Source organism: Rhizobium sp. BK456, assembly GCF_014194045.1.
Lineage (GTDB): Bacteria > Pseudomonadota > Alphaproteobacteria > Rhizobiales > Rhizobiaceae > Rhizobium > Rhizobium redzepovicii.
Genome location: NZ_JACIAO010000004.1, coordinates 115,344 through 172,053 on the forward strand (window position 1 = coordinate 115,344; position 56,710 = coordinate 172,053).

Annotated in this window: 53 protein-coding genes and 2 pseudogenes (2 of these 55 only partly in view); 36 read left to right on the forward strand and 19 right to left on the reverse strand. The window is 61.5% G+C overall.

The features are described 5' to 3' along the window. The 4 genes and pseudogenes from FHX03_RS13365 to FHX03_RS13380 form a co-directional block, all read left to right on the forward strand. A protein-coding gene (locus FHX03_RS13365) for an ABC transporter permease (RefSeq protein WP_183854041.1) crosses the window boundary here: on the forward strand, positions 1–394 show its 3' portion. It extends 521 nt beyond the left edge of the window; 394 of the gene's 915 nt are visible here — the last part of the coding sequence; its start codon lies beyond the left edge, outside the window; it ends in the stop codon at positions 392–394. Between the two features lie 3 nt (positions 395–397). Then, entirely contained in the window at positions 398–1,339 is a 942-nt protein-coding gene (locus FHX03_RS13370; protein ID WP_179867149.1) for an ABC transporter permease, read from the forward strand. After that, positions 1,332–2,966 (forward strand): annotated as a pseudogene (locus FHX03_RS13375) (ABC transporter ATP-binding protein). The gene FHX03_RS13370 and the pseudogene FHX03_RS13375 overlap by 8 nt, the downstream one beginning before the upstream one ends. Continuing rightward, positions 2,963–3,910, forward strand: coding sequence for a 2-hydroxyacid dehydrogenase (locus FHX03_RS13380; RefSeq protein WP_183854043.1), 948 nt, complete (start codon positions 2,963–2,965; stop codon positions 3,908–3,910). The pseudogene FHX03_RS13375 and the gene FHX03_RS13380 overlap by 4 nt, the downstream one beginning before the upstream one ends. 27 nt (positions 3,911–3,937) lie before the next feature. Here the strand turns inward: FHX03_RS13380 and FHX03_RS13385 are convergent, their stop codons facing one another. Then, the gene (locus FHX03_RS13385; RefSeq protein WP_183854045.1) at positions 3,938–4,657 is read right to left on the reverse strand and encodes a GntR family transcriptional regulator; all 720 of its coding nucleotides are present in this window, start codon (positions 4,655–4,657) and stop codon (positions 3,938–3,940) included. 142 nt (positions 4,658–4,799) lie between these two features. Here FHX03_RS13385 and araD point away from each other — a divergent pair, with 142 nt between their 5' ends. The 11 genes from araD to FHX03_RS13440 all read left to right on the forward strand — a co-directional run bounded on the left by araD (position 4,800) and on the right by FHX03_RS13440 (position 15,206). After that, entirely contained in the window at positions 4,800–6,536 is a 1,737-nt protein-coding gene (araD, locus tag FHX03_RS13390) for an L-arabinonate dehydratase (RefSeq protein WP_183854047.1), read from the forward strand. Between the two features lie 9 nt (positions 6,537–6,545). Then, positions 6,546–7,736 (forward strand): L-talarate/galactarate dehydratase, encoded by a 1,191-nt coding sequence (locus tag FHX03_RS13395; protein WP_183854049.1) that lies wholly within the window; start codon positions 6,546–6,548, stop codon positions 7,734–7,736. Positions 7,737–7,758: 22 nt separating this feature from the next. Then, complete coding sequence (locus FHX03_RS13400; RefSeq protein ID WP_097628047.1) at positions 7,759–8,469, forward strand: ribonuclease activity regulator RraA; 711 nt, start codon at positions 7,759–7,761, stop codon at positions 8,467–8,469. Positions 8,470–8,585: 116 nt separating this feature from the next. Beyond that, entirely contained in the window at positions 8,586–10,103 is a 1,518-nt protein-coding gene (locus FHX03_RS13405) for an aldehyde dehydrogenase (NADP(+)) (protein ID WP_183854051.1), read from the forward strand. Positions 10,104–10,424: 321 nt separating this feature from the next. After that, positions 10,425–11,945: an ABC transporter substrate-binding protein gene (locus FHX03_RS13410; RefSeq protein ID WP_097628045.1), complete on the forward strand. Its 1,521-nt coding sequence runs from the start codon at positions 10,425–10,427 to the stop codon at positions 11,943–11,945. A 72-nt stretch (positions 11,946–12,017) separates the two neighbouring features. Further along, positions 12,018–13,079, forward strand: a complete 1,062-nt coding sequence (locus FHX03_RS13415) for an Ldh family oxidoreductase (protein WP_183779670.1) — start codon at positions 12,018–12,020, stop codon at positions 13,077–13,079. Positions 13,080–13,251: 172 nt separating this feature from the next. Then, positions 13,252–13,542 (forward strand): hypothetical protein, encoded by a 291-nt coding sequence (locus FHX03_RS13420; RefSeq protein ID WP_131710526.1) that lies wholly within the window; start codon positions 13,252–13,254, stop codon positions 13,540–13,542. Positions 13,543–13,576: 34 nt separating this feature from the next. After that, positions 13,577–13,984: a hypothetical protein gene (locus FHX03_RS13425; RefSeq protein ID WP_131710527.1), complete on the forward strand. Its 408-nt coding sequence runs from the start codon at positions 13,577–13,579 to the stop codon at positions 13,982–13,984. Between the two features lie 67 nt (positions 13,985–14,051). Then, on the forward strand, positions 14,052–14,300 hold the full coding sequence (locus FHX03_RS13430) for a hypothetical protein (RefSeq protein ID WP_183854053.1): 249 nt from the start codon (positions 14,052–14,054) through the stop codon (positions 14,298–14,300). 316 nt (positions 14,301–14,616) lie between these two features. Further along, the gene (locus FHX03_RS13435) at positions 14,617–14,847 is read left to right on the forward strand and encodes a hypothetical protein (protein WP_037074096.1); all 231 of its coding nucleotides are present in this window, start codon (positions 14,617–14,619) and stop codon (positions 14,845–14,847) included. A gap of 95 nt (positions 14,848–14,942) precedes the next feature. After that, positions 14,943–15,206, forward strand: a complete 264-nt coding sequence (locus FHX03_RS13440) for a hypothetical protein (RefSeq protein ID WP_097628040.1) — start codon at positions 14,943–14,945, stop codon at positions 15,204–15,206. 24 nt (positions 15,207–15,230) lie between these two features. On the opposite strand, the gene FHX03_RS13445 is transcribed toward FHX03_RS13440, so the two are convergent. Beyond that, the gene (locus tag FHX03_RS13445) at positions 15,231–16,301 is read right to left on the reverse strand and encodes a LacI family DNA-binding transcriptional regulator (RefSeq protein ID WP_183854055.1); all 1,071 of its coding nucleotides are present in this window, start codon (positions 16,299–16,301) and stop codon (positions 15,231–15,233) included. Between the two features lie 182 nt (positions 16,302–16,483). Here FHX03_RS13445 and FHX03_RS13450 point away from each other — a divergent pair, with 182 nt between their 5' ends. The 5 genes from FHX03_RS13450 to FHX03_RS13470 all read left to right on the forward strand — a co-directional run bounded on the left by FHX03_RS13450 (position 16,484) and on the right by FHX03_RS13470 (position 21,103). After that, on the forward strand, positions 16,484–17,311 hold the full coding sequence (locus tag FHX03_RS13450) for an ABC transporter substrate-binding protein (protein ID WP_097628038.1): 828 nt from the start codon (positions 16,484–16,486) through the stop codon (positions 17,309–17,311). Positions 17,312–17,375: 64 nt separating this feature from the next. Beyond that, positions 17,376–18,914 carry an amino acid ABC transporter permease/ATP-binding protein gene (locus FHX03_RS34915; protein WP_097628141.1) on the forward strand — a complete coding sequence of 513 codons (1,539 nt, stop codon included), beginning with the start codon at positions 17,376–17,378 and terminating at the stop codon, positions 18,912–18,914. Positions 18,915–18,999: 85 nt separating this feature from the next. Beyond that, positions 19,000–20,136, forward strand: coding sequence for an NAD(P)/FAD-dependent oxidoreductase (locus FHX03_RS13460; protein ID WP_131710530.1), 1,137 nt, complete (start codon positions 19,000–19,002; stop codon positions 20,134–20,136). A gap of 54 nt (positions 20,137–20,190) precedes the next feature. Beyond that, a complete protein-coding gene (locus FHX03_RS13465) occupies positions 20,191–20,703 on the forward strand; it encodes a hypothetical protein (protein ID WP_183854057.1) in 513 nt (170 codons plus the stop codon). Positions 20,704–20,851: 148 nt separating this feature from the next. Beyond that, positions 20,852–21,103: a hypothetical protein gene (locus tag FHX03_RS13470; RefSeq protein WP_131710532.1), complete on the forward strand. Its 252-nt coding sequence runs from the start codon at positions 20,852–20,854 to the stop codon at positions 21,101–21,103. A gap of 45 nt (positions 21,104–21,148) precedes the next feature. On the opposite strand, the gene FHX03_RS13475 is transcribed toward FHX03_RS13470, so the two are convergent. Continuing rightward, a complete protein-coding gene (locus FHX03_RS13475; protein WP_183854059.1) occupies positions 21,149–23,653 on the reverse strand; it encodes a methyl-accepting chemotaxis protein in 2,505 nt (834 codons plus the stop codon). A 222-nt stretch (positions 23,654–23,875) separates the two neighbouring features. Next, positions 23,876–24,604, reverse strand: coding sequence for an endonuclease/exonuclease/phosphatase family protein (locus FHX03_RS13480; protein WP_097628034.1), 729 nt, complete (start codon positions 24,602–24,604; stop codon positions 23,876–23,878). A 113-nt stretch (positions 24,605–24,717) separates the two neighbouring features. Here FHX03_RS13480 and FHX03_RS13485 point away from each other — a divergent pair, with 113 nt between their 5' ends. Next, the gene (locus tag FHX03_RS13485) at positions 24,718–25,677 is read left to right on the forward strand and encodes a lysylphosphatidylglycerol synthase domain-containing protein (RefSeq protein WP_183854060.1); all 960 of its coding nucleotides are present in this window, start codon (positions 24,718–24,720) and stop codon (positions 25,675–25,677) included. Here the strand turns inward: FHX03_RS13485 and FHX03_RS13490 are convergent. After that, positions 25,624–27,165 (reverse strand): phospholipase D-like domain-containing protein, encoded by a 1,542-nt coding sequence (locus FHX03_RS13490; protein ID WP_183854062.1) that lies wholly within the window; start codon positions 27,163–27,165, stop codon positions 25,624–25,626. The two genes, FHX03_RS13485 and FHX03_RS13490, sit on opposite strands and share 54 nt — an antisense overlap. 92 nt (positions 27,166–27,257) lie before the next feature. Here FHX03_RS13490 and FHX03_RS13495 point away from each other — a divergent pair, with 92 nt between their 5' ends. Further along, positions 27,258–28,502 (forward strand): DUF763 domain-containing protein, encoded by a 1,245-nt coding sequence (locus FHX03_RS13495; protein ID WP_183854064.1) that lies wholly within the window; start codon positions 27,258–27,260, stop codon positions 28,500–28,502. Between the two features lie 22 nt (positions 28,503–28,524). Here the strand turns inward: FHX03_RS13495 and FHX03_RS13500 are convergent, their stop codons facing one another. Then, entirely contained in the window at positions 28,525–28,974 is a 450-nt protein-coding gene (locus tag FHX03_RS13500; RefSeq protein WP_131710537.1) for a pyridoxamine 5'-phosphate oxidase family protein, read from the reverse strand. Positions 28,975–29,102: 128 nt separating this feature from the next. Beyond that, the gene (locus FHX03_RS13505) at positions 29,103–30,020 is read right to left on the reverse strand and encodes a DMT family transporter (RefSeq protein ID WP_131710538.1); all 918 of its coding nucleotides are present in this window, start codon (positions 30,018–30,020) and stop codon (positions 29,103–29,105) included. A 322-nt stretch (positions 30,021–30,342) separates the two neighbouring features. Here FHX03_RS13505 and FHX03_RS13510 point away from each other — a divergent pair, with 322 nt between their 5' ends. Beyond that, positions 30,343–30,663, forward strand: a complete 321-nt coding sequence (locus FHX03_RS13510) for a YkgJ family cysteine cluster protein (RefSeq protein ID WP_183854066.1) — start codon at positions 30,343–30,345, stop codon at positions 30,661–30,663. Positions 30,664–30,717: 54 nt separating this feature from the next. On the opposite strand, the gene FHX03_RS13515 is transcribed toward FHX03_RS13510, so the two are convergent. Continuing rightward, positions 30,718–31,287 carry a nucleoside 2-deoxyribosyltransferase gene (locus FHX03_RS13515; protein ID WP_131710540.1) on the reverse strand — a complete coding sequence of 190 codons (570 nt, stop codon included), beginning with the start codon at positions 31,285–31,287 and terminating at the stop codon, positions 30,718–30,720. Between the two features lie 194 nt (positions 31,288–31,481). Here FHX03_RS13515 and FHX03_RS13520 point away from each other — a divergent pair, with 194 nt between their 5' ends. The 10 genes from FHX03_RS13520 (at position 31,482) to FHX03_RS13565 (ending at position 43,349) form a co-directional block, all read left to right on the forward strand. Further along, on the forward strand, positions 31,482–31,730 hold the full coding sequence (locus FHX03_RS13520) for a DUF982 domain-containing protein (protein WP_409565141.1): 249 nt from the start codon (positions 31,482–31,484) through the stop codon (positions 31,728–31,730). A 203-nt stretch (positions 31,731–31,933) separates the two neighbouring features. Continuing rightward, on the forward strand, positions 31,934–32,962 hold the full coding sequence (locus FHX03_RS13525) for a substrate-binding domain-containing protein (protein ID WP_026230460.1): 1,029 nt from the start codon (positions 31,934–31,936) through the stop codon (positions 32,960–32,962). 69 nt (positions 32,963–33,031) lie between these two features. Further along, the gene (locus FHX03_RS13530) at positions 33,032–34,570 is read left to right on the forward strand and encodes a sugar ABC transporter ATP-binding protein (RefSeq protein WP_183854397.1); all 1,539 of its coding nucleotides are present in this window, start codon (positions 33,032–33,034) and stop codon (positions 34,568–34,570) included. Positions 34,571–34,598: 28 nt separating this feature from the next. Next, positions 34,599–35,591 carry an ABC transporter permease gene (locus FHX03_RS13535; RefSeq protein WP_183854068.1) on the forward strand — a complete coding sequence of 331 codons (993 nt, stop codon included), beginning with the start codon at positions 34,599–34,601 and terminating at the stop codon, positions 35,589–35,591. Position 35,592: 1 nt separating this feature from the next. Beyond that, positions 35,593–36,597: a sugar-binding transcriptional regulator gene (locus FHX03_RS13540; protein WP_017991367.1), complete on the forward strand. Its 1,005-nt coding sequence runs from the start codon at positions 35,593–35,595 to the stop codon at positions 36,595–36,597. Next, positions 36,594–37,589, forward strand: a complete 996-nt coding sequence (locus FHX03_RS13545) for an aldo/keto reductase (protein WP_183854070.1) — start codon at positions 36,594–36,596, stop codon at positions 37,587–37,589. Before FHX03_RS13540 ends, FHX03_RS13545 begins: the two co-directional genes overlap by 4 nt. A gap of 12 nt (positions 37,590–37,601) precedes the next feature. Then, positions 37,602–39,350: a glycerol-3-phosphate dehydrogenase/oxidase gene (locus FHX03_RS13550; RefSeq protein ID WP_183854071.1), complete on the forward strand. Its 1,749-nt coding sequence runs from the start codon at positions 37,602–37,604 to the stop codon at positions 39,348–39,350. Continuing rightward, on the forward strand, positions 39,323–40,165 hold the full coding sequence (locus tag FHX03_RS13555; RefSeq protein ID WP_246699239.1) for a class I fructose-bisphosphate aldolase: 843 nt from the start codon (positions 39,323–39,325) through the stop codon (positions 40,163–40,165). Before FHX03_RS13550 ends, FHX03_RS13555 begins: the two co-directional genes overlap by 28 nt. 32 nt (positions 40,166–40,197) lie before the next feature. After that, complete coding sequence (locus FHX03_RS13560) at positions 40,198–41,727, forward strand: FGGY-family carbohydrate kinase (protein WP_183854073.1); 1,530 nt, start codon at positions 40,198–40,200, stop codon at positions 41,725–41,727. Between the two features lie 2 nt (positions 41,728–41,729). Continuing rightward, positions 41,730–43,349 carry a GMC family oxidoreductase gene (locus FHX03_RS13565; RefSeq protein ID WP_210298568.1) on the forward strand — a complete coding sequence of 540 codons (1,620 nt, stop codon included), beginning with the start codon at positions 41,730–41,732 and terminating at the stop codon, positions 43,347–43,349. Between the two features lie 159 nt (positions 43,350–43,508). Here the strand turns inward: FHX03_RS13565 and FHX03_RS13570 are convergent, their stop codons facing one another. Then, positions 43,509–43,712, reverse strand: a complete 204-nt coding sequence (locus FHX03_RS13570; RefSeq protein ID WP_003572688.1) for a cold-shock protein — start codon at positions 43,710–43,712, stop codon at positions 43,509–43,511. A gap of 411 nt (positions 43,713–44,123) precedes the next feature. On the opposite strand from FHX03_RS13570, the gene FHX03_RS13575 reads away from it, so the two are divergent. Continuing rightward, positions 44,124–45,236 carry a hypothetical protein gene (locus tag FHX03_RS13575; protein ID WP_183854077.1) on the forward strand — a complete coding sequence of 371 codons (1,113 nt, stop codon included), beginning with the start codon at positions 44,124–44,126 and terminating at the stop codon, positions 45,234–45,236. A gap of 123 nt (positions 45,237–45,359) precedes the next feature. Here FHX03_RS13575 and FHX03_RS34435 read toward each other — a convergent pair. Then, positions 45,360–45,527: pseudogene (locus tag FHX03_RS34435) on the reverse strand (AAA family ATPase); the annotation flags it as partial. Between the two features lie 193 nt (positions 45,528–45,720). Between FHX03_RS34435 and FHX03_RS13585 the strand changes: the two are divergent. Further along, positions 45,721–46,563 (forward strand): alpha/beta fold hydrolase, encoded by an 843-nt coding sequence (locus FHX03_RS13585; protein WP_183854079.1) that lies wholly within the window; start codon positions 45,721–45,723, stop codon positions 46,561–46,563. 32 nt (positions 46,564–46,595) lie between these two features. On the opposite strand, the gene FHX03_RS13590 is transcribed toward FHX03_RS13585, so the two are convergent. From FHX03_RS13590 to FHX03_RS13630, 9 genes are read right to left on the reverse strand one after another with little or no spacing between them, the layout of a single operon-like run. Beyond that, the gene (locus FHX03_RS13590) at positions 46,596–47,339 is read right to left on the reverse strand and encodes an ABC transporter ATP-binding protein (protein WP_097628020.1); all 744 of its coding nucleotides are present in this window, start codon (positions 47,337–47,339) and stop codon (positions 46,596–46,598) included. Next, the gene (locus FHX03_RS13595) at positions 47,336–48,193 is read right to left on the reverse strand and encodes an ABC transporter ATP-binding protein (protein WP_183854081.1); all 858 of its coding nucleotides are present in this window, start codon (positions 48,191–48,193) and stop codon (positions 47,336–47,338) included. The genes FHX03_RS13590 and FHX03_RS13595 overlap by 4 nt, the downstream gene beginning before the upstream one ends. Next, on the reverse strand, positions 48,190–49,122 hold the full coding sequence (locus tag FHX03_RS13600) for an ABC transporter permease (protein WP_183854083.1): 933 nt from the start codon (positions 49,120–49,122) through the stop codon (positions 48,190–48,192). Before FHX03_RS13600 ends, FHX03_RS13595 begins: the two co-directional genes overlap by 4 nt. Positions 49,123–49,126: 4 nt before the next feature. Beyond that, positions 49,127–50,221, reverse strand: coding sequence for an ABC transporter permease (locus FHX03_RS13605; protein WP_183854085.1), 1,095 nt, complete (start codon positions 50,219–50,221; stop codon positions 49,127–49,129). Between the two features lie 5 nt (positions 50,222–50,226). Next, on the reverse strand, positions 50,227–51,813 hold the full coding sequence (locus FHX03_RS13610; protein WP_183854087.1) for an ABC transporter substrate-binding protein: 1,587 nt from the start codon (positions 51,811–51,813) through the stop codon (positions 50,227–50,229). A 44-nt stretch (positions 51,814–51,857) separates the two neighbouring features. Next, complete coding sequence (locus FHX03_RS13615; RefSeq protein ID WP_183854089.1) at positions 51,858–52,811, reverse strand: dihydrodipicolinate synthase family protein; 954 nt, start codon at positions 52,809–52,811, stop codon at positions 51,858–51,860. 19 nt (positions 52,812–52,830) lie between these two features. Continuing rightward, positions 52,831–53,718 (reverse strand): SMP-30/gluconolactonase/LRE family protein, encoded by an 888-nt coding sequence (locus tag FHX03_RS13620; RefSeq protein WP_183854091.1) that lies wholly within the window; start codon positions 53,716–53,718, stop codon positions 52,831–52,833. Then, complete coding sequence (locus FHX03_RS13625; RefSeq protein WP_183854093.1) at positions 53,715–54,545, reverse strand: NAD-dependent epimerase/dehydratase family protein; 831 nt, start codon at positions 54,543–54,545, stop codon at positions 53,715–53,717. Before FHX03_RS13625 ends, FHX03_RS13620 begins: the two co-directional genes overlap by 4 nt. A gap of 21 nt (positions 54,546–54,566) precedes the next feature. Continuing rightward, positions 54,567–55,280 (reverse strand): FadR/GntR family transcriptional regulator, encoded by a 714-nt coding sequence (locus FHX03_RS13630; RefSeq protein ID WP_097628012.1) that lies wholly within the window; start codon positions 55,278–55,280, stop codon positions 54,567–54,569. A gap of 293 nt (positions 55,281–55,573) precedes the next feature. Here FHX03_RS13630 and FHX03_RS13635 point away from each other — a divergent pair, with 293 nt between their 5' ends. Beyond that, positions 55,574–56,710: the 5' portion of an ABC transporter substrate-binding protein gene (locus tag FHX03_RS13635; protein WP_097628011.1), read on the forward strand. The gene runs 801 nt beyond the window's last position; 1,137 of the gene's 1,938 nt are visible here — the first part of the coding sequence; it begins with the start codon at positions 55,574–55,576; its stop codon lies off the right edge, out of view.

The window sequence follows — 56,710 nt, forward strand, 5'->3', positions numbered from 1 at the left end:
GCCGGTCAGCGTGCTGTTCATCCGGCCCTTTGGCCTGATTCTGCAGGTGGTGCGCGGCTCGATGATCAGCGTTCTGTCTTCCGCCTACGTGAAGACGGCGCGCGCCAAGGGCGTCCGTTCCAACTCGATCATCTTCGTTCACGGATTGCGCAACGCCATGCTGCCGGTGATCACCGTCATCGGCGACCAGGCCGCCGCTATCTTGAACGGTGCCGTCGTCGTCGAGACGGTGTTTGGTTTTCCGGGAATCGGCAAGCTGATGATCGATTCCATCCTGCTTCGCGATTTCGCCGTCGTGTTGGCCGTCATCATGGTCTCGGCATTGGCGATCTTCATCATGAACCTGTTGATCGACATTGCCTATGCGCTGCTCGATCCGCGCATCCGGTATTGAGCGATGGCGATGACCGACACAGAAATCCTCGTCGAGAAAAAACCGAGTGGCCCGATCGGCCGCTGGCTGACCATGCTGTGGGCGGACAAGCTGGCCTTCTTCGCCGCTCTATTCCTACTGATCGTTCTTCTCTGTGCGATGTTCGGCCCGTTTCTGCTGGAGGGCATCGCCACCAAGCAGAACCTGCGGGGCCGAAACGCGCCGCCCTTCGATATCACCCGCGGATGGCTTTACATCCTTGGCGCCGATGCGCTAGGCAGGCCGCTTTTGGCCCGCGTCGTCGTGGCGGCGCAAAACACCATGCTGGTTGCCGCGGCGGCGGTGCTTGCATCCTCCGTCGTCGGCACGGCGCTCGGTCTGGTGGCCGGTTACAGCCGCTCTTCCGCCGCTCAATGGATCATGCGCCTCGGCGACGTCATCATGTCCTTTCCGTCGCTGCTTCTGGCGGTGATCGTGCTCTATATGCTCGAACCCTCGGTCACCAATATCGTCCTCGTCCTGGCGATTACCCGGATCCCCATCTATCTGCGCACCGCCCGCGCCGAAGTGCTTGAGGTGCGCGAGCGGATGTTCGTGCAGGCGGCCCAGGTCATGGGGGCATCGAACCGGCGCATTGTGTTCCAACACATCCTGCCGGTGATCTTTCCGACGCTGGTGACCATCGCCACGCTTGATTTCGCCTTCGTCATGCTGGCGGAATCCTCGCTGTCGTTCCTGGGGATCGGCATTCAGGCGCCTGAGATCACCTGGGGTCTGATGGTTGCTCAAGGGCGGCCCTATCTCACCAATGCCTGGTGGCTGTCTTTCTGGCCCGGCCTTGCAATCATCCTGACGACGCTGTCGCTCAATCTTCTGTCGAACTGGCTGCGCATCGCGCTCGATCCGACGCAACGCTGGCGGCTTGAAATGAGAGGCCGGGAAATGAGAGGCAAGAAAAATGGCTGAACATCTTCTGGACGTTCGTAACCTTTCGGTCGAGTTCCACACCGCCAGCGGGACCGTCAAGGCGGTGCAGGATGTCAGCTGGCATCTCGATCGCGGCGAGACCCTGGCGATCCTTGGGGAAAGTGGTTCGGGCAAGTCTGTCTCCGCGTCGGCGATCATGAACCTGATCGACATGCCACCCGGCAAGATCACCAGCGGCACCATTCTCCTCAACGGCCGCGACATGCTGAAAATGACGACCGAGGAGCGGCGGACGATCAACGGCGCCAAGATCGCCATGATCTTTCAAGACCCACTCGCCCACCTCAATCCGGTCTATCCGATCGGCTGGCAAATCACCGAGATGATGACGACGCATGGCCAGTCGGCGGAACGCGCCGGCGCGAGGGCGCTCGAATTAATCGGGCGCGTCGGGATAAGCGATCCGCAGGCGGCAATGCGGAAATATCCATTCCAGTTCTCCGGCGGACAGCGGCAGCGCCTGATGATCGCCATGGCAATCGCCTGCAAGCCCGATATTCTGATCGCGGATGAACCCACCACCGCGCTTGATGTTACGGTGCAGGCGCAGGTGCTCGAACTTCTACAGGAGTTGCAGCAGGAAACCGGCATGGGCCTGTTGCTGATCACTCACGATTTGGGCGTCGTTGCCGAGATCGCCGACCGGGTCGTGGTGATGAATTCCGGCTGCGTCGTCGAAACCGGCAATGCGGCCGAAGTCTATCGCAACCCGCAGAACGCCTATACGAAGAAGCTGATTGCCGCCGCACCCGGGAAGGGTGCGATGGCGCAAGAGCGTGACCGGCAGGGCGAACCGCTGCTGCGCGCCATCGGCTTGAAGAAGAGTTTTGGCGCATTTCAGGCGCTGAAGGGCGTGGACTTCGTCATCATGCCCGGCGAGACGGTTGCCGTCGTCGGCGAGAGCGGTTCCGGCAAGTCAACTCTTGCCCGGGCGATCGTTCGCCTCGACGATCCGCAGGAGGGAAAGGTCCTCTACCGCGGAAACGATCTGCTTGCGATGACCCCTAGAGAAATATTCGGGCTGCGTCGCGATTTGCAGATGGTCTTTCAGGACCCGACGCAATCACTCAACCCACGGATGAGCGTGTTTCGGTTGATTTCCGAGGCCTAGGTCATTCACCCGGATATCCTGCCGAAAGCGAGATGGAAGGAGAGGGTGGCCGAGTTGCTGGTCAAGGTTGGCCTGAAACCGGATATGGCCGACCGGTATCCACATCAGTTCTCCGGCGGCCAGCGCCAGCGCATCGCGATTGCCCGTGCGCTCGCGATGGAGCCGAAACTGATCATCTGTGACGAGGCGGTTTCGGCGCTCGACGTGTCGATCCAGGCGCAGGTGATTGCCTTACTTGAGGGCCTGCGTCGCGAATTCGGCCTGTCCTACCTCTTCATCGCACACGACCTGCCGGTGGTTCGCGATTTCGCCGATCGTGTCATCGTCATGAAGGCCGGCGAGATTGTCGAGGAGGGTCCGGTGGAACAGATCTTCAACGCGCCCTCCCACCCTTACACGCAGGCGCTTCTTGCCGCGAGCCTCGATCCCGATCCGGAAATCCAGGCCACCCGACGCGCCGCCCGCCAACTACAGGAAGGACTCGTTTCCGCATGAAGCCCGATGTCATCGTCGCCTATCCGCTTCGGCCCCATCAGATGGCAATGCTGGAGGAGACCTACACGCTGCACCGACTGGATCTTGTCAAAGGCGAAGAACGGGATGCTCTCTTGCGGGAAGTCGGCCCGGTCTCTTCCGCACTGGTCTGCAACGGCCATGTGACGATCGACGAAGCCCTGCTTTCGAAATTGCCGGCATTAAAGCTCGCCGCCTGTTCCTCGGCTGGCTACGACCAGATGGATCTCGAGGCGATGACCCGGCGCGGCATCAAGCTCACCAACACATCCGAGGTGCTTTGCGACGACGTTGCCGACATGGCACTGCTTCTGATGCTGGCGGCACGCCGGCGCCTGCCGGAAGGCGATCGCTATGTGCGCTCCGGCGATTGGGGGCAGAAGGGCATGATGCCGCTGACGACATCGACGTCGGGTAAGAAGGCCGGGATCGTCGGCCTCGGCCGCATCGGGATGGCCATTGCCAAGCGATGCGAAGCTGTCGGGCTGACGGTCGGCTATTATGGGAGGACGAAGAAGGCCGGCAACGATTTTGCCTATTTCGACGCACCGGTAAAACTGGCGGACTGGGCCGATATCCTGATCGTCGCGACCCCTGGCGGACCCTCGACCGAAGGACTGATATCGGCGGACGTGCTGAATGCGCTCGGGCCGACGGGCAGCTTCATCAACATTGCCCGCGGCACCGTGGTCGACGAGCCGGCCTTGATCAAGGCCTTGCAGGAAAGGCGGATCGCCTCGGCCGGCATCGATGTCTACCTGAACGAACCCAATCCAGATCCGCGCTTCGCAGCACTCGATAATGTTGTGCTCTATCCCCACCATGCCAGCGGTACCGAGGAAACGCGCGACAGGATGGCGCAATTGACGGTCGACAACCTTGCCGCCTTCTTTGCAGGCAGGCCGCTGCTGACGCCGGTCAATTGACTTCGGCAAAACCCGCGGCGCGGCAGATCAGACGAAATAGTCCGGGAACTCCTTCCGCATGTCTTCCACTTTTGCGACGGTGCGGCTGAGATGCTCGCGGATCGCATCGACCGCGCCCTGTTCGTCGCGAGCGGCGATCGCATCGAGGATGGCGTGGTGCCCATCGAGAATGCTCGCGATCTTGCCCTTTTCGGGCAGATGCAGACGACGAATGCGCTCGAGATGACCGGACCGCTCGCGTATCAATTGGTGGAGGCTGCTGCGCTTGGCGCCTGCGAACAACGTCTGGTGAAAGAGTTCGTCGAGCTCCTGGAAGATCGCGATCTGATCGGCGTCGTCAGCGACTGCCGACTGCATCTTGATGATCGACCGGGCGCGGGTAATGACGCTCGGATCCGGATCCGGATCGGTTGCGAGGCGGCGGCAAACCTCCGTTTCCAGTGCAACGCGAAGGAAATGTGCCTCGTAAATCTGCAGGACGTCGATCCTGGTCACCACTGTGCGGGACTGTGGATAAATGCGAACCAGACCCTCCTGTTTGAGAAGCTGCAATGCGTCGCGGATGGGAGTCTGGCTGACTTCATAAGTCTCCGTAAGCTCGGTGCGCGACAGCGTGGTGTCCGGCGGCAGCTGAATGGTGATGATGCGCTTTCGCAGATCATCATAGACCCGCTGGACCGTGCTGCCGGCAACGACCGGAAACCCGGGTGCGGTCAGGCCGAATGTGGAGGCGAACTGGGAATTCATGTGAGGCGTCCTTTTCAGTCCATTCATAGCTTTGCACGACCTAATGCACAAGAACGCAAACTTTCCATTGATATATATGTCAAACTAAAATATCAGTTGGTGTAAACGCTGAAATAAGCAAGCGAAAAGGTGGGAGAGAGCCGTGACCGCGAGGAAAACCTACGAGCAATTGCGGTCGGCCCGATGGATGCTGCCGGATGATCAGCGCTCGTTCGGCCACCGGTCACGGACCATGCAGATGGGTTACGCGCCGGAGGATTGGCAGGGAAAGCCGATCATCGCGGTCATCAACACATGGTCCGATGCCCAGCCGTGCCACATGCACTTCCGTGAACGCGCCGAATGGGTGAAACGGGGGATTCTTCAATCGGGCGGTTTCCCCATGGAACTGCCTGCTCTTTCCCTTTCCGAAAACTTCGTCAAGCCAACCACGATGCTCTATCGCAATATGCTGGCGATGGAGACCGAGGAACTGCTGCGCAGCCATCCTGTCGATGGCGCCGTTCTGATGGGTGGCTGCGACAAGACGACACCGGGCCTTGTCATGGGCGCAGTGAGCATGGGCATTCCCTTCATTTATCTGCCCGCCGGCCCGATGCTTCGCGGCAACTATGCCGGCAAGACGCTAGGCTCCGGTACCGACGGCTTCAAATACTGGGACGAGCGGCGCGCCGGCACGATCACCCAGGAGGAGTGGCAAGGCATCGAAGGTGGAATCGCCCGCAGCTACGGCCATTGCATGACCATGGGCACGGCGTCGACGATGACGGCGATCGCCGAGGCTATGGGATTGGCACTGCCGGGCGCATCCTCGATCCCGGCAGCCGACGCCAACCACCAACGCATGTCAGCGGCCTGCGGCCGCCGCATCGTCGACATGGTGTGGGAGGATCTGACGCCGGACCAGATCATCACGCCCGCGGCCGTCGACAACGCAGTCACGGTCGCCATGGCAACCGGCTGCTCCACTAATGCCATCATTCACCTGATCGCCATGGCGCGGCGCGCCGGCGTCCCGCTGGAGCTCGATGATCTCGATCGCATCGGTCGCACGACGCCGGTTCTCGCCAACATCCGTCCTTCCGGTTCGACCTACCTGATGGAGGATTTCTTCTATGCGGGTGGCTTGCGTGCGCTGATGAAGCAGCTCGGCGACAAGCTGGATCCCACCGCGATCACCGTGACGGGAAAACCCTTGGTGGATGGTCTGGACCAGGTGAAGATCTACAATGACGACGTTATCAGGCCACTGTCTAACCCGGTCTATCACGAAGGTTCGCTGGCCGTGCTCAAGGGGAACCTGTGTCCTGACGGCGCGGTCATCAAACCGGCGGCCTGCGACCCGAAATTCCATCGCCATCGCGGCCCGGCGCTGGTCGCCGACAGCTATGCTGAGATGAAGAAGATCATCGACGATCCCGACTATCCGCTGACGCCGGACACGGTTCTCGTGCTCCGCAATGCCGGCCCCCATGGCGGACCGGGCATGCCGGAATGGGGCATGATCCCGATGCCGAAGGCACTGTTGAAGCTCGGCCTGCGCGACATGGTGCGCATCTCCGATGCCCGGATGTCCGGAACCAGTTTCGGCGCCTGTGTGCTGCACGCCGCGCCAGAATCCTACATCGGCGGGCCGCTGGCGTTGCTGAAAACGGGCGATATGGTCGAACTCGACATTCCGGCGCGCAGCCTCAATATGCTGGTTTCGGAAGAGGAGATCGCAGCCCGCCGCGCCGCCTGGGTGGCGCCGACGCGACACTACGAGCGCGGTTACGGCTTTATGTTCTCCAAGCATATCGAGCAAGCCGACAAAGGCTGCGACTTCGACTTCCTGACGACGGAATTCGGTGGCAAGACTCCCGAACCGGCTATCAACTGAGGCACCAAGATGTTTGATCCCAATCGACGCACGATCCTCGCGCAACCGCCCAAGGCTGGTTTTGCGGCCGGCCCGGCCAAGCTGGACGCCATCCGATCGGTCACTCTGTCGCTCGCCTATCTGCCGTTGGCGCGGCCGATCAGCGACGCCAAGGTTTTGACCGGCCGGCAGAAGCCGTTGACGGAGGTTGCGTTTCTGTTTTGCGAGATCCTCTCCGAAGCGGGTCATAGCGGCCTTGGCTTCAGTTATTCGAAGCGGGCAGGCGGGCCAGCGCTTTATGCACATGCCTGCGAGATTGCCGACAATCTGATAGGCGAGGACCCCAACGATACAGCGCGGATATGGGACAAGCTCTGCTGGGCCGGCGCCTCGGTCGGCCGTTCCGGCATTGCGACGCAGGCCATTGCCGCCATGGATATCTGCCTCTGGGACCTGAAGGCGAAACGCGCCGGCCTGCCGCTCGCAAAACTGCTTGGCGCCCATCGCGACAGTGTTGCCTGCTACAACACCTCCGGCGGCTTCCTGTCATCGACCGTCGAGGAAATCCGCGACGCCATCGACCATTCGATCGCTTCCGGTATCGGCGGCATCAAGATCAAGGTCGGACAGCCGGACCCGATGATCGACCTTCGCCGGCTCGATGCGGTGACCAGCCATATCGATGGCCGTGTCCCGCTGATGGTCGATGCAAACCAGCAATGGGACCGCACCACGGCCTTGCGTTTCGGCCGGCTGGTCGAACCGCTCAATCTCGAATGGATCGAAGAGCCGCTCGATGCCTATGACGCCGAGGGCCATGCGGCACTGGCGCGCGAACTGGCCACGCCGATCGCTACCGGCGAGATGCTGGCAAGCGCCGACGAACATATGGCCCTGATCCGTGCCGATGCGGTCGACTTCATTCAGCCGGATGCCCCGCGGGTCGGTGGCATCACGCCCTTTCTGCGCATCTGCACGCAAGCCGAGGCGAAACGCATGCGGCTGGCGCCGCATTTCGCCATGGAAATCCATCTGCACCTGGCGGCCGCCTATGCGCACGAACCGTGGGTGGAGCATTTCGATTGGCTTGCGCCACTGTTCAACGAACAGCTCGATATCAGGGATGGCCGGATGATCGTGCCCGCCCGTCCGGGGCTTGGTTGCAGCCTGACGGGCAAAGCCCGCGACTGGACCGTGGAAACGCGCAGCTTCGGCAGCTGAATTCGAACGAGGAGAAGGAAATATGAACCCCGCAACCCGTGAAAAACTGATGGGTGTTTCGGTCGCGACGCTCTGCTCGGCGCTGTTCAAGCGTGGCCTGAGAAATCAGACGATCCAGGATGTCCGGCCGGTGCAGCCGAAGGGCCGCAATATGGTGGGACCGGCCTTCACCCTGCGTTACATGCCGGCGCGCGAGGACCGCAATGCGATGAACGTGTTTCGGAACCCGAAACACCCGCAGCGGCTTGCCATCGAGACCTGCCCGGACGGCCATGTTCTAGTGATGGATAGCCGCAAGGATCCGCGCGCAGCCTCTGCCGGCGACATCCTAATTACTCGTCTGATGATGCGCGGCGGCGCCGGCGTCGTCACCGATGGCGGCTTCCGGGACGCCATGACGATCGGTGGCCTTGATATCCCCGCCTATCACAACCGTCCCTCCAGCCCGACGAACCTGACGCTGCACGAGGCAATCGACATCAATGTGCCGATAGGCTGTGGCGATGTGGCGGTCTTCCCGGGCGACATCATGGTTGGCGACGACGACAGCGTGATCGTCATTCCGGCCGAGATCGCCGACGAGATCGCCGACGAAGCGGTGGAGATGACCGCCTACGAGGATTTCGTCACCGAGCGCGTCAAGCAGGGGCATACGATCATCGGTCTCTACCCGGCCACCGATGAAAGCAATCTGACACTCTTTGCCGAATGGCGGAAGGTGAACGGCCGCTAGAACAGGATGATATCAGGCCCGAAAACCGTGCACACTTTTCGGCATCATGTTCTACGCGGCGCATCTTGCGCAATCACCGCACATGGACGGAGCGAGGCTCCGCCAAGGAGATAACAATGAGCTGGACCCCTTCAGGCAGGCATCTGATCGCTGGCGAGTGGATTGCCGGAACGACGACCTTTCGCTCCGAGCCGGCACACGGCCCGGCCCATGATTTCGCCGTCGGCACCACGGAATTGGTCGACCGCGCCTGCCGCGCCGCCGAAGCCGCATTCGCGGCGTTTTCCGCAAAGACATGCGAGGAGCGCGCCATTTTCCTCGAGACCGTCGCCGAGGAAATCGACAGGCGCGGCGCGGCGGTCACCCTGATCGGAACCGAGGAAACCGGGCTCCCCGAGGGCCGGCTCAACGGTGAGCGCGCCCGCACCACCGGCCAGCTCAAGCTGTTTGCCGAGCATATTCGCAAAGGCGCACATCTTGATGCTCGCACCGATGCGGCGCAGCCCGACCGGCAGCCGGCGCCGCGGCCTGAAATCCGCCTGGTGCAGCGGCCGATCGGCCCGGTCGCCGTTTTCGGCGCCTCGAATTTTCCGCTGGCATTCTCGACGGCCGGCGGCGACACGGCAGCCGCGCTTGCCGCCGGCTGCCCTGTCGTGGTCAAGGGACATTCAGCCCATCCCGGCACCGGTGAGATCATTGCCGAGGCGATCGCGGCTGCGATCGAGCGCACCGGCATGCCGGCTGGCGTCTTCAGCCTGATTCAGGGCGGGCGCCGTGATGTCGGAACGGCTCTGGTGACGCATCCCGCTATCAAGGCGGTCGGCTTTACCGGGTCGCTTGCCGGCGGCCGTGCGCTTTTCGACCTTTGCGCCCAGCGCCCTGAACCGATTCCGTTTTTCGGCGAGCTCGGCAGCGTCAATCCGATGTTCCTACTGCCGGCTGCGACCGCTGCCCGGGCGGAGGCAATCGGTTCCGGCTGGGCCGGTTCACTGACGCTTGGTGCCGGCCAGTTCTGCACCAATCCCGGTATCGCCGTCGTCGTCGACGGGCCGGAGGCTGACAAGTTCACCAGTGCTGCCAAGTCGGCTCTTGAAAAAATGGCACCGCAGACGATGCTGACCAAAGGCATCGCCACGGCCTATCACGAAGGTGTCGACCGGATGCGGGCAAGCAATGCGGTCGCGCCGGTTCTCACGGCAGAGAATGCTGGCCGCGACGCAGCGCCGAACCTGTTTGAGACCAACGGCTCGGCCTGGCTTGCCGATCACTCGCTCAGCGAAGAGGTGTTCGGCCCTCTCGGCCTCGTCGTGCGCGTCGGCTCGCCTCAAGAGATGGTCGCCCTTGCCGAAAGCTTTCAAGGACAGCTGACCGCGACGATCCATATGGACGACGCTGATCTTGGCCTTGCCCGCGACCTGCTGCCGATCCTGGAAAGAAAGGCGGGCAGATTGCTGGTCAATGGCTTCCCAACCGGCGTCGAGGTTGTCGATTCCATGGTGCATGGCGGACCTTATCCGGCCTCGACCAATTTCGGTGCGACCAGCGTCGGGACCATGTCGATCCGCAGGTTTCTGCGCCCTGTCGCTTACCAGAATTTCCCCGCCGGCCTGTTGCCCCAAGATCTGCGCAACTGAGACCGGGGAGTATCAAATCGATCGCGGCGACGAAACTTCGCGCTCATTCGCCGGCTTAAAGGCGGGCCCAATGCGTGTGCCGCTGAGCGGCTCTTACCCATGAAGAGATGCGCGGACTGACGCGCTTTACCACGGCTAAAAAACGAGAATTCAGACGGGTGACAGCTCGTGTTTCGGGCGCCGCGCTTGATCGCTCAACTAGTATATTAGTGCTCTTATGTATTAGATTGGCTCTCGCATGAGGAGGCGAGGGCCGGACCACCGAAAGACAAGACGAGGTTTGCTTTAAGGGGCGCCGCCGGCGCATGGGAGGAGAACGAAATGAAACTGCATTTGGTAGCTGCCTGCTTTTCAACCGCGGTGATCGGGCTGAGTATCGGCTCGGCTCACGCTGAAGGTGCCAAGAGCAACGTCACTGTTGTACTTGCCGAAACCGTCGATGTCGTCGAGCCCTGTATGGCAGCGCGCCAGGACGTCGGCCGGGTCATTTCCGAAAACGTCAACGAGATGCTGGTGGAATTCGACTACGTCAACGGCGGCCTCAAACCCCGCCTGGCGACGAAATGGTCGAAGATTGACGACGACACCTGGGAGTTCAAGCTGCGCCCGAATGTCAAATGGCACGATGGCAAACCGTTCACCGCCAAAGACGTCCAGTTCACGATCGAGCGCAACAAGAATAAGAAGCTCAGCTGCGAGACCGGCGGCAAATATTTCGGCGGCACGGAATTCAGCTTCGAGACGCCTGATCCCAACACCATCCGCATTACGACAAAACCGGCGCAGCCGATTCTTCCGTTGCTGATGACGGTGATGGCCGTCGAATCGGCCGAAGCGACACCCGCAGACGAATTTACCCGCAAGCCGGTCGGCACCGGCCCCTATACCTTCGACAAATGGGAGATTGGCCAGTCGATCGTGCTGAAGCGCAATCCGGACTATTGGGGGGACAAGCCGCAGGTGGAGCAGGCGACCTATCTGTTCCGTTCGGATAGCGCCGTCGCGGCGGCCATGGTCGATGCCGGTGAAGCCGATATCGTTCCGGCCGTATCAGTGCAGGATGCCACCAACAAGGAAACCGACTTCGCCTATCCGAATTCGGAGACGACATCGCTGCGCATCGATACGCGGGCAGCGCCGCTCAACGACCGGCGCATACGCGAAGCGATGAACCTCGCCATCGATCGTCAGGCAATGCTTGGAACGCTGTTTCCCGAACAGGCGAAGATCGCCACGCAACTCGTCGTACCCACAACGATCGGCTACAATGCCGATATCCCCGCCTGGCCTTATGATCCCGAAAAAGCAAAGGAATTGGTCAAGGCGGCGAAAGCCGACGGCGTCCCAGTCGATCAACAGATCCGCATCATCGGCCGCAATGGGCAATATCCCAACGCCACCGAAGCGATGGAAGCGATGATGGCCATGCTTCAGGACGTCGGCTTGAACGTCAAGCTCGACATGTATGACGTTTCCGTGTGGAACGGCTATTTCGTTGCACCTTTCGTCGCCGATTCCGGTCCGACATTGACCCAGTCGCAGCACGACAATGCGACCGGCGATCCCGTCTTCACCGCATTCGTGAAATACGCGGCCGACGGCTCTCACTCCATGGTTCGGGATCCTGCGGTCGACGCACTCATCGCCAAGGCGACCTCAGCCACCGGCGACGAGCGCACGAAACTCTGGAAGGAGCTTTTCGCCAAGGTTAACACCGAGATCATCGCCGATATTCCGATGTTCCATATGGTCGGTTTCACCCGCGTTTCGCCGCGTCTCGACTTCAAGCCGACGATCGCAACGAATTCCGAACTGCAGCTGTCGCAAATCCGCTTCAAGTAAGCTGGTTTGCGGACTTAAAGCGCGGGCCACACTCTTTCGGATGGCCCGCGTCTTCCATGACATGACGGATGGATGCCTATGCCGCTGATTGACCGCATTGCCCTCACTCAATTCGCCGAGCAGATATTGACCGGCGCCGGGATGGAGCCCGACAAGGCCGAAACCACAGCCGCTGTCCTGGTGGAAGGCGACATGATCGGCCATGAAACGCATGGCGTCAGTCTGCTGAACTGGTATGTCGAAGCGTTGGAGGACGGTTCGCTGGCGAAATCCGGCAGCTATCAGGTGGTCAATGACCGCGGCGCGGCCTTTGTCTGGGACGGCAAATCCTTGCCCGGCGCATGGCTTTTGACCAAGGCGATCGACCAGGCCTGCGAACGCGTACGCGATCATGGCGTCGTCACCGCGGCGATCCGAAACTGCCATCATACCTGCGCTCTTTCGGCCTTCATGCGGCAGGTTGCCGAGCAGGGCCTGATCGTGCAGCTATCGGTGTCGCATCCCGCGGCAAGCCGTGTCGCGCCCTATGGCGGCACCAAGCCGCTACTGACGCCGAACCCGATGGCGGCCGGTTTCCCGACATCGGAGGATCCGATCCTGATCGACGTCTCAGCTTCGATCACCACCACGACTATGACGCAAAACCTGGCGAAGGCCGGCAAGAAGTTTCCCGAGGCCTGGGCTTTCACCGCCGCTGGCGAGCCTACCGATGACCCGCGCGAGGTGACCGAACGCGGCGGAACGATGATGCCCCTTGGCGGCCAATTGAAGGGACATAAGGGTTTTGGGCTCGGGCTGATCGTCGAATTGCTGGGGCAGGGGCTTTCCGGCAAGGGCCGGGCGAACACGCCGCCTGGCGTGTTTTCGCAAAGCGCCTTTCTTCAAGTCATCGATCCCGCCTTTTTCGCCGGGCTGGATGCCTTTACCGCGCAGTCCGATTTTCTCGCCTCTGCTTGCCGCAGCAACCCTTCCGCGCCCTGGAACAATGGCCCGGTTCGCATGCCGGGTGACAGCGCGGCACGAAGGCGCCGTGCGGCGTTGGAAGAAGGCGTGCCGGTCGGCGATGCGGCTTGGGAGAAACTTTGTCGACATGCCGAGATCCTGGGCTTGCCCATTCCTGCAGTCGCCGCCTGAGGGGCTTCAAGGTCGGGTTCGAACGCCAAGCCCATACGCTCAAAGGCGAGCCTTATGCTGTTGGGCAACTTGTTGCGACGTCTCCAGCCGATTCTGGAACAATGTCCGTCGTCCCCTGTTACATTGGCGATGGAGTAAGTGACGTCCAAAGGACGGAACGGCTGGAGGTTCTATGAAGCGGAGCACGGGATTTTGGCTGATCTTTGCCGTTGTTCTGACGGGCTGCACGACCGGCGAAGGATATTACACGTCGGCTGGACTGGCCCCTATCCCCGGCAGCATCACCTATAATGGTCAGCCACGCACGAAGTTGACGAAATCGCCCGTGGGTTCTTCTTTCCCACACAGCTTCACAGATCAATGGGGACGGCAGGTCGAGGAAACTTACATCATCCGGCCCGACCGGAGCTTGCTGATTGCCGAGCGCCACTATCGGCCGGTTTTCTCGTTCGATGACGACTAGCACAGAGTGATCACTTTTGCGAAGGAGATGGATCATGCCGCGACGCAAGAGCACCGAGACGGCTACCCTCGACCCCGAAGGAGGCAAGATCGGCGAGCCGGTGCCGAAAGCCGTTATCGACAGGAGCACGGCCTCCGTCGGCGTTCCCCGGCAGCCTGATCACGGCCTGGGCGAAGAGTTGAGCGCGCTGCGATTGCAAATCGAAACGCTCCAGCAGCAAATCCTTGATGGCGCCCGATCGGTAAAGAGAGGGGCCGGGAAAGCGGTGGGTCAAACGGAAGCGGCGGTGAAGCTCTATCCGGCCTCGACGCTCCTTCTCGTTGCTGCGGTCGCGGCTGCTTTCGCCTTTGCCGGACGGCGCGCCTCTCTGCCGCGCCGCCGCCACCAGTCGGCGCTGCGTAAGGTGTGGGATTTCTACGACACGATCCGCGCGCGCATCTGACAAGATTTTGGGATTGTCAGCATTCCGATTATGCCCGACACTTGGTCATTCAAGCGGGGGCAACTGCATGCTCGACATTATCATACGAAGCGCTCTCGATATTGTCCGGCGCACGGAGCGCCTGATCGAGGCCAGCAAGCGGTTGCTGCTCACTGAAGGTCTTGACGAAGTCGAGGTGTACGAACTGGATTGCGAGATCGAACGGCTCGGGGATGCGGTTTTCGTCGTGGACGAAGCCATTCGGTCGCTCGCACGCACCGTCGGATACTGGCCGCACGCCGCCCGTCCCTATGGAATACATAGAACATTGCATTGATGGGCTGTCGTTGCCCTTGGTGAAATCGACACCTCACAATGCCCGTTTCGGACAAGTTTTCGAGCCGTGATCTGCATGTCACGCCGATGTCACGCGACCGTGGAAACAATATGTGCTTGATCGGCGTCTGTAGTGTGAGGCCAAGTCTCTGATCTGGAGGTTGCCGGTTCGATTGCCGGAACTGACCGCTTTGTCGCTTGGCCGAATATTGAGCGCATTGGAGGCACTCGATGAGGGATGTGTTGTCGACTATCACGCGTATCCTGAGCTGGGGACGGCCGGGTCAATGCTGCCGTCATTTTGCTGGGGCATCACAATGAGCTCGAAGCGGTCCAGGCGGAAATCTCAGCCCCACGAATTCATCTTTCAGGTTCACACGCGCACGATCGCACAGATCAGGTACGATAGCCTCAGCCGCGTTATGACGGTGGTCTACCACGACGGCCGCTCCACGACGACGACCGGCATACAAGGCCCGGCAATGCTGAGGATCCTTGCCCAGCGTCCGCTGGAGCGCTCGCCGTTTCTGTTGCAGACGGTCATCTGAGGCGGATGTCGTCGCCGAAATCCGCATGATCGTGCATCCATTTCCGGCGGGCTGCGTTCATCTCCAATAGTCAGAACCTAGTGGAGGGAATTCCGATGACCTTTCCGTCGCCGAAAACCGAAGCGCCCGCGCAACGCTTCAAAGAGGCGACTGATGCCGCGCGCGACGCATTGGAAGGACTGGTTGCCGCCGCCAATGAAGCCGGATGGGCAACCGAAGAGATAACTGCAGCGCTGCTTGAAGCCGCCCAGTTTCTGCGTGATGCCAACAAGAAAGATCCCGATCCGGCCGACGATCCCGCTATCAGCGACACATCTGCCAGGCAGGAGCAGATTGGTCATGGCGAGCTCTATGATTAGAGCATATCGGCTTTAGCCCGGATCTCACCGGCCGATCGTCGCCACGGAGCCGCGCACGACAAGGCTCGTGGTAACGCGCAGATGTTCGACGGCAAGCGGGGTGCGCTCGATGCGGGCGACGAGCCGTTCGCCGGCGAGTTTGCCAAGCTCGTAGACGCGCTGGTCGACGATGGTGATCGGTGGAACGGTGACGCTGGTCCAGTCGGCGTCCAGAAAGGAAATCATCGAGACATCCTGCGGGATCGACAGGCCGAGCGATTGCAGCGACTTGAAAATGCGCAAGCCGACGAGGCTGTCGGATGCCAGCAGCGCCGTCGGCGGTGATATTTCCGAAAGCAGACGTTTCATCACCGCGTCCGTCTGATGCTGGTCTGTGGCACCGAGCCTGACGGAGTGAAGAGGGTTCGGCAAATCCGCCTCGGTCAGAGCGCTGACGAAGCCTTCCACGCGTTCGCGCACGGCGGAATTCGAGATAAGCGCGATATCGGTGAGCCCGCCTCTCTCGGCATCCATGGCCGAGACATAGGCGAGGCGGCGATGTCCTTGGCCGATCAGATGCCGGGTCGCGGTGAGGGCTGCCTCCCGGTCGTCGCCGGTCACGGCGTCGACATCGAGTTCGGGGATGGCCCGGTCGAACAGAACCAGCGGCACGCCGGCGCGGCGGACATGCTGCAGGTGATCGAGGCGGTCGCAGCGGGCCGGCGTGACGATCAGGCCATCGACGCGCTTGCCAATCAGCAGGTCGACGGCCGATCTTTCCGCATCGAGTTGTTCGCCCGAATTGGCGATGATGATGTTGAAGCCTGCAAGGCGGGCCGCATCGCTGATGCCGCGCACTGCCAGACTGAAGAAAGCGTTCTCGATATCGCCGACAACCACGCCGATGATGCCCGAGCGTCCCGTGCTCATGCTCCGGGCGAGCTCGTTCGGGCGGTATTCGAGTGCGGCGGCTGCCGCCATCACCTGATCCTTGATCTGGACGCTGACGGCGCCGTAGCCGCCGAGCACACGGGCGGCCGTTGCCTTCGAGACCTTTGCGGCCTTCGCAACGTCGGCGACCGTGACTGGCCGTTTCGGATGAGCGGAATCTTCCATAACCGAGGACTACAAGAGTTGTTGACGGCCGGTCAATTGACAGATATCAAATATGTTGTGAGACCGGTCTCTTTATATCAGAGACCGGTATCCTGCCCATAAAGCTTTGCTGCTGATACGCGACAGAGTGTGGGTGAAGCAACATGCCGACAAGAGCATTCCTTTCAGAGCGGAGAACGACGATGAAGCCTTTTGAAACATTTGCGGCCACCCTCGCCCCATTGCGGGCCGGCATTCTGACGTGCCTTCTTGCGATGGGGGCAGGCTCTGCCGTTGCGGCCGACAATCCCTATAACCTGATCGAGACGGGGACGATCAGCGTCGGCACGATGGGGGATTCCAAGCCCTATACATTTGCGACGGCCGACGGTCAGTTCACCGGCTTCGATATCGAACTGTTTCTCAACGTCGTCTCCCGCCTCGGCTTCCCAAAAGACAAGGTGACGTTCACGGGCCAGGAATTTTCAGCCCTCCTGCCGTCGGTGGCAAACGAACGCTTCGACGTTGCCGTCGCCGCGATCGGCACCACCGAAGCCCGCAAGAAGACCGTCGATTTTTCCGACGGCTATCTTGCCGGTTATCTCTCGGTTTTGACCGCGGATGCCGGCATCAAGGATGCCGACGGCCTCAAGGGCAAACGTCTCGGCGTCGTTCAGGGCACCTTGCAGGAGGTCTATGCGGCCAAAAATTTCGGTGGAACCGATCTAGTGAAATTCCCCGATAACAATTCCGCCGTCGCCGCCCTCAACAATGGCACGGTCGATGCGCATTTCCTCGATTACGAGGCGGCCAAACAATATGGCGAGCGCTATCCCGCGCTGAAGGTTGCGGTCAACATCCCATCCTTCGATGCGCCGGCGGGCTTCGTGATCCGCAAGGGGAATGATGCCTTCCGCACGGCGCTGAACGGCGCCCTTCACGACGCGATGCAGGACGGCACCTGGAAGACCCTCTACGAAAAATGGTTCCCAGGCTCGCCGATGCCGGACCAGTATCTTCCTAAGAAGTGAGGCCGCAGGCCGTCCGCTCCGGCGGACGGCCTTGTGCCCGGCGTGGGCTTCGATGGGGATCTCGATGAACTGGCTTGAAAATCTGCGCCGCAGCTTCCTGGATTGGGACGCCATGGCGGAAGTGCTGCCGAGCATGATCAGCGTCGGCCTCAAGAACACCCTGATCCTGGCCGCCGCCTCGACCGTGCTCGGCGTCGTCATCGGCATGGCTCTCGCCGTGATGGGCATCTCGCAGTCCCGCTGGCTACGGCTGCCCGCGCGCATCTACACCGATATCTTTCGCGGCCTGCCGGCAATCGTCACGATCCTGATCATCGGTCAGGGTTTTGCCCGGATCGGACGAGAGATCTTCGGCCCGTCGCCATTCCCGCTCGGCATCCTGGCGCTCAGCCTGATCGCCGGGGCCTATATCGGCGAAATCTTCCGCTCGGGTATCCAAAGCGTCGAGCGCGGCCAGATGGAAGCCTGTCGAGCGCTGAGCATGAGCTACGGGCAAGGCATGCGCCTGATCGTCATCCCGCAAGGCATCCGGCGCGTCCTGCCGGCGCTGGTCAATCAGTTCATCGGAAACGTCAAGGATTCCAGCCTCGTCTATTTCCTCGGATTGCTCGCCTCCGAGCGGGAAATCTTCCGCGTCGGGCAGGATCAGGCTGTCGTAACGGGCAATCTGTCGCCCTTGCTGCTGGCGGGCGTCTTCTATCTCGTCATCACCGTGCCGCTCACCCACTTGGTCAACTACATCGACGTGAGACTGCGCCTGGGAAAACAGGGCCGCGGTACGGGTGCTGCGAGTGGTCTGGCCGAGGTCAGCGAGTTGCAAGCCGCTGCCGTCCCGCAGCCCGCGGCCAAATCTTCCGGAGAGACGAAACCGCGCTTCCAGGGCGGCGCCCTGAACATCCGGGATCTGAGCATGGCCTATGGCGATCTCGACGTGCTGAAGGGTGTCGACCTCGACATCGCCGCCGGGACCGTCACCTGCATCATCGGCCCCTCCGGTTCGGGCAAATCGACGCTTTTGCGCTGCATGAACAGGCTGGTGGAACCGAAGGGCGGTGACATCCTGCTCGATGGCGACAGCATTCTGGCCATGAAACCGGAACGGTTGCGCCGGCGGGTGGGGATGGTGTTCCAGCACTTCAACCTCTTTCCCGATCACACAGCGCTTGAGAACGTCATGCTTTCCCTGACGAAGATCAAGAAGATGCCGAGGCAGGAGGCGCGACGCATCGCCGAGGCGCGTTTGGCCGAGGTCGGTCTTGCCGAGCGCAGGGATCATCGCCCGGCAGGTCTATCGGGCGGGCAGCAGCAGCGCGTCGCCATCGCGCGAGCTCTTGCCATGGATCCGGAGCTTATCCTGTTCGACGAAGTGACGAGTGCGCTCGATCCCGAACTGGTCAAGGGCGTTCTCGACTTGATGGCGGCTCTCGGCCGCCAGGGCATGACCATGGCCGTCGTCACGCACGAGATGGGATTTGCGCGGAAGGTGGCCGATCAGGTGGTCTTCATGGATGAGGGCCGGATCGTCGAGGCCGGCTGCCCACAGCAGATCTTCGACAATCCCCAAAGCGAGCGGCTGAAGCGCTTCCTTGCGGAAGTCCTCTAGCCCCTGACGTGAAGCATGCCGCCGCCGTCACTCACGACGGATGCATCGGAATTCGTTCGACATAGCAGGAAACAAGGTTATCGACATGAATGCTACCCCAAAACCTTCGAAGGTTGTCGTCATCGGTGGCGGCATATTCGGCGTCTCGACGGCTGTCCATCTCGCGCGCCTTGGGATCGCCACCGTGCTCGTCAGTGACGGGCCGCTTGCCAATGGCGCCTCCGGCCGTTCGCTCGCCTGGCTCAATTCTGCCCGGAAACGCTCCGACGCCTATCACCGGCTGCGCCTCGCCGGTATCGACCGGTATCGAACGCTCGCCGCCCGATATCCGGATGCGCCTTGGTTGCGTTTCGATGGCGGGCTGACCTGGGATGCCGATGACGCCGGTAACGAGATCGCCGAGGTCTTCGACTATGAGTGCAATCTCGGCTATCACGCGCAATGGCTGACCCAGGAAAACATTGCCGGCGCGACGCCCGGCGTCGACGCCAGCGCGGTGACGGTGCAGGGTGCGATCTTCAATCCTGGGGAAGGCTGGGTCGATCTCCCATCTCTGATCGGCATTCTCGCAGCGGAGTTCCGTTTGCTCGGCGGCGAGGTCGTGACAGACGCTGGGCGCGCGATAATTGATGTCGAAGGCGCCCGCGTCCGCGGCGTGAGCACGGCGGACGGCAGGCACTGGCAAGCGGAGTCTGTGCTGCTTGCCGCGGGCAGCGCCGTTCCGGCAATCGTCGCCGAAGCCGGTCAGCATATCGCCGACGCAACGCCGGTCGCCCTTCTCGTCAGGACGAAGCCGATCCGCCATTCGCTGAAGGCCGTGCTTAACACTCCCCGCGTCGCCATCCGGCCCATGCCCAATGGCGGGTTCGCGCTCGATTCGGCCTGGTCCGAGGAAGAGGTCGGAATGAAGCCGGACGGCAGTTATGAGGTCAGACAATCGACGCTGGACGGGCTGCTGCGCGAGGCGTCAAAAGTTCTCGAAGGCAACCCCACGCTCGAGATCGACGATTATGGTGTCGGCCCGAAGCCCATTCCGGGCGACGGCGAACCGGTCTTCGGCGAGCTGCCGTCGATCTGGGGTTATTTCGTCGCCTTCAGCCATAGTGGAGCCACGCTCGGCCTGATCGCCGGCGAACTGCTGGCGGACGAGATCGCCACCGGACGCCGTCATCCACTGCTGGCGGAATTTCGGCCGGAGCGTTTCAGCGCATCGCGGCCGTGATGGATCAAATAGAGCCATCGAGCGTTCTGCCGAGGAAACAACGGGAGACGCATCATGTTTAAGGACGAGCCCGCCGGTGTCGGCGCGGAACAGAGACACGACGATGTCGGCGCGCGGACGGCGAACGGAGAGGAGACGAGCATCAACCCGGAGCTGATCCGGCGTGAGGGGTTTGCGAGCGAGGCCGAGTACGAGGCCTACCTCGCAACGCTCGGCCAGGATGCTCTTACACCGGCCGATGCTTATATGGAGGAACCGTTCCTGGTCTCGGAGGAGCATGTTCTGGAAAGTCGGTTGCGGGAGCTGAGGGAGGAGCTCGAAAACCTCCAGGCCCGCCTTCATGTAATCAGAGACCAGACTGCGGCCGTCGTGACTGAAAACGTCCGATGGGCAGATGCCAGTGCCCATGCCCAGCTCGGCAATCAGCCGTGGCTGAAGCTCGCCGGCGCGATGGCTGCGGCATTCGTCATCACCCGGGGTATCAGGCGACTGCCCCTCGGAACCGTCGCGACCACGGCGCTGCCCTTGGTCGCCGCCGCTATGAACCGGAAATTCGCCAGAGGATAATGCCTAAAGCTCCAAAGCGAAATCTGCACCTGTTGGCGCATTTGGAACCGGCTTCCGCACATGGCCGATCGGGTCTGGGACCGTCATGAAACCAGTGTCATCTTCTTGCCGAAGTGTTCGTGACATTTTACATCTTAAGGAGGCGAACATGACTGGACATGACGACCGCTATATCGAGATTACGACACGTCTTCGCTCGGTGCGATCCTTCTGCGACTTCCTCTCGCAGGGCGGGATCGTCCGTGTCGCCTTGAAGGACGGCGCTCCCTATAAAGACGTCACGGCCGTACTCCTGGAACGGAAGCGCAGGGAGGCGGAAGCGCTCGATCGTACACGCCGGCGGCTCTATCCGGATCTCTCGGATGAAGAGGTGATGCCGCCGCTCTACAGTCGTCACTGACCCGCCCGCCCGTCACGGGCGCCTACGAAGCAGAGCGGAGCCCCACTATGCAGCGTTCACGCGACGCGTCTCTGTTTCATCCAATTGGAATTGGTCGATCAGTTGCAGGAGCGTCTTCGTCTCGTCGGCAAGTTCCTTCGTCGCCGCGCTCGTTTCCTCAACCATGGCCGCGTTCTGCTGCGTCATCTGATCCATCCGGTTGACGGAGGAATTGACTTCGTGCAGCGCGTTGTATTGCTCCCGGCTCGACCGCGCAATGACGTCCATCTGCTCGGATGCGGTGACCACTTTCGCGGAAATGCTTTCGAGGACTTCGCTGGTTTCCCGCACGACCCGCGCCCCGTTGGTAATCTCCGTCCGCGAGCGCCCGATCAGCTGTTTGATCCTTTGCCCGGCCTCGGCGGAGCGCTGAGCGAGATCGCGAACCTCCTGAGCCACGACCGCAAAGCCTTTTCCAGCCTCGCCGGCGCGGGCTGCTTCGATGCCGGCATTGAGCGCGAGCAGGTTCGTCTGGAATGCGATGTCGTCGATGACGCCGATGATCTGCACGATCTCGTCCGAAGCGGCTTCGATCTTGCTCATCGCCTCGATGGCGCTGGCGACGACACCGGATGAGGAATCGGCCGTCTTCTTGGTGTCGGTGATGATCTCGCGGGCATCGTCGGCGCAGGCTGCCGACGAGCGAACCGTGGTGGTGATCTCCTCGATAGCCGCGGCGATTTCCTCAAGCGCCACGGCCTGCTGCTCGGTGCGCTTTGCGAGGTTGCTTGCCGACAGATCCATCTGGCCGGCATTGCCTTCGATCATGCGGGTGTTGGTGCGGATCTGATCGATCGTTTCCTGCAGGCGAAGCAGCGACGAATTGAAGTCGTTGCGAAGCTGCTCCAGCCGGCCGAAGAAGGGCGACGCGATCGTCTGTGAAATATCGCCTCGCGCCAGGCGCCCGAGCCCTTCGGCCAAGGCCGTCACTGCGAAGTCGATCTGCTGTTCGACGGCACGTTTTTCCTCGTCGTTGCGATGCCTATCCTCCTCGGCCTTCGCCCGTTCGATCTCGCTACGCTCCTCGATCTCGACCTTGGCGATGGCATTGTTCTTGAAGACTCCGAGCGCGCGGGCCATATCGCCGATTTCATCGGCCCGGGTCTCGCCGACGATCGACGTTTCAAGCTTGCCATCCGCAAGCCGCCGCATGGCCGAGGTGATCTGGTTGATCGGGCCCTTGAGTGTGACCGTCAGCCCGACGCCGGCAAGGATTGCAATCACCACGCCGAGGATCGTCGTTCCCAAAGACATGGCATTGGCGTCGGTACGTTCTTCGGCTGCGTTCTGCCGCTGCATTTCGGCGAACGCCGTCAGTTGCGACCACATCCGGTCGACATCGGCAGCGGCGGCGCGGAATTCTTCCTGGCGCTGCGCGCTGATGCGGACGAGATCGGTGGCGGCCTTCTGCATCTTATCAAGTGCCGGCAGAAGCTTCGGTTTGAGATTATCGAATTGGGCAACGCCGCCCGCATTCGAGATCAACATATCCAGCCCTTTTCTGACAGCGGTGATTTCCTGCGAAAGCCGCTGGAGATTGGCGTCCGTCGGGGCGAGCGTCAGTTTCGCCAGGACGATCTGGATCACATATGCCGAGGTTGTCAGCTTCTGACCGTCTCTCTGGCTGGTCTTGGCACGCTCGACCGTCTTGGCCGTTTCAGCCGCTTTATCCGTCACGGCCTTCAACCGCCGCGTGGCGACGACCTGCAATTCGGGCAGCCTGCCGACGATCTGGGCCGTCGCATCACGAAGGCCAGCGACGCGCGCTTCGGTCTGGCCGGAAGCCTCGACAAGCGGCTTCAGGGTCGCGATGGTATCGTCGATCGCTTTTTTAGCGTCCGGCGCATCGCCGCCGAGCGCCATTCCGACGATGCGCTGTTGCCGGGCGAGTTCGTCGAGATCCGCGCCACTGATCGGGCCGGCGGCTTGGGCCTTGTCGTTCAGCGATTGGGTGAAGGATGCGAAATCCGAAATGCGCCGCGCGTCGCCGAGCGTGTTGCGAGACTCGTCTTCCTGCAGGTCGGCCGCGCGTTGGAGAACCTTGGAGCCCTCGACGATATCCGTCTGGGACGACACGACGACGCTCTGCGCTTTCTGGAGATCGGCAAGGAGTGCCGTCCGGCTTTCTTGAAGCTGCCACAGCGAGTCCATGCGTGTCGAAATTCCATCGATCGAAGAGAGCGCCTGTTCCAACTCCTGCTGGCCGCTGCGATCCGCGGCGAGCCTGTCGAGGCCGGATTTCAGAAGAGCACGCTGATCGGCAAGCTTGGCGGTGACGGCGTCTCTGTTTTCCTGCGTGGCATTGGCGAGGAATTCGGCCATCGCGGCAGATAGATTGCGAAAGCCGCTCAAGGACTGCAGGACGGAGTTGGAAATATCCATCCGCCCCTGGAGCAGGCTCGATGCATAAAAGCCCATGGCGCCGACGGCCATGATGCTCAAGACGAATGGCGCGATGAACACCATCACCTGCGTCTGGATGCGCACACGTGACAACAGCCTAGCCAACATCAACCCCTCCTCTTCCTCCAAGAGAGCAGTCGATTTCGAGTGAAGGTCCCGATCCGCTCGAACGACTGAACTTCCATCACCCGGACACATGATGCGCGGGCGGAATAGATATTCCATATAACATTATTCGTGAAATATTCGTTTCAATGTCGCTGCAAGCGCTGATGCCTGTCGTTTTTCAGTGGATAACAACGCCTAGGCGGTCGCGCGTGGCGCCAGCGTTCAGGCGAAGCAGATTTCTGCAAGAAGAGGGAGGTGATCCGAAGCGATCCTCGTCAGCCGGTTTTGCAGCACGGCCGCTTTCTTGACGACGAGATCGTCGCTGACGAAGACGTGGTCGATACGCATCAGCGGGTAGCGGGAGGGAAAGGTCGCTTTAGGCCGGTCCTTGCCTGCGAGCTGGGCGTCCTTCAGCGATCGCGCGGCAAGTCGGTACGTCGCCGACGACGGAATGGCGTTGAAGTCGCCGCAGAGAATAGTGGGAAGCGGTTCGTCCGCCGTGCCGCGCAGCCAGCCCGCGCTCAATAGCGTCGTCATCTGCCGCATGCGCTCGCGGCCGCGAAGCCCGAGATGAGTGTTGACAACCAGCAGTTTTCTGTCGCCGACCAGGATTTCGACGGAAAGGGCGCCGCGCTGTTCGCCGATGGATGGCAGCGGGCCAGCCTTGACCGCGCCTGTCGGCAGAGCGGTGATGATCGCATCGCCATATTGCTCTTCGGCAACCGACAGCGCCGGATGAAAATGGGCCTGCATTTCGAGCAGCGAGGCGATCATATGCGCCTGGTCGATGCCGCCGGTCCTGCGCCTGAGGACATCGACCTCCTGAAGCGCGACGATGTCGGCTTGCGCCTCGGCGATGACCGAAGCGATGCGCCCGGGATCGAGCTTACGGTCGCTGCCGATACAACTGTGCACGTTATAAGTCAGGAGTCTGATTGATTTTTCCGCCATGGGTCCGCTGAAACTCGTCCCTTGGGACATCGATCGTGTTCCGGGGGAACACAAAACTCGTTTGATCGTTCCAGATTATCGACCCACCACGCTCGCACTCCTGAGGACAATCGATGAGCTTGAAAAGCATGATCTGGAATGGACTGCTGGTTGCCGCCCTTTGTTTTGCTGTCTTTCTTCTCTATCGCATCTTCGAGCAGTACAGCCTCGACCAGATCGTCCAGTCGGTTCGCAGCATACCGCTTTCAAGCTTCTGTACAGCGCTTCTCTTTGCTGCGGCATCCTATCTATGTCTTGGCTGTTTCGATCTGCTGGCGATCCGTTCGCTCGGCAAATCCTTGCCTTATCCTAAAATTGCATTGGCTTCGTTCATCAGCCTGTCGCTCGGCCACAATATCGGTTTTGCCGGGCTGAGCAGCGGTGCTTTCCGCTACCGCTTTTATTCGCGCTGGGGACTGACGACCGAGGACGTAGCGAAAATTATCCTGTTCTGCGGCGTCACGGTCGGGCTCGGGCTGATCACGCTCGGCGGCCTTGCTCTAATCGTCAATCCGGGTGATAGCGGGCGCCTGCTGCGGCTTGATACGGCCAATGTACGCATTTTCGGTGTGCTGGCGCTCATCGTGCCGGTCGTCTATGCGGCGCTGGCGTTTTTCATCCGCGGCAAGTTGCGCCTTTGGCGATGGTCGTTTCAGTTGCCGCGATTTTCGATTGCCGTCGCGCAGGTCGCGATCGGGACGATCAACTTCATCCTCGTTTCCGCCTGCCTGCACCAGATGCTCTCTGCCTTCGGCGACGTCGCCTTCTTCAGGTCGGTGACGGCGTATGTGCTGGCCAATTCGGCAATTCTCGCAACCCATGTTCCTGGTGGGCTCGGCGTGCTGGAGGCGACTGTCTCCTATGCCGTGCCGCAGGAAGCCTCGATCGGCGCGCTGATCGCGTTTCGCTGCGCCTATTTCTTCATTCCGTTGGCGCTCGGCACGACGCTTCTCCTCATCAGTGAGATCGTCTTCCGAAGATCACGCGGGACGGACGAGGAAGCGGACGAGCGCGCCGAGGCCCAATCGGCGTAGCGGCAGGAAAGGCCGGGCCGGGTCAAAGAACCCGGTCCCTCTGACCGGTGAGGTGCTGCCGGAAAGCTCGACTACGAATTCTCTCAGACCCCGGGCGTCGTCATTCAGCGCCTCGATCCCTTCGATCACCGAGCCGCTTTGCGCGTAGGCGGCTGCAACGGTCTCGGTGCCTGTTCCGAGATATTCCGCCAGCAGGCGGTTACGCAGCTCCGCCACCGCGCGGCGGTGCTCGTCTGTTTCAGATTCGAATAGGATATCGCATTCCGAATCAATCCCTTCGGAGCGATTGTTGAGATTGGAGGAGCCGATGCGCACCAGCTCATCGTCGGCGATCATCAGTTTGGAATGGATGAGCACCTCGACCTCGTCGACCGTCGCTGGTGCTGTCCGCCCGGGCACGAGTGGCCCGGGCACTGTCGGCCCGGGCACAACGGGAAAATAGACCCGCAGCCGGTTCGCGCGATCGGCCCGTTTGAGAAGGCGGATGACGCGGTCGCGATTGCCGCCCATGATAATCTTTTCGATCAGCCCGTGGGAGCTGCGCGTGCAGATGATGACGACCTCGGGCCCGTCTTCCTCCTGCAGCCGAGCGGCTATGGCGTCGGCGACGCGGAAGGAGGCGAGATATTGCGCCTCGATATAAAGCAGGCGCCGTGCTCGCGAAATGATATCCAATGTCGAGGCGATACCGTCGCTGATGCCGGCGCACAAGGTCGTCGACGGCTCCGTCAGCGCGAAGCTCACCGGGATATCCCGCAGCGAAACAGCAAGATCCTCCGGCCAGGGAAAGGGCGCGCGCTCGGCAAGCGGCGGGTGCCTTTCGCCGGTAGCTGTTTCCCAGCGTCGCCTGGCGATATCGCCGATCAGCCGTGCGGCGTCGCCCGTGACCATCGCCTGAACGTCATGGAGCGGATCGTAGGACACGCCCTCGGGGTCCCGCCGGAGCCTGTCCCTGGCATGATGGCGCTTTGTGTCCCATCGCCGCGACGTCAGGTCGATGCCGCCGATGAAGCCGACGGCGTCGTCGATGCAGACGAGTTTCTGATGGTGAGAGCCGCGAACGGCACCCTGAAGATCGAAACGCAGGTCGATCCGGGCATTCTTAGGGAAGTTCTTCTTGCGAAGCACCTGCAGGGATTTTTCCGAATAGACCGGCCCGAGCGCCCAGATGAGGATGCGTATCTCGAGTTCGGGATTGGCCGCCGCGAGCCCATGCAACAGGTCTGCCAAAGTCTCGTCGGATTGCTCCGGTTCCAACGGGATGTCGGGATTGAAATCCCAGCCGATAATCCAGATCGTGCGCCGTGCCTGCCGCAGCGCCCGCGAAACTTCGGCGAAATATCGGTTGCCGTTGATCAGGAAGGCCGCCTTCTCGGCGATGCCCTCCAGGCGCAAAGCGCTGTGATTCCGTTTTTCGCGGCCGTCCGGCCATTGCGATTTTGCCTGGGGCAGGCTCGGGTTATTGAAGACGGTCTCGATTGCGGTCATGATTGCCTCGGCTTCTAACTGCGAAAACAAACGCCTGGAATATTTTTGGGTTCCGTGCGGCGTCGGAGTGATGGAAAGCGTAAGGAAACGAGATGTCACAACGCGCAGGCAGCGCCGATCTTCCCCTTCACGGGGGACGTGTGCCGCATTGGCTCGGCGACCGGATGACGCGGCTCGGAGCCCTGATCGCCGAAGCGATCGTGCATCACTACGGCCGGGACGAATTCCTGCGCAGGCTCGCTCATCCCTTCTGGTTTCAGTCCTTCGGCGCGGTGATGGGCATGGATTGGCATTCCTCCGGCATCACCACAAGTGTTCTCGGTGCCTTGAAGCGCGGGCTGAAACCGCGCGCCGGCGAACTCGGCCTGCATGTCTGCGGCGGCCGCGGCGCGCAATCGCGCAAAACCCCGCACGAGCTCGTCTCGATCGGCGAACGCGTCGGCCTCGATGGCGAAGGCCTGGCGACAACGAGCCGTCTCATCGCCAAGGTCGACAGCGCTGCGCTTCAGGATGGGTTCGATCTTTATCTGCACGGTTTCATCGTCGCCGATGACGGCCATTGGGTGGTCGTGCAACAGGGCATGAACGGCGACAGGCGGCAGGCACGGCGCTATCACTGGCTGTCGGAGGGGCTGGAGAGTTTTGTCGACTCGCCGCATGCGGCAATCGAGGGCAGGAGCCAGGGCACGATCGTCAATCTGGCCGACCGGCGCGCCGAGCGGTCGCGGCGCGGCCAGCTCGATCTGCTGGCAACACTCGGTCCTGACCGGATCATCCGCGAGGCCGCCGCGCTGCTGCGTGTCAAGCAGCCGGCGCCCGAGCCAGCCGAGCAGCCGATGCTGCCGCACCTGATCATGCCAGCGCATCACGACGTGCGCGAGAGCGATGTCAATATGCGGCGGCTGCATGGAAATCTTGCTGCCGCAGCCGACCGCGGGCCTGCGGATTTCGAAGAGCTGCTGCTGGTTCCCGGTGTCGGCGCCCGCACGGTGGAGGCGCTGGCTATGGTGGCCGAGGTCGTCCACGGCGCACCCTGCCGTTTTTCCGATCCGGCACGCTTCTCCATCGCCCATGGCGGCAAGGACCGCCATCCCTTCCCGGTGCCGCTCAAGGTCTATGACGAGACGATCGGCGTAATGAAATCGGCAGTGCAGAAGGGCAGGCTCGGACGGGAGGAAGAGTTGCAGGCGCTCAAGCGCCTGGATGATCAATCCAGGCAGATGGAACGCTATGTGACAGGCCCTGACCTCAAGGAAATCATCGCCGGCGAATTCCGCCAGTCCGCCGATTTCGCCGGCCGGAGCGTCTTCGGTTGGGAAGAGCCGCCCGCAGAGTAGGGCACACCGTTATGCCGCTCTCTTAGCTCGCTAATCCGGGTAGGGTGACCTCGCCGTTTTCCTCACCATCCCAGTAGCGGATGGAGGACGCCGAAACTTTGATAAGAACGATCCCGGGAGTGTCCACACCTTCCGGAAACCACCGCTCGAGATCGGGCACCCAATGGTCTTCGAATGCCGCCTTGTCCCGCACCAGTGAGGCGACGCCCTCGACAGCGATGAAGATCCCCGGCTTGCCGAGGAGACTGGGCGGTGCCGTGAAGGTCAGCGAGACCATGTCGATGCCTTCGATCTCCGTGATTTTCCTGCTGTCCTCATACGAAAAGAACCAAGAATCCCCGTCATATTCGACGTCGCCATTATTGCTCATCGGGCGGGCCGAGATGCGGCCCGACCCGGCGTTCGTCGACAGCATGCAAAAATCGATCTTCTTCAATTGCGAGGATAGGTCTTCGAGGGTCATGGACGCCATTGCGATCTCCCGGGTTTGAATGCTCGGCAGTAGCGTGCAGGCGTCCAAATTGTTCCGTGGAAATGCAGGAATTCCAGGGGTTACAGCGGCGTCCTGTGCGAAACTGAAAGATAAGCGGCGCCATAGCTTCAATGGCCGTCGGGCGGGACGGCTTCGACCGGAACCGTCTCTTTCAGGTTCTTCCGATGGAAGATGAAGAGCCCGGCAAAGACGATGATTGCGGCGCCGACGATGATCTGCATATCGGGAATATCGTTGAAGAAGATGTAGCCCAGCACGATCGCCCAGAGCAGCAGCGTATATTGCATCGGCGCCAGCAGCGATGCCGGTGCGAGCTTCAGCGAGCGGGTGATCAAGAGATGCGCGCAGGTGGCGACGACACCGAGCAGCAGCATGCCGGACCAATTGATGAGCGTTGCCGGCTGCCAATGGCCGATGCTCAGCGCAATGCCGGTGGCAAGGGCGGCGATCGTCTGCCACGTCACCAGGGTCGTGTCGCTGGTCGAACGCAGATAACGGCTCATCACCAGCGACAGCGCAAAGGCAAGGCTGCCGGCAAGGCCGAAGAGCGACGGAAGCGACAGCATCGCCGTCGACGGACGCAGCGCGATGACGACGCCCGCGAAGCCGACCAAAACGGCTAGCCAGCGACGCCAGCCGATCTTCTCCCCAAGAAAGAAATGCGAGAGCGCGGCTATGTAGATCGGCCCGGCCATATAGAAGGTCATGACGTCGGCGAGCGGCAGATAGGCGACGGCCGCGTAGAACAGGGCGACATCGGCGGTCGCCATGAAAACACGTATGAACTGGAGGCGCTTCTGCTCGACACGGAACAGGGCCATCGGCCCTTGCCGTGCGATCATCGGCCCAAGCACGATGAAAGAGCCGACCGAGCGGATCACCAGTACCTGACCGAGGGCGAAGTTCGTGAGCAGCCATTTGCCCATAGCATCGTTCAGCGCAAAGAGCAGATCGCCGAGCAGCATCAGCACGATACCCGTGATGATCAGGTTTCCGGCGTTGGCTGCAGCCGCCTTGGTCTTCATCTCTCGAATCCTCGTGAAAACGGCCGCGCATTGCGCAGCCGAGTGCGGCTTCGGCCTTAACACCGCCAATGTCAATGGTCAGTTTCGTCCGTGATTTTGTTTGTTCGCCGTCTTCTGTCGTTCGGCATTTCATTGGTAGCTTTTAAAGGAATACCTAAAAGTGCTGTGAACGTGACAGTGAGGACTTCGTAGAGGCCGCCTGAAACCGCTCCGCCGCAATTAGGCCTGCCCCGAAGAAATGATCACGGCCGACCAGGCTGGGCGGTCATCTTCCGGATCAAGCACTTTGCGTTGTCGGCAGCTGCCGTGGTAGGAGCTGGGTATGAACTCACTAAGCGATCTAGATTGCCAAACCTGCGGTGCGTGTTGCTCCTTTTCACCTGACTGGCCCAGATTTTCCACGGAAAGTGATGCTGCTCTCGATTTGCTGCCACCGCGCTTCGTCGCTGCAGATGAGACGGGAATGCGTTGTAACGGGTCGCGTTGCGCCGCGTTGTCGGGGCGGGTCGGTGTTGAGACATCTTGCCTCGTCTACGATATTCGGCCTATCGTTTGTCGCGAATGCGTTCCTGGAGATGCTGCCTGTCTGATGGCGCGTGACGCCTTCGGATTAACGCTTCCCTTGGATAGGTCAACGCTTTAAGCGGGACGCAAATCCATAGCGCAGCGTGGAAGCTCAAACGCCTGGACGAAGTCCTTACCGCAGCTTCTCGACTGCGATGGCGAGACATGTCTTGAACGCTGACAAGTCCGTATAGAGCGCGTCACGAGCCGCGTCTCCGACGATGAGGACGCCGCCACGCCGCTCGATCCCGGCGTGCAGCATGAGATTGTCGGCCAGGCCGAAATCCTCGACCGCGATCCCGTTCGGGTCTCGCAGCCGACCTTCACCATCATAGGCGACGGCGCCGCCATAAAGGTCGCTCACCCGTCCGCTGTGATCGCGGGCCACATTCGTATAGGCGAAGACAGGCTTGCCGCTTGCGCACATAAAGCCGAGTTCGAAAGCCGTCCCGGTATCGGCGGCAATGCCGCGAAACGGTGTCAGATTGGCAATGATGGCATCGGCCTCCATCATCATCTTTTCGTCCACCGCGTTTATCGCTGCCGCCCGCTCGCGCTTCGAGTTCGTCTGCGGGATTTCCAGATCACCGGGAGAGAGTGGGTGAAGTCCCGCCTCGCGGGCAAGCGCTGCCTTCCGGTCGAGCATTTCACGGGCGTTTGGAAGGAACACTTCAGGACCGGCGAGATAAATTTTTTTCGTCATAGATGAATTGCACCTTAAGGGGACGGGCTCGGAACACGTCCCTTGCTGTAGAGCGAATGAGGATCACAATCCAGTGGAGGAGTACCGCGCACGTGCAGCGCATAAGGATCTTTCGCCGACCGTATGGGACCAAAGTCCCATGCTGGAACGAGCCCGCGCAGATGACGTTCAGCCATAGCCGAAGAGCTGAGGAGATGTCGATGCGCCGCGATTTTTGGGACCAGCCCGTTGAGGTCATCGTTGGGGATGGCGACCATCTTAAAAGTATCCGCAATAGCAGGGACGCGCTCGCATATCTGATGACCTGTTGGCCGCGTGAGAAAGCGGCATCCTTCGCCACCGCCAAGAAGATCTGCACGGACGCCGTCCACGGGCGAGCCGATGCAGCCGCGGCCGCATTGGCTTTCAAAGTCGCGGCCGAAGAAGCCGGCGTGCTCCGTTAGCCCACGCGTGCGGCAAACAACCGATCCAAAGACCCAGCGAGTGAAATATATTTCAGTGTGTGAATTATATTGACAGGCTGCTGTGTCTGGGATTACCTGCCCATACCGGATTTCGAGGAGGAACTCCGGTCTTCAATGGATCATCGGCAGCCGCCAAGGCGCCGCCGGATATTTGGGAGGGGCTTCGGCCTCGAGGAGGAAACTTGCGCAATTTTCTAAGCACGACCGCATTGGCGGTCCTTGCATCGACGCTTTTGGCCGGCGTGGCCAGCGCGGACACGGAAAATCCGTTCCGCTGCAAGCCGGGTGAAAAATACGTCATGAACGTCATGGTATCGGGCGTCGAATATTGGTTCCCGGTCTATGAAATGTTCAAGCAGGCCGGTCAGCAGCTCGGCTGCGAGACCGCCTATACCGGCACGCCGGAATATGACGTCAACAAGCAGATCGCCACTTTCGACCAGGCGCTGGCCCAGAACCCGGCCGGTATCCTCGTTCATCCGATGAACTCCGATCCGTTCATCGAGCCGATCAACCGGGCAATCGACCAGGGCACGGCGGTCGTGACCTTCGCAGCCGATGCACCGCTTTCCAAGCGCATCTCGTTCGTCACCTCGGACAATACCCGCGAAGGCACCTATGCGGCCGACGCGATTGCCGAAAAGATGGGTGGCAAGGGTGAATATGCCGTTCTCGAAAATCCGGGCCAGGACAACCACGACAAGCGTATCGCCGCCTTCATCGCCCGCATGGAGGAAAAATATCCTGACATGAAGCTCGTCGGCCGCGCTGCGTCCAACCAGGACCCGAACAAGGCCTATCAGGGCCTGATGAGCTTGGTGCAGGCCCATCCGAACATTGGGGCCGTCTTCATGCCGGAAGCGAATTCGGCCATCGGCGCTTCGCAGGCCAACAAGGAAAGCGGCGGCAAGATCCTCGTGATGTGCGCCGACGTCAATGCCAACATTCTCGATATGATCAAGGCAGGCGAAGTGTTCGGTTCGATCAATCCGAACCAGGGCATGCAGGGTTACATGGGCTTCATGCTTCTGTGGCTGGCCAAGCATCCGGAACTCATCGACCCGATGAACGACGCCAAGCGCGCCGGCTTCAACCCGATGAGCATTCCGTTCGTCGACAACGGCCTGTCGATCGTCACGGCTGATAATGCCGACGACTTCTACTGGGACAAGTATCTGAAGCGGCGGGGCACCAAAGGCATCGAGGAGTAAGCCTTTGTGCCGGCTGTCCGGAGGCAGGAAACTCCGGACAGCCACCGCGAGCGTGAGGAGGAGACGATGATGGCGTCGGTGCCGGTTCTGGAAATCCGCAATGTCAGCAAGCACTTCGGGGCGGTGAAGGCGTTGACGGATGTGAGCTTCAGCCTGGAGAAGGGCGAGGTTCATGCGCTTTGCGGCGAAAACGGCGCGGGCAAGTCGACGCTGATGAACATCATTGCCGGCGTGCTGCAGCCAACCGAAGGGGACGTTCTCGTCGATGGCGCGCCGGTAAAGGTGACGTCGCCGGCCGTCGCGCAATCGCTCGGGCTTGGCCTCGTGCATCAGGAAATCGCGCTCTGCCCCGATGCGACGGTTGCCGAGAACATGTTCATGGCCGCGACCAACCGTCGGCGCTCGCCTTTCATGAATTATGGCCGGCTGGAGCGGGATGCACAGGTCGTGATGAATCGTCTGGCGCCGATCGACGTGCGCCGCAAAGTCGGTGACCTGTCGATTTCCAGCCAGCAGCTTGTCGAGATCGCCAAGGCACTGACGCTCGATTGTCGGGTGCTGATCTTCGACGAACCGACGGCTGCTTTGACGGAATCGGAGACGCAGGTCCTGTTCGGAATCATCCGCGACCTCAAGGCGCAGGGTATTTCGATCATCTATATCAGCCACCGCATGGCCGAAATCTTCAGCCTGTGCGACCGGGTCACCGTGTTTCGCGATGGCCGTTATGTCTCGACGGAGAAGGTGGCGGACTTGACGCCGGATGATGTGGTGCGCCGCATGGTCGGGCGCGAGATCACCCAGCTCTATCCGGAAAAGCAGGCGCTGGCGGAGCGGACCGATGAGATCATCTTGAGCGTCCGCGATCTCGGCGACGGCAGCCGCTTCACGGATGTGAGCTTCGACCTGCGCAAGGGTGAAATTCTCGGCGTCGGCGGGCTGATCGGCTCGGGGCGCACCGAGATAGCCGAAGGTATTTGCGGATTGCGGCCCGTGACCGGCGGCGAGGTGCAACTGCATGGACAGCGGCTGCGGGCGCGGTCCTATGCGCAGGCGGCGCAGGCGGGCGTCGTCTACCTGTCGGAAGACCGGAAAGGCTCTGGCATTTTCCTCGATCTTTCCATCGCCCAGAACATTGCCGTTCTCGATTTGAAATCGCTGACCGGACCGCTGGGACTGTTGAATTCCAAGGCCGAGGCGGATCGTGCCCACAACCTGGCCCGGCGGCTCGGCGTACGGATGGGTGGCATCGACATGCCGGTCTCGTCGCTGTCGGGCGGAAACCAGCAGAAGGTGGCGATTGCCAAGCAGTTGGCGGTCGATCCCAAGGTCATTCTGATGGATGAGCCGACCCGTGGCATCGATGTCGGCGCCAAATCGGAAATCCACCGGCTGCTGCGCGATCTCGCGCGCTCCGGCATCGGCATCGTCGTCATCTCGTCGGAACTGCCGGAGCTTCTCGGCCTGTGCGATCGGGTGCTGGTCATCCACGAGGGCACGGTCGCAGGCGAGGTCGAGGGCGAGGCGATGACGGAGGAAACGATCATGCGGCTCGCCTCCGGTATCGGCGGTCACAACAATTCAAAGGCATCAGAGCATGCCGCGTAGGGAAAAAGCAGGGGCAGGAGACAGGGTCATGGCGGACGCTACACTGGCAACGGCACATCAGGCACGCGCGCCCGGCTGGAAACGGCTGGGAACGATGCGCGAGGCGGGGTTGATTGCGATCATCCTGGCGCTCTGCATCGTCATGAGCTTTGCCTCGCCGCATTTCCTGACGCTCGGCAACTTCCGGGCGATGCTGATGTCGTTCTCGGTGGAAGGGATCGTCGTCGTCGGCATGACCATCCTGTTGATTGTCGGCGGCATCGACCTGTCGGTCGGCTCGGTCGTTTGCTTCTCGATGGTGCTGTCGGGCTCGCTGTTCCTGATGGGGCTCGATCCATGGAGCGCATCCCTGATCGGGATCATTGCCAGCGGCCTGATCGGCTGTGTCATGGGCTTCATTGTCACGGTCGTCGGTCTCAACCACTTCATCACCTCGCTTGCGGCGATGGTCATCGTGCGTGGTATCTGCCTGATCATCACCAAGGGTACGCCGCTGTCGCTCTTCACCTTGCCGCCCTCGTTCAAGGCGGTGGGGCAGGGCACAGTCTATGGCGTCCCCTATGTGATCCTGATTTTTGTCGCGGTCGTCGTGCTGTTCGATTTCCTGCTGCGCCGGGCAACCGCCTTCCGCAAGGTGTTCTACACCGGCAGCAACGAGAAGGCGGCGCTCTATTCCGGTATCAAGACCAACCAGGTGAAGTTCTGGGTGACGGTGCTCTGCGCCACGCTGTCCGGCGTTGCCGGGGTGATCTACATGTCCCGCTTCGGTGCCGCGACCCCGACCTTTGGTGTCGGCATGGAGCTCAACATCATCGCCGCCGCGGTGATCGGCGGTGCGTCGCTGAATGGCGGTTCCGGCACGATCCTTGGGGCTATTCTCGGTATTGCCCTGCTGTCGGTCGTAACAAGCTCATTGATCTTGCTTGACGTGTCCGTCTATTGGCAAGACATGATCAAAGGCTGCATTCTGCTTGCCGCCGTCTCGATCGACCATTTCCTGCACAAGCGGAAGGCTGCCTGATATGCCGATAGCCAAGCTCAAGCCCGCAAATGCGCCGCGCGAGGAAATCGTCATCGCCCGGCAGATGCACCAGGCTCTGGTCCTGCATTTCCTCGAGGGGCTGACACAGGCGCAGATTGCCGATCAGCTGGGCATCTCGCACGCCACCGTCAACCGCCTGATCAAGCGCGGCCGCCAGCTCGGTCTGGTCGAGATCAAGATCAAGTCGCCGGTCGAGCCGCTGGTCGATATGGAAGAACGGCTACGAGCGCTTGGCGGCATCGGCCGTGCTGTGGTGGTGCCGACCGTGTCCGACAATCCGCAGACGGCGCTTCAGGCCGTTGGCGAAGCGGCAGCAAGGTTGCTGCTGGAAGAGATCATCGACGGCGATACGATCTGCATCACCGGCGGCAAAGGGGTGAGCGCCGTCGTCGCCGGTCTGCAGCCGCCGCGTCGGTTCAATGTCGAGGTCATTCCAGCAACCGGCTGCGTGCAGGGTAAACACTATACTGACGTCAATCATGTCTCGACCTTGATGGCCGACCGGCTTGGGGGACGTTCCTACCAGATCCACGCGCCCCTCTTTGCAGATGATGCCGAGCAGCGGGCGATGCTGATCAACATGCGTTCCGTCGCAGACGTTTTCAAACGGGCGCGCGAGGCGAAAGTGGCGGTGGTCGGCATCGGCTCGATCCTCTCGGACGATTCGAGCTATTACGACCTGCATCCATCCTCGAGCACCGACCGCGCCGCGATCGAGCGGTCCGGCGCCTCCTGCGAATTGCTGGCGCATCTGCTCGATGATCATGGCCAAGTCTGCGACTATAGCCTCAACCGTTCGCTGGTGTCGCTGACGCTGCCGGAATTCGCCTCGATCCCCACCAAGATCGGTGTGGCGAGCGGGCCGAACAAGGCAGGCCCGATCCTCAGCGTTCTCAGGGGCAATCATCTCGATACGCTGGTGACCGATGAGGCGACGGGTGCGCGGGTGCTGGCACTGGCGAATGGCGAAGGAAAATGGGCATGAGCGGACAGCAATTGACACGTGAGATCGGCAAATCGGGCGTTTCCGCCTCGGCGGTGGGACTAGGCACCTGGGCGATCGGCGGCTGGATGTGGGGCGGGACCGATGAGGCCGAATCCATCGCCGCGATCCAGGCATCGCTCGATGCCGGCGTGACGCTGATCGATACGGCGCCGGCCTATGGGCTTGGACGTTCCGAGGAGATCGTCGGCAAGGCGCTGACCGGGCGCCGCGACAAGGCAGTCATCGCCACCAAATGCGGCCTTGTCTGGCATACGCAGAAGGGTCGTCATTTCTTCGATCAGGACGGCAAGCCGGTGCACCGTTATCTCGGCCGCGACGCCATCCTGCATGAGGTCGAGGAAAGTCTGAGGCGGCTTGGAACCGATTATATCGACCTCTACATCACTCATTGGCAAGATCCGACGACCCCGATCGAGGAAACGATGCGGGCGCTGGAAGACCTGCGCACATCGGGCAAGATCCGGGCGATCGGCGCAAGCAATGTCAGCCCCGACGAACTCAATGCCTATATTGCTGCTGGTGGTCTCGATGCGATCCAGGAGCGGTTCAGCATGATCGACCGGGAGATCGAGGCGGAGCTTCTGCCGCTGACCAAGGCCAACAGCATTGCGACGCTGAGCTACTCGTCGCTGGCGTTGGGGTTGCTGTCCGGCACCATCGGTCCGGACCGGGTGTTCTCAGGCGACGACCAGCGCAAGGATAATCCGCGCTTTTCAGTCGACAATCGCCAGAAGGCAACGGCGCTGGCCGACGCCATCCGGCCGGTCGCCGAAAAACACGGCGCCAGCATCGCCCAGATCGTGATTGCCTGGACGCTGGCGCAGCCGGGCGTCACCTTTGCACTTTGCGGGGCGCGCAATCCAGCGCAAGCGCTCGACAATGCGCGAGCCGGGACCATCCGGCTGGATGCGGCCGATCTTGCGGCCATCGATACGGCCATAGCGGCGAAACTGACTGACATGGACAGGTAGCGGATCGCCATCATGAAACGGCAAGAGATATTGGACGGGCTCCGCCAGAGCCCGAAGGTGGACGTCTGTGTCATCGGTGGCGGCATCAACGGCATCAGCGTCTTTCGGGAGCTGTCGCTGCAGGGGCTGAACGTGCTGCTCGTCGAGAAACACGACTATTGCTCCGGGGCCAGTTCGGCGCTGTCGCGCATGGTCCATGGAGGTCTTCGCTATCTTGAGAACGGCGAATTCAAGCTGGTGCAGGAATCGCTGGTCGAGCGGGACCGGTTGCTGCGCAACGCCCCGCATTACGTCGCGCCGCTGCCGACGACGGTGCCGGTGTTCGATATATTTTCCGGCCTCGGCAATGGCATCGTCCGCTTCCTGGGCCTCAGCCGCCGCCCGAGCCGGCGTGGCGCCGTCGCCATCAAGGCAGGCCTGAGCATCTATGACTTCCTGACCCGCAAGCGGGCGCTGATGCCGCGCCACCAGTTTCGCGGCCGACGCGCGACGCTTGCCAAGTGGCCGGCGCTCAATCCCGACATCAAAAGTTCCGCCACCTATTTCGACGCCTGGGTCAGCCATCCGGAGCGGCTGGGCATCGAGCTTCTGCAGGATGGTCTTTCAGCAAAATTCGGGGCGATGGCGCTGAATTACGCGGAACTGCATCGGACAGAGGATGGCCAATATCGGGTCGAGGACCTGATCGGCGGGGCTTCCATTAGCGTCGAACCGGTGCTGATCATCAACGCCACCGGCGGCTGGATAGACATCGCCAATCAGACCCTGTTTTCGCCAGAAACACGGCCGGCGCCGCTGATGGGCGGCACCAAGGGCTCGCATCTGATCGTCGACAATGCGGACCTGCGCGACGCACTCGCGGATCACATGATCTACTATGAAAACGAGGACGGGCGGATTTGCATCCTGTTTCCCTATCTTGGCAAGGTTCTCGTCGGTTCGACCGATATCCGCGTCGACGATCCGGAAACGGTGCGCTGCGAGGCGGACGAGCGGGATTATATCCTGCAATCGCTCGCCTTCGTGCTGCCTGATATCACCGTCCGGCCGGAACAGATCGTTTTCCAGTTTTCCGGCGTGCGGCCGCTGCCGGCCAGCACCGACAGCTTTACCGGCCGCATCCCGCGCGATCATTTCTGCACGGTCGTGGAGCCGAAGGATGGTGGCCCACCGGTTCTGTGCATGATCGGCGGCAAGTGGACGACATTCCGATCCTTCGGGGAACTGGCGGCCGACATGGCTCTGGAAAGGCTGGGCAGGCGGCGCCGCATTGCGACAACCGATCGACCGATCGGCGGCGGGCGGGCATTTCCCGCCAGCGCGGCCGCCTGGCTGACGCAGATGGCGGCCAGCAAGGGCCTTTCCGGCCGGCGCATGGCTGAGCTGTTTGCCCGATATGGCACGGATGCCGAGGCGGTTGGCGACTTCATCGCGGCCGGCCCCGATGCAGTGCTGCCGCACGCCGGCTACTCGATGCGCGAAGTGCAGTTCCTGATCCGCGGTGAAGCGGTGGAACATCTCGACGACCTGCTTTTGCGACGCACGACGCTGGCCGTTTCAGGCGAGCTTTCGCTCGAGATGATGGATGCCGTACTCGACCTGCTGGCGCAGGAAAAGCACTGGACGCTCGCGCATCGCGCCCGTGAGCGCGACCGGTTTCTCACCCTTCTCACCGAACGCCATGGCGTCGACGAAGGCATGCTTTCCGCAAGGAACGAACCAAGGAGCACAGAATGCGACACAACAGCAAAGTCCGGATGAACCGGCTGTTCGGCGGCGGCTGCTGCCTCGATGTGGCGATCGATCACGGCGTCTGCAACGAACCATCCTTCCTCAATGGGCTGGAGGATATTCAGGCCGTCGTCAAGGCGCTGGTCTCTGCCGGGCCGGATGCGATCCAGATGAATTACGGCCAGGCCGACCTGCTGCAGGATGTGCCCGGCAAGGACAAACCTGCGTTGGTCATGCGCATCGACATGGGCAATCCCTATAACCGGATCCGCCATCGCGACATGTGGGCGGTGCTGCAGAACGAGGCCGAGCCGTTGATCGGCGCGATCGAAATGGATGCGGCCTGCGTCGTCGTCAACCTGTTCATGCTGCCGGACGAGCCGGACCTGTTCCGCCAGTGCGTGCAGAACATTTCCCGCGTCCGGGCCGATTGCGACAAGTATGGCATGCCGCTGATGATCGAGCCGCTGGTGATGCAACCGGTGACGGAAAAGGGTGGCTACATGGTCGACGGCGACGCGGACAAGATCGTTACGTTGACGCGGCTCGCCCGTGAGATGGGTGCAGATATCGTCAAGGCGGACCCAACCACCAATGCCGAGGATTTCCACAAAGTGGTGGAGGCTGCCCGTTGCCCGGTTCTGGTGCGCGGCGGCGGCAAGGAGGATCTTCGTGCCGTCTTCGACAAATCCGCTGCCTTGATGCGGCAGGGTGCAATGGGCATGGTCTATGGGCGCAACATCTATCAGCACGCCAATCCGAGTGCGGTGGTGCGCGGGCTGATGGCCATCGTGCACGAGGATGCGAGCGGCGAACAGGCCTTTGCGCTGTATCAGCAGGGCTGAGTTGCGATTTCGAACCTTCGGAGGGGTTCTGCATGGGAGACTATCTTTTGGGGCTCGACGCCGGAAATACCGTCATCAAGGCGGTAATTTTCGATCGGCACGGCAACGAGATCGCGGCTGCCTCCGAAGAGGGGCACAGCCGCATGCCGAGCCCGGGGCATGTCGAGCGGGGGTTGGACGAATTATGGGCGAATGCACGGCAGGTCATCCGCGCCTGCATCGAAAAGGCAAGGATCCAGCCGGAGGAAATCGCCGCGATCGGTTGCGCCGGGCATGGCAACGGTCTCTATGCGCTTGATCGCGACGGCGCTCCACTCATCGGCATCCAGTCGCTCGACACGCGGGCGGCCGGCCTGGTCGATGAATGGCGAGAAGCCGGCATTGGTGACCGGACCTATCCGATTGCCCGCCAGCGTCCGTGGCCATCCCAGACGCCGACATTGCTTGCCTGGCTGAAGCGTCACCGGCCTGATCTGTTCAACCGCATCGGCACTGTGTTTTTCTCCAAGGATTTCGTCGTCAACCGCCTGACCGGCCAGCGTGTCAGCGAGGTATCCGATATGTCGGGGGCCGGTCTGCTGGATCTTGCGGCGCGCCGCTACGACAAGGCACTGATGGAAGCCTATGGACTGGGCGATTGCATGGACTTGTTGCCACCGCTAATCGAAAGCGCCGACATTGCCGGTACGGTGACCGAGGAGGTGGCGACCCAAACCGGGCTCGCCGCCGGTACGCCCGTGATCGGCGGGCTGTTCGACGTCGTCGCCTCGGCGCTCGGCTCGGGCGTTTCGCGCACCGGCAGCGCCTCGATCATCGCCGGCACATGGAGCATCAACCAGGTCGTTATAGACAGTCCCGACCTCGACGGGCCGGTCTTCATGTCCTCGACATTCGATCGCAGCCGCTACATGGCGATGGAGAACAGTGCCACCTCGGCTGCCAATCTCGAATGGCTGGTGCGGGAGTTGTTCGAAGGCGACCATGCGCAAGGCGTTTCGTCCTTCGACGCCTGCTGCGCGCTGGCCGGAGCGATCACGCCCGCGGCAGACGACCCGCTCTATCATCCCTATCTCTATGGCGCCCAGCAGGACGGCCACGCGCGCGCCGGCTTCTACGGTCTTGCCGGTTGGCACACCAAGGGGCATCTCGTTCGCGCGCTTCTCGAAGGTGTCGCCTTCGGGCATCGCCAGCACATCGAGACGATCCGAAAGGCCGGCGCGGTATTCAACGAAGCCGTGCTGTCCGGCGGCGGCTCGCGCAGCCTGATCTGGCCGCAGATCTTTGCCGATGTGCTAGGCGTTCCGGTCAGCGTTGCCCGCTCGCGTGAAACCGGTGCATTAGGAGCGGCGATTGCGGCCGGAACCGGCGTCGGTGTCTTCGCGGACTTCGGCGCTGGTGCTGCGGCAATGGTCCGGACCGAGCGGCATTATCGCCCGGATGTCTCGCTTGAGGCGCATTATGCACGGCGTTACGCTCTCTATCAGGATATCGCCGGAGCGATGGCACCGCTCTGGCGGCGTCTGACGGCGGTCCCGCCGGGTGCAGCGGGGGCGGCGGCGTGAATATGCGTGTGGATGATGCAGCCATTGATGCGGGACGCTACGATTTCATCATCGTCGGCGCAGGATCGGCGGGATGCGTTCTGGCCAACCGGTTGTCGGCCGATCCGAAAACCCGTGTCCTGCTGCTCGAAGCCGGCGGCAGCGACCGCTATCATTGGGTGCATGTGCCGATCGGCTATCTCTACTGCATGGGCAATCCACGCACCGATTGGATGATGAGGACGGCGGCGGAGGCCGGACTGAACGGCCGATCACTGCCTTATCCGCGAGGAAAAGTGCTGGGAGGCTGCTCGTCGATCAACGGCATGATCTACGTGCGTGGCCAGGCGGCCGATTACGACGGCTGGCGGCAGGCGGGTAATTCCGGCTGGGGCTGGGACGACGTGCTGCCCTATTTCCTCAAATCCGAGGACAACTATCGTGGCCAGTCGCGGATGCACGGGGCAGGCGGCGAATGGCGGGTGGAAAAGCAGCGGCTTTCCTGGCCGATCCTCGATGCCTTTCGCGATGCAGCTGAAGAACTCGGTATCCCGAAGACCGACGATTTCAACAATGGCGACAATGAAGGCTCAGGCTATTTCGAGGTCAACCAGCGCGGCGGCCTGCGCTGGAACACGACGAAGGCCTTTCTGCGCCCGGCGATGAAGCGGCTCAATCTGCGTGTGCTGACCGGCGCCGAAACCGAGCGGCTGGAATTCGACGGCAGAATGGTGACCGGCGTGCGGTTCCGGCTGAACGGGCAGAATCATCTGGCTCGCGCCGGTCGCGAGGTCATCCTGTCTGCCGGTGCGATCAATTCGCCGAAAATCCTGGAGCTTTCCGGGGTCGGTCGCCCGGATGTGTTGTCCGCCGCCGGGCTTGATGTCACCCATGAACTTCCGGGTGTCGGCGAAAACCTGCAGGACCATCTGCAAATCCGTACGGTCTTCCGCATCGAGGGCGCAAAGACGCTGAACCAGCTCTATCACAACCTGTTCACCCGGGCGGGCATGGGGCTTGAATATATGCTGCGCCGGTCCGGGCCGTTGTCGATGGCGCCGAGCCAGCTCGGTATCTTTGCCAAGAGCGATCCGGCAGTTGCGACCGCCGATCTCGAATATCACGTGCAGCCCTTGAGCACCGACCGGCTCGGCGAGCCGCTGCACAAATATCCGGCGGTCACCGTCTCCGTCTGCAATCTGCGGCCGGAAAGCCGAGGCACCGTGCATGTCGGCGGCCCGGATTTTACCGTGGCGCCGGACATCCGCCCGAATTATCTTTCGACCGTTGGCGACCGGATCGTGGCAACGAAATCGATTCGGCATGCGCGCCGGCTGATGGAGGCCGGCGCCATCGCTAGGTACCGGCCGCAGGAGATGCTGCCGGGCAGGCAATACCAGAGTGACGAGGATCTGATTCGCCGCGCCGGCGATATCGCCACAACGATCTTCCATCCGGTCGGCACCTGTAAAATGGGCAGCGACACGATGGCGGTGGTTGATTCGCAATTGCGGGTGCATGGGCTGGCGAAGCTGCGGGTCGTCGATGCCTCGATCATGCCGACCATCATCTCGGGCAACACCAATTCGCCGGTGATCATGATTGCTGAGAAGGCGGCCGAAAGCATTTTATCGGAGGCGTAGATAGCGCCTCGCGTCGGCCTGACGTGGATGCGTGAAGCATTCCTGCCGTCCCGGTACCCCAAAACGACACGCACAGACCTCGATTACCGTCGTCGCGGCCTATGGCGTTGCGACGAGCCCAACCCGCTCAACGCGGGTTGGGTAATCTTCGACTTTGAATCAGAGGGTTGAGACGTTCTCAGCCTTCGATTTTCCGGTCTTGCGATCCTGTCCGACGTCGAAGCTGACCTTGTCGCCTTCGCGTAGCGACCCGCCGCGCTGCAGAGCAGACACGTGCACGAACACGTCCTGTCCGCCATCCTCGGGGGTGATAAAGCCGAAGCCCTTGTCGTCATTGAAGAATTTAACCGTACCTGTCGGCATGAGATAACTATTCCTTGTGTCATTCGTCGATTTGCGAAAGCGAAACTATACCGCCGCCGCTCCTCTATCAACCTTCATACCGGTGACGCAACTTTAAAGGCGAAGAGGCAACAGTTTTGGCGAGGTCAATCCGGCTCTCGGCAAACCGATCGCCTGACGATCGCTCGGTTTTCATCGTCTCGATGCTGCGTCCGGAGGCATCAGTGAAATATGTATCTCGTGTCGCTCGCGTTATCGACAGGACCAACGCGGGATTGCCGCCTGCGCGTGTAGAAAAGCATTGCCGATCGCCCGCAACAGGTTGTAGATCGGTATCACACAATGGGATTGTGCAAGCCGGTCTGGATGACGCCAACTCCGCTCGTTGGTCATCGGCCGCTTTGAAGCTTTACCGGCGCGCTGCGCTGTCACATGAGGGGTCCGACGCCGTTGTCTTCGCTTGTTCTCCCCAGCCGCCCGCTCTCACTGGCGCGCAACGTCATCTCCACGCCGAACGCTTACTTCTGGTCAACGCCCATTATCCTGGCATTGGCCGTCTTTCTCTTCGTCTCGGAAGCACCCGGTGTGATCCGCGATTTCCAGATCAGCCAGAACCCCTTGGTGCTTGAGAACGGTGACGTGCAAAACGGGAAATGCACGACACGCAAGGCAGTCTTCACCGACTGCGAGGCACACCTTGTCTACAGCTACGGCGGACGAAACTACGACACCGAGGTCGAGGTCATGTTCGTCGATTTCCATACCGGCGATTATGAAACCGATCTTGTGATTTCCGCCGACCATCCGGAACTCGCGACAATGAGCCTGGGTCTGGACATGCTCTGGAACAGGATCATCACGCTCACGCTGTTCGTGGTCCTGCTTGGCGGCATGAGCCTGGGCATGATTTTTCTTGGTATCCGCATTTGGCGGGTCAAGGGTCAATTGCGCCGGCCTGCCAGGCTGATCCCCGTCCCCGTCGAGATCAGTGCATTTGACCGCAAGCGCGGGGTCCTTTCCATCACCTACAATGACAAGATCGCCGCCGACAAAACGGGACGATCGGCTTACACGCGGATGAAGAGCGGACAGGAGCCGCTGATCGTCGGTGAAGCCAATGGCAAGGCGATCGGAATGGCCGTCAGGCACGGCAATACGGCCCTGCCGGTGCTTCTGGACAATCGTCTGCAGCGGGTCGAGCTCACGGATGCCGAGCGCGCCGCGGCTCTCGCACCTCTGGGGCATCAGCAAGACGGCGATCAGGCTGCGCCGGTGTTGATCGAAGAACCCAAAAAGACGGTGTCGATGTTGAGGCGGCTGCAGCTTTTCTTCGGCACTTTGCTTCTGATCGTCGTCGGTGTGGTCGGCTTCTGGCTTTGGTACGTCACGAGCTCGCCGACGCAATTCCAATCGCCTGGCATGGACATCAACAACCTCATGCCGGCGCCGTTGAACGAGTGGGGATGCGAGCAGCTGAAGAAGCGGTTTGGCCAAGATCGTGCGCCGTTTGGTTGCACCGCCGCTGATTACACGAGCTGGAAATAGCCGCGCCCTATCGTTTGATCGGAACGCCTGGAGGCCGACCCGGCCTAAAATCATCCTGTTCTACATTAAGGACTTAGAGCATGATGTCGTCCGAAAACCGCTCACACTTTTCGGCATCATGCTTGACAGTCGGTCGACGACCTCCTCGACCAGCCGGCTCTTGCCGCCGCCTGCTTCCGCTCCGAGGAGAATGGAGTGTTGCCGACCGCCGGAGACGTCCCGGAACGCGGATTCCATCGCATCGAGTTCTGCTGTACGGCCTGAGAACAAGGACTTTTGAGGGATGTCGATACAAAGTCCTCCGATAGGTGAAGTTTAAGATTAGCAGAGATGGAGACGTAGTCATCCCATGTGTGTTTTGAACCCGCCCTAGGCAAAATGCCTGATGCGGCACACCTGCCTTAGCCCCATCATGGGTTATGGCTGCTGATATCAGGACCCAAGCCTTCGCCGCTTCACCCGATACACGTATAGGACGCTCCAAGTGACTGAACGCAATATCAAGTTTGATGACGTCGAGATCGCCACACAGGCCTTTGGCGACCCGGCGCATGAGCCGATCCTGTTGATTATGGGCGCGATGGCGTCGATGCTGTGGTGGCCGGACGGGTTCTGCCAGAAGCTCGCCGCTCTAAAATATTATGTCATTCGCTATGACAATCGAGACACTGGCCGTTCGACGATCTACGAGCCGGGGGAACCGCCTTACACCATGGACGACATGGCTGCGGACGCCGTCAGGGTACTGGATGGCTACGGCATTGACCGCGTCAATCTGATCGGCATGTCACTGGGCGGCACGATTGCCCAGATCGCAGCGCTCTCCTATCCCGAACGCGTCAAGACGCTGACGCTGATGTCCACCACGCCAATAGGCATTGATACTAGCGGGCTGCCGCATACCACTGACGCCTACATGGCGCACGCCGCGACGGGTGACGCCATCGACTGGACAGACAATGCCCAGGTGATCGAATTTCTTGTCAGAGACACCCGGATGATCGCCGGGGTGGCGCACACCTATGACGAAGGGCGGGCGCGCGCCTTTGTCGAACGGGATGTCAGGCGGGCGAAGAACTTCGTCAGTGCCACAAATCATTTCATGTTGAGGGGCGGGCAGGCCTTGAAAGGAAAATTGGCGGAACTGGCCGCGTCCCTCCTCGTCATACACGGAACGGCCGACCCGATTTATCCGGTTGAGCACGGCGAACTGCTGGCAAGAACCGTCCGGGGCGCGAAGCTTGTCCGCCTCGAAGGTGGCGGCCACGAAATTCATCCCAACGATTGGGAAGAGATCATTTTCGCCATCGACGCCCACTTGCGGTGACCCGCGAAGCGGCAGGGCGTACCGATCGACGGCTACACCCTCCCGTACATCCGGCTCGCCCGCAGCAAGCGTTGCGAATAGGGATGTTCGACGGCGCCTCGGCGCAGGGCCTCGATATCGACCTGTTCGACGATCTCGCCGGCTTCCATGATGGCGACGCGGCTGCACATATGGGAGACGACGGCGAGATCGTGGCTGACAAGGAGGTAGGTGAGGCCGCGCTCGGCGCGCAGATCCTGCAGCAGATTGAGGATCTCGGCCTGGACAGAGACATCGAGCGCCGATGTCGGTTCGTCGAGAAGCAGGACGTCAGGGTTCAGCATCAGGGCGCGGGCGATCGCCACACGCTGGCGCTGCCCGCCGGAAAGCTGATGCGGAAATCGGTAGCTCAGCGCCGGATCGAGGCCGACCGATCTGAGTACCGCGTTGACGTCGACGGAATTCGTCTCCAGCCCCTGGTTGCGCAGCGGTTCTTTCAGTTGCGAGCGGATGGTCTTGCGGGGATGGAGCGATCCGTAGGGGTCCTGAAACACCATCTGCACCCGGCGATAGAACGGCCGGCTGCGCTGCCGGTCCAGCGTCTCGCCCTGGAGTTCGATGTTGCCATCATAATTGGCGTTGAGGCCGGAGAGGGCCCGGAGAACCGTGGACTTGCCGCAGCCGGACTCGCCGACCAGGCCGAACGCCGTCCCCCTCTCGACCGTGAGGTTCACATCTCTGACAACGGGCCGCTGGCCGTGTCCGAAACGGATAGTAAGGTTGTCGATCCGGATCATGGCCGCACCTCCATTGCGAGGTCGTCAAGCCAAGTCGGGTCGCGTTTCAGGATGCGCAGCCGGGCAGGAGGATTCTCGATCGTCGGCAAGGATGCCAGCAGCCCCTGCGTATAAGGGTGTTTCGCCTTGTCGAGATCGCGCGCCTCCAGCACCTCCACGACACGGCCGGCATACATGATGAGGACGCGGTCGCAGAAATTGCGGATCAGATTGAGGTCGTGGCTGATGAAGATCAGGCCGAGATTGCGGCGTGAGACGAGTTCGTCGAGCAGCGCCAGGATTTCGAGCCTGACCGTGACGTCGAGCGCCGAGGTCGGCTCGTCGGCGATCAGCACTTCGGGTTCGGCGATCAGCATCATGGCGATCATCACGCGCTGGCCCATCCCGCCTGATATTTCGTGCGGATAAAGACGGGCGACGCGCTCGGGATCGCGGATTTGGACGGCTTCGAGCATGTCGAGCGCCTGTTGATAGGTCTGCTTCGCGCCCGCCTTCGGATGATGGAAACGGTAGGTCTCGGCGATCTGTTCGCCGATGCGCATGACCGGATTGAGCGAATATTTCGGGTCCTGCAGGATCAGCCCGATCCGCCGCCCCCGGATCGTCATCATCTTTCGTTCGTCGGCCTTGAGGAGGTCGACGTCGCGAAAGGCCATCCGCTCGGCGCGGACGATCGCGGTCGGCGGCAGCAGCTTCATGATCGCCCGGCCGACGGTGGATTTTCCCGATCCGGATTCGCCGACGATGCCGAGTTTTTCCTGCCCGAGCGCAAAGCTCACGCCGCGCACCGCGCGCATGTGGCCGCCGCCATAGGCGATTTCGAGGTTTTGAATGTCGATGAGCGGCTCTGTCATTCCGAACCTCTCGGGTCGAGCACGTCGCGCAGCGCATCGCCGACGAGATTGAAGGCGAGGCTGACGAGTGCGATGGCGATGCCGGGCGCGGCGATCACCCAAGGGCTATCGAGCATGAACTCACGACCGCTGGCGGCCATCGAGCCCCATTCCGGCCAGGGCGGTTGCGCGCCGAGGCCGAGGAAGCCAAGACCGGCGGCAGTGATGATGATGCCGGCCATATTGAGGGTGACGCGGACGATCACCGAGGGAATGCACATCGGCAGGATGTGGCGGGTGATGATCGCAAGCGATGTCGCGCCCTGCAGGCGCACGGCGGCGATATAATCGGCTTTGCGCAGGCTGAGCGTTTCGGCGCGCGCCAGCCGCGCGATCGGCGGCCAGGCCGTCAGCGAAATGGCGATGATCGCATTGGTGATCCCGGGGCCGAGGGCGGCGGCAAAACCGAGCGCCAGCACCAGTCCGGGGAAGGAGAGGAAGATATCGGTGATGCGCATCAGGATCTCATCGACAATGCCGCCGAAATAGCCGGAGACCGTGCCGATCAGCAGGCCGAGCGGTGCGACGATGATCGTCACCAGCATGATGATGTAAAGCGTGGTGCGGGCGCCGTAGATCACCCGCGCAAAGACGTCGCGGCCGAAATTGTCGGTGCCGAGAAGACGGGCGGCCGAGGGCGGCGCGAGTCGCCCGGCCATATCCTGCACGATCGGATCGTAGCTGGTGAGCAAGGGGGCGGCCGTCGCCACGACGATCAGCAGCACGATGATGAAGAGGCCGGCCAGCCCAAGCGGGTGCAGGCTGAATTTCAGCCAGCCCTGATGGATTTGCTGCGCCGACGACTGGAACCAGCCCTGAGGCTCATCTGCCCGCAACCAACTGCGAAAGCCGAGGGTGTGGGCGTCTGCGTCTTCTGAGGAGATCGTCATGGCGTCACCGTGTTCTCGGATCAAGGATGCGGTAGAGCACATCCGACAGGATGTTGATCGTCAGGAAGACGGCGCCGATCGTCAGAACCGAACCCATGACGACGTTCATATCGTTCATCTGTAGCCCGCGGGTGAGATACTGGCCGAGCCCCGGCCAGCCGAAAACCGTCTCGATCAGCACCGCGCCTTCGAGCAGCCCGCCGAAGGTCAGTGCCAGGATCGTCAGCAGCTGCACGCGGATGTTCCGGAAGGCGTGCCGCCAGACGACCTTGCGGGTGCCGAGCCCCTTGGCCCGGGCGGTGATGATGTATTCCTGGCTCAACTGCTCCAGCATGAAGCTTCGCGACATGCGGCTGATATAGGCGACGGAGTAATAACCGAGGATCGCCGCCGGCAGGATGATGTGGCCAAGCGCGTTGTAAAACACGTCCCATTGCTGCTGTATCGCTGCGTCTATCAGCAGAAAGCCCGTCATGGGGGTGACGAGGCCCTCATAGAAGACGTCGATGCGGCCCGATGCGCCGACCAGCTTGAGCTTGGCGTAGAAAAGGAAGAGCGCCATCAGCCCGGTCCAGAAGATCGGGATGGAGTGGCCGGCAAGCGCAACGATCCGGGCGATGTGATCGATGATGGTTCCGCGCCTGACGGCAGCCGTGACGCCCAAGGGAATGCCGATAATGGCGCCGATGATCATGGCGATGATCGCAAGCTCGATGGTGGCGGGAAAGATCGTCATCAGATCGGTGAGGATCGGCTGGCCCGTGGTCGCCGACGTGCCGAGATTGCCTGTGGCGATCTTTCCGACATAGGAGAGGAACTGCATCCAGATCGGCTGTCCGAGCCCCAGCTCGTTATAAACCCGATCATAGACCTCCTTGCTGACCTCCGGCCCGGTGATAGCAAGCACCGGGTCGGCAGGCAGCAGGCGCCCCATCGAAAAGGTCAGGAAAAGCAGACCGAGCAGCGTGGTCACAACAGCCACCACGCGTCCCGCCAGGCGCCGCAGCAAGCTCATCAACGGGTGCGGGGCCGCATCGGCGAACCCGCCCGCTTGAGAGCGACGGCCTTCCTGCTTCGATGTCAGATCGGCGCTCGCCACGCGCTCTACTCCTTGGTCACGTCATGCCAGCGCGTCGACCACGTCGTGTGCCCGCGATAATTCTTGACGTTGGCGCGCATCACGTAAGGGTCGGTTCGCTGGAAGAAGATGACGAGCGGAGCGGCCATGCCGGCATAGATGCCGTCCATCTTCTTGAACATATCCGTGCGCTTGGCCGTATCGCGCTCTTTCATCGACTGATCGATGAGGGTGTTGAGATCGTCCACCTTCATACCTGTGCGCCAGAGATAATAGCTGCCGAGGCGCGCTTCGTCGCTATTGTCAGGGTTGAAGGCATATTGTGTGGCGACGGCGAAGGGATCCGGCAGGCGGGCGCCGGAATTGCCGAGCAGCACTTCGAACTTGCGCTCGCGGAAGGCGGGCGTGAACTCGCCGGGCACCAGATCGAGATCGAGGCCGGCAGCCCGCGCGCTCGCCTGCAGCGCTTCGGCGAAGGGCAAGGTCGCTGCCCCCGACGGATTGAGCACTTTCTTCAAGCCGTTCGGATATCCGGCCTCCGCCAGCAGCTGCTTGGCTTTAGCGGGATCGTAATCATAGCGGGCGGCAGCCTCATCGGGCGCGCCGATCATGCCGCGCGGGATCATCGACTGCCAGGGAAAGCCCGTATAGCGCATGATGTTGCCGGAGATCGCCTTCCAGTCGAAGGCGTGCTGGAAGGCCTCGCGAACCTTCGGCTTCTGCAGATCCGGGTCTTTCTGATTGAGGGCGATATAATAGAAGCCAAGACCCGGGACATTGTCGATGACCATATCCTTGTTGGTGGACAGCGCATCGAGATCGCCGCTTGCCACATACTGGCCGACATCGACGTCGCCGGCTTCGAGCTGCAGCCTGAGGTTGCCGGATTCCGGGATGTGGCGGGCGACGACGCGGGCCATGGCGGGCTTGCCGCCCCAGTATTTCGGCTGCGCATTGAAGATCGCCACGTCGTTCGGCCGCCATTGCGCCAGGCTGAACGGACCGCTGCCGGCGGAATTGGCCGAAAGCCAGGCGCCGCCGAAATCGCCATTCGCCTCATGCGACAGCACCGTCTTCTTGTCGACGATGCCGATCGACGAGCCGGCCAGCGAATAGAGCACCAGATCGGTATTCACCGACTGCGGCAGTTCGATCTCGAGCGTATGCTCGTCCTTTGCCCGAACGAGTTTTTCGACGTTATCGGGCTTGAAGCCCCAGAGCGCCACGTCAGTCGAGCCGACCTGGCCCATCTTGATGACGCGCTGGATCGACCAGGCCGCATCCTCGGCGGTCACCTTGTTGCCGCTCTGGAAGACGGCGTCGTCGCGCAGGGTGAGCGTGATGATCTTGCCGTCGTCTGAGACGCTCCATTGCGTCGCAAGCATCGGCTTCAGCGTCTTGAGATCGTCCGGCGACAGCTGCACCAGATTGTCGTAGAGGTTCGAGATCAGCTCGGAAACGGTGCGGGCATTGTTCTGGGCCGGATCGAGCGTGCGGATGCCGGTGAGATTGGTGCCTATGACCAGCATATTGGGCGGCGAGGCAGCCCAGGCAGGCTGCGTCGTTATCAGGGCGCCGGTAATTGCGATCGTTGTCAGTAGCTGTTTCAGCATCTCTAGACCTCCCAATCCTGTTGTTTGCAGAAATAATGTCGAACTCAGCCGGCCGCCTTGGCAGGCTGCTGCCGGTCCGGATCAGTTTGAATGCTGCCCTCGGCCTCCCAGCCTCGTAGCAGCCGATGAAGTTCCTCGCGATCATGCTGGTCGAGCAGCGGCAACCCCGGCACGCGCACGGGGCCGACATTGAGGCCGGAATAGGTGACCGCCTCTTTCACGACGGTCACATTGGCGCCGTTGCGGAATTTGGTTCGCATCCGCTCGAACGGCTCGAGCTTGTTGACGATCGCCCGTGCCGCGGCAAAGTCGCCTTTTTCGAGCGCGGCGTGGACGGCAAGCGAAAGCTGCGGCGCAACGTTGACGAGGCCCGACGTGAAGCCGCGCGCGCCGGCGGCGGTGAATGTCGGCGCCCAGCTCTCCGCCAGGCCGCAGACGAACAGGGCACCATCGGGATCGGCCGCCGGAATCGCGCGCGACAAGAGCATCAGATCGGTCGTGGCAAACTTGATGCCGGCGATATTGCCGTGGTTGGCGAGGCGGACGATATCGTCGACACCAAAACCCTCGGCCCTGACATAGGCGACGAGCGGCAGAGTGGACGCATCGGCAAGATTGCAGAAATAGCCAATCTGGGCCGAAGGTGCTGCGAAAGGATCGACGGGCTGATGCGACATGACGGCGGTTGCGCCGATCGCCGACGCATCCCTCGCCATGCCGATCGCCTCGCGCAGCGACCGGCCGATCGCCGCCGTCACCGGCGCGCGGCCGTCGACGCCTGATACCGCCGCTTCGTGGACGATCCGGATTTCCTGCGGCGTCAGCGCGTAGAATTCCCCGGTATTGCCGGCAGCGACGATGTTGTGAATGCCCGCGGTCGCCACCCGCGCATAGACCTTGGCCGTAATCCGCGGTTCGACTTCGCCTTTGCTGTCATAGGCCGTGACGGGAACACCCGAAACGCCCGTGAGCGCCTTGCGCATGATCGCGATGCTCATTTTTCTTCCCCGTTCGCTTTCAAGATAATTGGTTGCCGAAGCGGAAGGGCGGCAGCCCTTCTGCATCCACGTCGAAGGCGATGACCGTGCCCGCCTCGAAACGTCCGGTGCGGTCCGTCGACAGGCTGGTGACGAAGAGGGTGCTGAGATCAGGTCCCCCGAAACACGGCATGGTCGGTGCCGGGACCGGCAGAATGTAGATCTCGACGATTTCACCTTCGCTCGATATGCGGTTGAGGCGGCCGGCGGAGACGCCGGCGCTCCAGTAAAACCCGTCGCGATCAGTCGTCGCCCCGTCCGGCCGCCCCTCATCTTCTGTGAAGCTGCGAAGGCGACGTCCTTCACCGAGACTGCTCGTCTCGGCATCGAAGTCGAATGCTTGCAGGAAACATTGCCGGCTGTCGGAGTGATACATCCGCCGGCCGTCCGGCGACCAGGCGAGGCCATTGGAGCTCGTCAGTCTCGTTGCAACCGTCCGCGTGCTGCCATCGGCGCCGACGCGGTAAAGAGCGGCCTCTTCGATCTGCGGCTTGGCTTCGCTGATCGAGCCGACCCAGAAATGCCCGTCCGGACCGACCTTTCCATCATTGAGTCGGCCGATCATCTCGCGCCCGACCGGGTCGCATAGAAATTCGATATCGCGGGAGGCCGGATCGAAGAGATGGACGCCCGTCTGGAGGCCGACGACAATCCTATGATCGCGGCAAAGCCCCAGGCTGCCGACCGCCGCTGGCATGTCGAAGCGGTCGATCTTTCCCGAAGCCGAGAGCCGCACGACGGCCGGAGCCAGAATGTCGACGAACCACAGCGTGCCGGTCTCGTCGTCCCATACCGGCGATTCACCGACCGTCAGCGGTTGCTCGATCACGGAACGGACTTGCGGGTGGATGATCCGAGGCGCCGTCATTCGGCCGCCTCCAGGCTTTTTGCCAAACCTTCGGCGTTACGCATGCGGATGGTGCCATCGTGGTTGATTTCACAGAATCCGCCACCCTGGAACGCAAGCGCGACAGGCCCTTCGGCTCCCTGTTCGATGCGGGCGTGATCGCGCGGCCGGTCTTCCGGTTGATAGCCGAGCCTCCTCGCCAGATCGTTGTCCCACCATTTCTCGTCGGTATCGGAAACACCGTAAACCACCGTCGCGGCGATCAACGGATGAGTGAGCCCGATCCGCACCAACTGCGCCAGATCCCGCGCGCTGATCCAGATCGCAATCGATCGCTCGCTGTTGGGGTAGGTCCCGGCATTGCCGATGCGAATGGAAAGGGAGCGAATGCCTGACGTGTCGTAGTAAAGCCCGGCCACCAGTTCGCCCCAGCATTTGGAAAGTCCGTAGGGGCTGTCGGGACGCATCGGATCGAGCGGCGATATGATTTCGCCGCGGGGATAGAAGCCGGTCGCATGGTTGCTGGAGGCGTAGACCACCCGCTCGACCTTGTTGATCCGGGCAGCTTCGTAGAGATTGTAGGTTCCAAGCACATTCGCGTGCAGAATGGCGTTCATGTCGGTGCCGCTGGCGATACCCGCGAGATGAACGACGCCGTTGATATCCTTCAGCGCAGCCTTAGTCTCGTCGAGCTTTGTAAGGTCGGCCCTGACGAAGGTCTCGTTGTCGCCAAGCCCGGTGGGCTGCTGCAGATCGATCAGGCTGACGTGCCCGAAATGTGCGCGGAGGAGCGGGCGCAGCAGCGTTCCGACTCGTCCGGCAGCCCCCGTCATAGCGATCCGTTTCATCGTTCTTCCTCCCATTCTCGCTCAAACGCCCTGGAACATGCGGGCGCGAGCATTCAATATGTGTTTCTTCATCGCATCGTGCGCTTCGGTTTCCCGGCGTGCGAAGATCGCCTCCACGATCACCGCATGCTCGTCCTGGACGCTGCGGATCTGCTCCAGCGTGCGCTTCAGGCTCAGGCTTCGTGTAACGGAATGCCCGATGGCGAAATGCGGCCTGAACCATTCGCGCACGGTGATATGGAACTGGTTGCCGGTCGCCATGGCGATGGCATCATGCAGAACCTGATCCTCCTCGGCGCCGAGCTCTCCGTTGCGCAGGCATTGCTCGATCGAAAGAAGCGCTGCCGTTATCCTCTCCTTGTCGGCGGGCTGCCAGTTTCGCGCGGCGAGCTCCGCCGCCTCGGCTTCGAGGCCTGCGCGGAATTCGAAAAACCGCTGGACATCGGCGAGCGATCCGACCGGCACCATTTTCAGCATCGACGAATCCGGTCTTTGCCGGACATAGGAGCCGGAGCCCTTGCGGGAAACGACCAGGCCATCAGCTCTCAAGCGCTCGAGTGCCTCGCGCACGACGGGCCTCGAAGCGCCGAAATCGGCGGCGAGCTTCGTCTCCGACGGCAACCGTTCGTTCACCGGAAAATTGCCGTCGGCGATCATCCCCACGATCTTCTCGTAGATGATGTCGCTGAAGCGCGTCGCGCCTCGGTTCGGAACGGCGTCGGCCGCGAATGTCATTATCGTCCTTTTCTCTGAACGTCAGGCAGTTGTCCGCCAACGACATTTCAATGCGATGCACAGATTCTGACAGATTGGCGTCTTTTGTGCGCTCCAGCCTAGGTTTTAAGGCGTGTAATTCAAGCTTTCATGCTGCATCGCTACAAAATTTGTAATTATCTGTCAACTCTTGTAATCATTTGGGAACGTGTCTATGGTTCCGTCCGGGCGCCGAGGAGGGCGCAGCGGCAGGTCGGGAGCCCGCCGCATCAGCCGGCTCAAAAGTTGCGCCGGCATAGAAAGGGAGGAACTCGATGCCTAATGAAATTCTGTCGCGCGGCGTTACCCGCCGCGCCGTGCTTGGCGGCATGGCCGGTGCAGCGGCGCTGTCCATCGCGGGCCGCGCTTTCGCCGCAGGCGGCGAGGCGCCCGCACTTGCACAACTTGTGAAAGATGGAAAACTGCCGCCGCTCGCCGAGCGCCTGCCGAAGAAGCCGATGGTGGTCAAGCCGTTCGAAAAAGTCGGCACCTATGGCGGCTCTCTGCGCCGCGGCCTTCGCGGTTCATCCGACCATAACGGCATTCTGCGCATGGTCGGCAACCAGAGCCTCGTGCGCTGGAACCTCGAATTTACGGCTGTGGAGCCGAACCTCGCCGAGCGCTGGGAAGTCAGCGACGACGCGACGCAATTCACCTTCCATCTGATCGAAGGCGTGCGCTGGTCGGACGGTCATCCCTTTACCGCCGATGACGTCGTTTTCGCGATCGAAGACTGCGTCAAAAACACCGAGCTCTACAGCGCGACACCGGCGCAGCTTGCTGTCGCCGGCAAGCCGGTAACCGTCGAGAAGGTCGACGATTATACGGTCAGGTTCACCTTTGCGGCGGCCAACGCCCTTTACCTGGAAAACCTCGCCACGCCGCTGGGTCAGCATCCGACGCTCTTTCCGAAGCACTACTGCAGCCAGTTCCTGCCGAAATATAATCCCAATATCGAGGCCGATGCGAAGAAAGCCGGCGTCACCAGCTGGACGGAACTGTTCCGCAGCCGCTGCGGCGACATCGAGATTCCGACGCGATGGGGCAATGTCGACAAGCCGACGCTCGATCCATGGGTGGTCAAGGAGCCCTATGTCGGTGGCGCCACCCGCGTCGTGATGACCCGGAATCCTTATTTCTGGCAGGTCGATACCGAGGGCAATCAGCTTCCCTATATCGATGAGATCAACTTCGGCATCTCGCAGGACGTCGAATCGCTGATGCTGAACGTCATCTCGGGCAAGATCGACATCCAGGAGCGCCATATCAGCGTGCTTGCCAACAAGCCGACGCTGTCCCAGAACATGCAGAAGGGCGATTATCGTCTGCTGACGCTCGTGCCTTCAGCCTCGCAGCAGTGCCAGATCTACTTCAACATCACCCACAAAGATCCTGCCATGCGCAAGATGTTT

Bases quoted from the DNA above. Each gene is read 5' to 3' on its own strand.
- FHX03_RS13500 (WP_131710537.1), bottom strand. From the start codon at position 28,974: ATGGCGTCCATGACCCTCGAAGACCTATCCTCGCAATTGAAGAAGATC.
- FHX03_RS13490 (WP_183854062.1), bottom strand. From the start codon at position 27,165: ATGACCGCAATCGAGACCGTCTTCAATAACCCGAGCCTGCCCCAGGCA.
- FHX03_RS13465 (WP_183854057.1), top strand. From the start codon at position 20,191: ATGTTTAAGGACGAGCCCGCCGGTGTCGGCGCGGAACAGAGACACGAC.
- FHX03_RS13570 (WP_003572688.1), bottom strand. From the start codon at position 43,712: ATGCCGACAGGTACGGTTAAATTCTTCAATGACGACAAGGGCTTCGGC.
- FHX03_RS13410 (WP_097628045.1), top strand. From the start codon at position 10,425: ATGAAACTGCATTTGGTAGCTGCCTGCTTTTCAACCGCGGTGATCGGG.
- FHX03_RS34915 (WP_097628141.1), top strand. From the start codon at position 17,376: ATGAACTGGCTTGAAAATCTGCGCCGCAGCTTCCTGGATTGGGACGCC.
- FHX03_RS13565 (WP_210298568.1), top strand. From the start codon at position 41,730: ATGCGTGTGGATGATGCAGCCATTGATGCGGGACGCTACGATTTCATC.
- FHX03_RS13620 (WP_183854091.1), bottom strand. From the start codon at position 53,718: ATGACGGCGCCTCGGATCATCCACCCGCAAGTCCGTTCCGTGATCGAG.
- FHX03_RS13405 (WP_183854051.1), top strand. From the start codon at position 8,586: ATGAGCTGGACCCCTTCAGGCAGGCATCTGATCGCTGGCGAGTGGATT.
- FHX03_RS13470 (WP_131710532.1), top strand. From the start codon at position 20,852: ATGACTGGACATGACGACCGCTATATCGAGATTACGACACGTCTTCGC.
- FHX03_RS13460 (WP_131710530.1), top strand. From the start codon at position 19,000: ATGAATGCTACCCCAAAACCTTCGAAGGTTGTCGTCATCGGTGGCGGC.
- FHX03_RS13615 (WP_183854089.1), bottom strand. From the start codon at position 52,811: ATGAGCATCGCGATCATGCGCAAGGCGCTCACGGGCGTTTCGGGTGTT.
- FHX03_RS13430 (WP_183854053.1), top strand. From the start codon at position 14,052: ATGCTCGACATTATCATACGAAGCGCTCTCGATATTGTCCGGCGCACG.
- FHX03_RS13440 (WP_097628040.1), top strand. From the start codon at position 14,943: ATGACCTTTCCGTCGCCGAAAACCGAAGCGCCCGCGCAACGCTTCAAA.
- FHX03_RS13380 (WP_183854043.1), top strand. From the start codon at position 2,963: ATGAAGCCCGATGTCATCGTCGCCTATCCGCTTCGGCCCCATCAGATG.
- FHX03_RS13575 (WP_183854077.1), top strand. From the start codon at position 44,124: ATGAGGGGTCCGACGCCGTTGTCTTCGCTTGTTCTCCCCAGCCGCCCG.
- FHX03_RS13435 (WP_037074096.1), top strand. From the start codon at position 14,617: ATGAGCTCGAAGCGGTCCAGGCGGAAATCTCAGCCCCACGAATTCATC.
- FHX03_RS13370 (WP_179867149.1), top strand. From the start codon at position 398: ATGGCGATGACCGACACAGAAATCCTCGTCGAGAAAAAACCGAGTGGC.
- FHX03_RS13510 (WP_183854066.1), top strand. From the start codon at position 30,343: ATGAACTCACTAAGCGATCTAGATTGCCAAACCTGCGGTGCGTGTTGC.
- FHX03_RS13485 (WP_183854060.1), top strand. From the start codon at position 24,718: ATGAGCTTGAAAAGCATGATCTGGAATGGACTGCTGGTTGCCGCCCTT.
- FHX03_RS13475 (WP_183854059.1), bottom strand. From the start codon at position 23,653: ATGTTGGCTAGGCTGTTGTCACGTGTGCGCATCCAGACGCAGGTGATG.
- FHX03_RS13530 (WP_183854397.1), top strand. From the start codon at position 33,032: ATGGCGTCGGTGCCGGTTCTGGAAATCCGCAATGTCAGCAAGCACTTC.
- FHX03_RS13480 (WP_097628034.1), bottom strand. From the start codon at position 24,604: ATGGCGGAAAAATCAATCAGACTCCTGACTTATAACGTGCACAGTTGT.
- FHX03_RS13425 (WP_131710527.1), top strand. From the start codon at position 13,577: ATGCCGCGACGCAAGAGCACCGAGACGGCTACCCTCGACCCCGAAGGA.
- FHX03_RS13545 (WP_183854070.1), top strand. From the start codon at position 36,594: ATGAGCGGACAGCAATTGACACGTGAGATCGGCAAATCGGGCGTTTCC.
- FHX03_RS13610 (WP_183854087.1), bottom strand. From the start codon at position 51,813: ATGCTGAAACAGCTACTGACAACGATCGCAATTACCGGCGCCCTGATA.
- FHX03_RS13630 (WP_097628012.1), bottom strand. From the start codon at position 55,280: ATGACATTCGCGGCCGACGCCGTTCCGAACCGAGGCGCGACGCGCTTC.
- FHX03_RS13505 (WP_131710538.1), bottom strand. From the start codon at position 30,020: ATGAAGACCAAGGCGGCTGCAGCCAACGCCGGAAACCTGATCATCACG.
- FHX03_RS13540 (WP_017991367.1), top strand. From the start codon at position 35,593: ATGCCGATAGCCAAGCTCAAGCCCGCAAATGCGCCGCGCGAGGAAATC.
- FHX03_RS13385 (WP_183854045.1), bottom strand. From the start codon at position 4,657: ATGAATTCCCAGTTCGCCTCCACATTCGGCCTGACCGCACCCGGGTTT.
- FHX03_RS13535 (WP_183854068.1), top strand. From the start codon at position 34,599: ATGGCGGACGCTACACTGGCAACGGCACATCAGGCACGCGCGCCCGGC.
- FHX03_RS13450 (WP_097628038.1), top strand. From the start codon at position 16,484: ATGAAGCCTTTTGAAACATTTGCGGCCACCCTCGCCCCATTGCGGGCC.
- FHX03_RS13415 (WP_183779670.1), top strand. From the start codon at position 12,018: ATGCCTATGCCGCTGATTGACCGCATTGCCCTCACTCAATTCGCCGAG.
- FHX03_RS13560 (WP_183854073.1), top strand. From the start codon at position 40,198: ATGGGAGACTATCTTTTGGGGCTCGACGCCGGAAATACCGTCATCAAG.
- FHX03_RS13515 (WP_131710540.1), bottom strand. From the start codon at position 31,287: ATGACGAAAAAAATTTATCTCGCCGGTCCTGAAGTGTTCCTTCCAAAC.
- FHX03_RS13555 (WP_246699239.1), top strand. From the start codon at position 39,323: ATGCGACACAACAGCAAAGTCCGGATGAACCGGCTGTTCGGCGGCGGC.
- FHX03_RS13590 (WP_097628020.1), bottom strand. From the start codon at position 47,339: ATGATCCGGATCGACAACCTTACTATCCGTTTCGGACACGGCCAGCGG.
- FHX03_RS13400 (WP_097628047.1), top strand. From the start codon at position 7,759: ATGAACCCCGCAACCCGTGAAAAACTGATGGGTGTTTCGGTCGCGACG.
- FHX03_RS13445 (WP_183854055.1), bottom strand. From the start codon at position 16,301: ATGGAAGATTCCGCTCATCCGAAACGGCCAGTCACGGTCGCCGACGTT.
- FHX03_RS13495 (WP_183854064.1), top strand. From the start codon at position 27,258: ATGTCACAACGCGCAGGCAGCGCCGATCTTCCCCTTCACGGGGGACGT.
- FHX03_RS13600 (WP_183854083.1), bottom strand. From the start codon at position 49,122: ATGACGATCTCCTCAGAAGACGCAGACGCCCACACCCTCGGCTTTCGC.
- FHX03_RS13595 (WP_183854081.1), bottom strand. From the start codon at position 48,193: ATGACAGAGCCGCTCATCGACATTCAAAACCTCGAAATCGCCTATGGC.
- FHX03_RS13395 (WP_183854049.1), top strand. From the start codon at position 6,546: ATGTTTGATCCCAATCGACGCACGATCCTCGCGCAACCGCCCAAGGCT.
- FHX03_RS13420 (WP_131710526.1), top strand. From the start codon at position 13,252: ATGAAGCGGAGCACGGGATTTTGGCTGATCTTTGCCGTTGTTCTGACG.
- FHX03_RS13550 (WP_183854071.1), top strand. From the start codon at position 37,602: ATGAAACGGCAAGAGATATTGGACGGGCTCCGCCAGAGCCCGAAGGTG.
- FHX03_RS13625 (WP_183854093.1), bottom strand. From the start codon at position 54,545: ATGAAACGGATCGCTATGACGGGGGCTGCCGGACGAGTCGGAACGCTG.
- FHX03_RS13520 (WP_409565141.1), top strand. From the start codon at position 31,482: ATGTCGATGCGCCGCGATTTTTGGGACCAGCCCGTTGAGGTCATCGTT.